Below are 57671 nucleotides of genomic sequence, written 5' to 3' on the forward strand. Positions count from 1 at the left end.
TTTAAAAGTAAATACAAAAACTCCATTTTGAAAAAAAGCGATCAAAATGGAGTTACTCTTTTTAGCTATATATGAGATTTTATAAAACCATCTACTTAAATCTATTTTCCAAGTATACCATTCAACAATCTGAAATATTCTAATCAACACAATCACTCATTTAACTAAAAAAATTGGTTAATTGCATAATGCTCTTCTGACTTTCCTTGCAAAAATTAGTGGATCATCAACGTCTTCGATATTAACGTAAATTAAATTTGGATCATCACATAACCACTCATTGTGTATAGACGAAACAATTATTCCTTGTTTAATAATTGTAGCAACAAATTCAGTGACTTCCTTTTGTAAGAGTGCTACCCGCCCTAGACATAATGCCCGTCCAGTTTTATTATCTCGTGATTCGAATGAGAAGGAAGTTGTTACTCTAAAACGTTTCCCCAAGATTGTTGCTTGTATTTCATCTCGATTTATTGTTGCCACGCATTTTCCACCGGCGAATCCTTCTTGGCCGCCGATAATTCTTGCAAACTGTTGACAAATTGATTCCTCATTAATCGCCATACCTTTAATCATCCCCCCTTTTACTGTTAGGTTATGAATTCATACATAGGTCTGAAACGGTAATGAATCTATTCTATTACAAAAAAGATGATGGCAATCTAACGAAATCTGTTAGCTCAATTATTCTTGATTATTTGAATTAACTCGGCTATATATGTTAAGACATTTTTAGAGAGCATAAAAAAGACACCCTAAGGTGCCATCCTCCGACTTGAGAATCATATCTATGTATGGAGAAATTTAGAAAAGAGAAACTTCTAACTATAACTTATAGAGCTCTTATACCATGAATTACTTACATACATATTTCCTTATTTAACCGAAGAAGAATCCCGTTATATTACTTTCTGATCAGTCTCGTTAAAGCCATCCCAATAAATCCAGCACCCATCCCTATTAGCCATCCAGCATGAGTATCACCTAATATAGATCCCACTCCTCCGCCAAGAAACATGCAGCCAACGAATACTAATCCTCCAATTCCCCAATTCGGCCGTTCCATAATTCAATCACATCCCTTCAATAAAACATATGCGATTAACTAGCCTAACTTTCTTGCATGAGATAGTTAATTATTTTGCTTAGGTTTAGCACTTTCAGGGAATTCAAAAGATGCGGAAATTGAGCCATTTGAATGGATTGCAGAAGGTGAATTTAATTTTTTTATATTATAATAACTTAACGAAATCTGTTAGCTAAATTATTCTTGATCATATGAATTGTTACCAGAGTTTAAATGGTGCAGAATTTTTTTGTTATAAGGTGTTTTTCCTTTTCAGCTTGATGGGTATGGGGTGCTACTCCATCGCTATTAAGTTAAGAAACACATTCTTTCCCAAATGTTCAGTTAAAAAATGTCTTAGACTGCATTTAGTTGGTATAACTAGATTCCTCTATTCTAGTTTTCTAAATGTAATACTGGAAAAGATTTAACCTTGTCATTGGAGGGCACATATATTCATGACAATTAATTAAAATAGATCCTGCACTATGAAATAAATTTTTAGATAAACCAAAATAACAAGCAAAAAGCCCCTTCAAATTTGAAGGGGCCTTTTAGTATATAGAAATTAGCTTAAATCAAAGATAACATTTCTTGAAAGGGGGCATTTTTATATTATTCAGGTTTATTGAGGAGCCTTCGTTTGAAGCAACTTTAACCCCATACCAATAAAAATCATTCCAGTTACTTTATTTAGAATCATCCCTACCTTTTGATTTCCTCTTAATTTTTTTGTGACATATGAAGAGAAATAAGCAACAAATAAACACCACAATAATCCAGTGACTGTAAAAGTAATTCCTAAAATGATAAAAGGCATAGGGCCTGAAGCCTTTGTATCTATAAATTGCGGAAGAAACGCAATAAAGAATAAAGAGACTTTTGGATTCGTGAGACTTGTTAAGAGTCCTTGTAAATATATCTTTCTAATGTTCAATTTATTGGATGAGGCTTGGAAAGCTACATTTGTTTTATCAAGTATCATTTTAATCCCTAAATATACAAGATAGATAACACCTATAACCTTAATGGTGTTAAATAACACAATGGATTTTGTAAGTATAATAGATAAACCAAAAGCAACCAATAATGTATGAACTAAAGAACCAGTAATAATACCAAAAACAGAATACACACCTGCTTTTCTACCTTGTGAAATACTTCTTCCCACAATATACATGGTGTCTGCGCCAGGAATTAGATTTAATAAAATCCCTGTTAGTAAAAACACTTCGTAATTAATAATACCGTACATTCTAGCACCCCTATCTATTTTTTTGGTGCCCTTATTGATATTAAATTAAATAAAAGAAAAAGAAAAGTGTTTTCTATTTATTCAATAAAATTAATGATTTTTTGATTTACAACCAATAAAACTGATGGAGTGTATCATTCGTATCGCGGACCCAAAACTCACTATTGAATAAGTAAAACCCCAGAAATCCAAAGGTCTCTGGGGCTTCATTATATATTTAGCTCTTTTTGCTTTTTGTTTTGTTTATGTCTATGCAGCAATTTTCGACTTATGAGAGAAATCAGTAATAAGATCAGTATTAGTACGAAAAGTTGCATAAATGATAAATCAAAATATTTAGCACCTGTAACTATTAAAAGTGTAGAAATCGTACCTTTTACAATGAAAAAAATAATAATCCATAATCCGCCTTTTTTCCAGTTCATTTTTATTTTACCCTTTCCTACGCTTAAATTCTTAAATGGGACACCTTAATAGAAATCTATTATACTAATAAAAAAGTAAACTTTTTCACAAAAATCATGTCCAATTACATGCGACGATTTCATAATAAATGAAAATGATATTCAGTGTCAATTTTATTGACTATTTGAATATCTATTTATCATCTCAATCTCTTTCTACTTCGTTTCTTATAGGCAATGAACTCTTGTTTTCAAACAAAAAACACCTCCATTGAAATTGCACACTTAGTATGCAATTTCACGAGGTGTTTTTTCATTTACCATCAGATAAGATTTCCTGCTTTATTTATTTCTTGATACGTAGCTATTTTCTAGTACACAATAACTGGATCATTAGTGTTCAAACTATCATATACAGTTTTTGCAACATTAGGAAGAAGGTTTACACACCCGCCTGATCCCCCTGTTAAATAGGCATTATTTGCCCAGTCTTTTCGCCAGCCTGCATCATGGAATCCTTGGCCGCTATTTGTGAATGGAACCCAGTAATCTACCTTAACTGCATAATCAGCTTTACCTACTGCGCTGCCTTTCAGCGTGTATGGTGTTCGTTTATATAGAACGTACCACACACCTGGTGATGTATCTTCACTCGTGCTATGTTTACCAGTTACTACATTTGTTGTGACGACTAATTTCCCATCTTTATAAATCCAAATTTGCTGATCTGCAATTGAAACTTCCGCATACGTGTCTCCGATGCCATTATTCGATGTTGTTTCATAACCGATACCTTCCTTCTCCCAACCATTTCCATGGATATTAGAAGCAGATAGCGATTTTTCACCCTTTTCAAAAGCTTGTTGAACTTGTTTTGTTTCTTTTTCAACATCTAGTGCCCAGCCGTAGCCTTGTCCTTTTACTGATATGACCGAACCGGAATGGGTTTTAAAGCTGAAATTTTTATTTAATGTTGATTTAGCATTATTAATTTCAGCAATCTTATTCTTAATGTCGCTCGCATCGATTGTAACTTTCATATCCTTTGACATAGAGGCATTTTGAATTAAATCTTTCGCTTTTAAAGGATACACTTCATTCTGCACTTTATACTCAACAGACTGCCCAAGAAGATTCTGTAGTGCTTTCTCCTCTTTTTTGACAATCGGATCGTCTTCTTTAATAGGCTGTATGTATGTAGACTTCAGATGAATTTCACTTTTATACTTCTGCTTGTCGTAATCTTTCAGTAGACTAGTAACGTCATACTGTTTTCCATCAACGCTCTTCGAAATAACAACTTTTCCTTGTTCAAGCTTCGCCATAGCATCTTGAGGCGCTTGTAATTTTTCATTCATAGAGATGAGCTTTTCTTCTACAAGTTTTTTCATCGTTTCACTACGATACTGATCCGCCTTTTCCGGTAGCACTGAATAATTTTTTTCCTTTGAGGAAGGGAAAAATGTCCACTGGCTTTTTAATAGTTTCTTAACTTGAGGCAAATCTTTTTCCGTAAGTTCTGTTTTTGTCTCTTTTTCATCTAAAATTTGTTGTTGATCGACATAGACTTTGTTTGCTAGTCCAGATGTTTTTAATTTCTGTATTGCCTGATCAGCGTTCAGACCACCGACTTTTGTGTCATTAATCGTAACATTTGAATTGAAGTGAGTTGCCTGATAATAACTCATTCCTCCAATGAGAAGTACAATTACACCAACACCCGCTGCAATAAGCTTCCAATTTATAAAACGTTTGCTTGATCTTACTCGTTTTCTCTCAACTTCTTCAACTGATTCATTTATTGGATTATTGTTCATCAATCTTTCCCCCGTATACATTAACGTCAATCGATTTTAAACTAAAACCATTGACTAGTGTACCTTATTTTTCCTAAAATTTCATTATTTTTAAAAAGATTTTATCTCATTTAATTAATTAAATTCGGATTTTTCAATAGTACGATACATTGAATAACCCTTTACAAGTAATAAAGTGAAACTTTAATCAACTGTTACACCAAGGGATTTAGCTAAATCTCTTGGGAAAGCTTTTTCTCTTTACGTAAAATACGAAGTATGTTCTCCATTTTTATGAACATCACCCCTAATTTTGCCAAAAACTTTTACATTATTAGTTTATATAATTCTGTTATTAATGTTAAATTTTTTACATTTCAAAAAAAATAAACGATAGTCCTTCTACATCTTAGATAGAAAGAATACCGTTTTTTCGTTTAGAGTATTTGTATATACTTCCAAATATTAAGACGCTAGCATGGATGATGCCCCCAGGTATGAGAATCTAAAGTATTTGAATAAGAAACTTTACTCCGTTCGTTATAGTTATTTACATCATAATATAATTATATATATACCTTAAGAACTTAAAATAGCTATTTAAAAATATAGTTGCTAATTTTATTTCAATCTTCCTTGCACCCAAGTAGCAATATCATTTATAACATACTCAGGGATATTAGCAGGACTATAATATTCATCCAATTTACTTGACTCTCCATCTCCTTCTGTAAAGAAGTGATTTAACTTTGGATATAGTCGATAATCAATGTTATCTCGCTCTTTTAATTGTTCTTTCCAAAAAGGAATTTCAATTTTTGATGGAACTCGATTGTCTCTTTCTCCTTGAAGAATAAGAAGCGGTGTTTTTTGTTCTTTTGACATTTCTGCTGCTTTAATTTTACGGATAGAATCCCAATATACTGGTGGTCCTAAAGAAAAATCCTTTGGAGGATTCTGACTAGAGAAATTAGGATCCTTTAATAATTCAAATTGCGATTTGTAAAATTTATATTCTTCTGGTTTCATTTCTCCAATAGAAAGACGATACTCAAGTTGATCTAAAACATTGTCTGTGAATGCCTGGGCCGCTCCTCCCATCACAATTGCCCCTGCAATATTTTGATCTTGATTTTTTTCAATTATCCTCGGAATCATCATTCCACCTTGACTATGACCAAGAATATAAATTTGATTCTTATCTATCATAGGTTCATTTTGAAGAAATTGATTCACAAGAAGAGCATCATCTGTTGTCTCTTTATCAACTGTATAAAAAGGACTAAGTTCTGTTTTCAATCCATGTTCATAGGTTCGTTTATTATAGCGAAGGACAGCAATTCCTTTCGAGGCAAGACCTTCAGCTAAATCGCGAAATGGTTTTAAAGCATACGTTGCTGAATCCTGATCGGCTGCTCCAGCTCCATGAACAAGAATAACCGCTGGAAAAGGACCCTTTCCCTTTGGAATAGATAATGTTCCTGGTAATGGAAATGCACCACTTCCAACTACTACTTCTTTATCAATAAATGATTCAGGCTTACTATATGATGGCCGATCTGCAACAGGACTAAACGACATACTGAGTTGAAAATCATCTATTTTTCCAGATGGATCTAGTTTTATTAGTAAAGGTACAGTCATTTGTTCAAAAACTAATTTAATCTCTACATTTGTATGAACAGAATTTGTCTCTTTTTGTGTAACCTCTCCAATTTCTATAAAAGAACCTTTTTGTAATTGCGTAGGAAGTTCCTCCCAATAGTTCTTCAGCCATTTTTCGGATATTATTTTCTGTAATGATCGAGAAGTTAAACCAAATGCAGATTTATAATCTTCAGCATGCATAGAACGGATAAATGAAAGAGTAGTAGATATAACAGGATTTTCATCTTCAATATTGTCTATTTTTTTTATATTTGTGTTTGTTTCCTTTAATGTCGATTTAAATGGGTGGCTGAAGGGGGTATTATATGTATTTGGATATAAACTTGTTTTCAACACGTCCTTATTCCGTCCCTCGAACAAGTTTGCATAATCCTCGAAATTTTTAGGTGAAATTACTTCCTCCGCATATGAAACCGAAGGAATAGTTATCGCACAAATTGCACTGACAAGTAATAACTTACTCCCTATTCTTGTTTTCGTGCTCATATTTATTAATTCTCCCTTCACAATTAAAATTTTTAATACAGCATGCCTAGTACTATAAGGAAATAGAAATTTTCAAGGTAATTAATAATTTACTTTACGATCCCCCTAACAGGTTAAAAAGCTATTATAAACAAACTTTAATATAAAATGCCTTCTCCCTCTTTTTCCACATGTATGTTAACTCTAGAAATTACTTCTTTTCTTTAAAACACTCTTTTTACTGGTTTGTTTTTCATATATAAGTCGTACCTGTTTCCCCCTTCGCGCCATTTTATATTTTTATCATTTACAATGAAAATCTCTTTTTCCTTACCTATTCCTTACAAATCCCTTACATCCAGAATCGCTTGTATAATAGTGCTGTAGGAACCTCTGTGCCCGAAAGCTCAAAAAAAGAAACACCGATGTTATTTGCTTTGGTGCTTCTTTTTCTCGCTTTAAATTTTGATTATTTTTCTTGCTATGTAACACAAATTACATTGTGCTGTCTGGAACACTCCTAACGTTGTTAAAATCACTTGTTTCAATAGTAAAATTTATACTAGAGGGTACTCATATCCAACAGTTTAAGAAAAAGAAACGCCTCAAAACAAAAAATGAGCTGACTTCTCAAAATAACTAAATGTAGAGACAGAAAATTTTCATTTAAGGGTGACTTCAAAACCATTAACTTAAGAAACGGATATTCTCCAGAACGAAAAATAAGAAGGTTTCTTTCAAAATACTAGCTTGATGTACATTAATTGGCACCATAATATGATTGAATTAAACTCATTACAAACAGCTAAGAAAGTGATTGCTGGAATAGAAGTTATGCTTATAATCAAAAAAGGACAAACTCCCCAAGGGGAAAAGTTTGTCCAATACCATAATCGCTCTGGTTTAATAATATTTAATTCAGTTCCGCTAGGAATTTTTCATTCTTTTTCATATCCCACTATTTTTGCATCAGAACTAACAATAGTAAATTAGAATAACGACTTAATACTTGCTAGGACAGTAAGTATACCTACAATAATGACAAACACATTGCTCATTTTCCCTCTGTATTTAGCCAGTACTGGTACTTTACGAATCGCATACATTGGTAATAGACATAAGATCGCAGCAACTAATGGACCGCTAAGAGCATCAATGATTCCAAGAATACTTGGATTTGCATAAGCAACATACCAGCATGTTAATACGACAAAAGTAAGAATCATTGTCTGAACTGTTTTTTCTCCTATATCTTTCCCGCGTTTTTTACCGGACTTCATAATCATGTCACGCATTACCTCATACGCTCCTACATAATGGCCAAGGAAAGACTTTGTAATAGCCACAAAAGCAATGATAGGAGCTGCAATAGTGATTACAGGCGAATTAAGCTCATTAGCAAGATATGATAGGATTGACAAGTTCTGTTCTTTTGCCATCTTAAGATCATCTGGAGTCAAACTTAAAGTACTGCTCCAAACAAAGAACATAACAACAGCGAATGTCATGATATAGCAAACTTTTTGTATTTGAGCACACTTGGCATCAGTAGCTTCTATTCCATACGTAGCTCTCTGTTTCATAACGAATGACGAAATCATAGGAGAATGATTGAACGAGAATACGATGATTGGTAGTATCATCAATATCACTCCAAAATACCCTGTTCCTGTTGAAGCAGTAGACGCACTTGAGAAACTAAGCATTGACGTATTCCACTGTGGAATTAAAGATATTGAGATAAACAGTAAAGAAGCTATGAAAGGATATACTAGCATGCTCATTATCTTTACAGTGATATCTTGACCGAAATTTAGTATAGCGATAAGACCGAGTACTAATACAAGTGATAAAATGGCCCTTGGAGGCTCCGGCATGTGCAATTGATGCACGATAAAACTACTTGCAGTATTTGTAAGTGCAACCGAATACATCAGTACGATCGTATAAATTGAGACGAAATATACTATGTTAAAAATTATACTTGCCTTATTGCCAAAATACTCTCTTATTGTGCCTGTAATCCCCTCATCAGCAGAATTGGAAGCGTATATCATTTTAGCAAGTGCCCTATGTGAGTAATACATAACAGGAAATGCAAGTATCGTAATTAACAGTAATGATAATAAACCACCTGAACCTGCATTAATAGGTAAGAAGAGTACTCCTGCTCCAATTGCTGTTCCAAATAGACTCAATGCCCAGGTAGTATCCTGTTTATGCCACTTTTTAGGGTCTAGATATTTCTCATTTTTTACTGCAGTATTATCAACTTGAAATTCTATGTTTTTTGCAGTATTCCCATTCATATAATAATTCCTCCTAGTTTCCTATTCTTACTTCTCTATTTAAGGCATCGGAATATAGACCGTTCTTGAAAAATGAATTGTTTATAAAGTGCGCCACATCGTATATCCTTCTTCTAAGTTAATTAAAATCAAAAAATTAGCGAAGCATCAACCTGACGGGGTTGTCACCACTTACAAAATATTCCAATTATATAGTAGTATATTTTATTAGTAATTCCCCCAATATACAGACATCCTTAGGCGAACAATAGAGAATAGATTGTTAACTTTTTCACAATATACCCGATAATTGTTCATTGATTTGATTATTTCTCTCCAAAGATTTTATTTTTAATGGCAATCCCTGTAGGTGTAGCTGCAATTCCACCTAAACCTGTCTCTCTTAATTCGCGAGGCATCTGTCTTCCAACTCTATACATCGCTTCAATAACTTCGTCAGCATTGATGATATTGTTTACGCCGGCTAATGCGATGTCCGCTGCTGCTAAAGCATTTGCCGTTCCAATGGCGTTTCTCTTTACACAAGGAATTTCTACTAAACCAGCGACCGGATCACAAACTAAACCGAGTAAATTTTGTAATGCAATCGAAAAAGCTTCAGAAGATTGCTGTGACGTTCCACCTGCAGCTTCAACCGCAGCTGCAGCCGCCATTGCTGAGGCACTGCCTACTTCAGCTTGACATCCTCCGTACGCTCCTGAAATACAAGCGTTGTTTGCGACTATCGTTCCAAATAACGCTGAAGTAAATAGAAAATGAATCATATCTTCATGACTTAACTCCAACGTATCTTTAATACTAAATAGGACTCCCGGAATCGTCCCACTCGCACCTGCTGTTGGAGTTGCACAAATAGCTCCTAATGCAGCATTTACTTCATTAACACCGATAGCACTTTGGATCCCTAACACCATCAAATCTCCAGAAAGGGTTTTCCTATTTTCTCGATAGTTTTTAATTTTAACAGCATCACCTCCGGTTAAACCAGTTGGAGAAAATACACCGTCGCCCTCGATACTTTTATTTATAGCATTTTGCATAGTCGCTAAATTTCGTTCCATTTTACTCCAAACTTCTTCATAAGTAGATTTAGTTTGTTCAATTTCCTGTTCAATTGCTAATTCATAAATTGTCTTTTGGCTTTTATTAGCTGCATCCACAATTTCTTTTATGGCCATATACATATTTTTTCACTCCCTAATGTAACTAAAGAATAATGAGCTTAGCTATATTGCTTAAATTTCCTAATTCCTCCTGAAGATTACCAGGCAATAGCGAATCCAATGCGAATGCATATAAATATTTCCTATTTCCTTCTAAACTATGAAAGTTATTAATTTCTACATCATATTGTTTAAAGATTCTGCGTAAAACAAATTCAAAGTCAGCTCTTTCGGAAATTGCAATAATGACTGGCAATGGCCCCTGCAGATCTAAACTAAATCCGTCAATTTCAACATGTTTGATTTCAATTAATCCACCGCCGACAGAAATACCCATCGTTCTAATACTTCGACTTTCATCCTCTAAATATACATCTGCCGTATTTGGATGACCAGCAGGACTATCACCTGCTTCTTCAATAAAGGTAATTTCAATTCCTTTAGATTCTGCTATTTCAATAGCATCTGGCACTTTGCTGTCATCGGCAGCAAATCCTAATATCCCAGCAATAATTGCAAAATCAGTTCCGTGACCTTTATGGGTTTCAGCAAATGATTCATAATACCTTACCACGACTTTTTTTGGAAGACCTTGAAATAATTTATTGCCCACCGTTCCAATAGCCAAAGCACCTGCAGTATGTGAACTTGAAGGACCTATCATTATGGGCCCAATCACATCAAAACAACTTTTGTATTTAACAACCTTTTTTTCTTTAATAGATGCTACATTCATGTTCATATAAGCACCCCCATAATTTATTATTTTTAATTGCAGTTGAATCTAATTTATTAAAATGACTGATTCAAAACAAGACCTTATTGAAGGCGCTTTCATTATCGTGTCAAATACACTTTTCCTTTTGATCACATACCTTTCTTAGAGTAATCATGTCAGTATGTCCAAATTTAAAAGGTTACTTACAATGTCATTAGGATTTTTGCAAAAAAACTAGGTTTGATACTTTCTCTAGAGGTAATAAATTCTTTCTCGACGCCCTCATTATAGCTTGTATATTTATGAGTACAATATTTTTTTATTTTTAGAAAGATTGAATAAACAGAATCTTGAATAGGTAATAGATTACACTTAGCATGTAGCAATTGTGTCCTTTGTTTGAAGCTGTATTAGTTATTAGAAAAGCAAAAATAACACAGAGTTCCTTTCATTAACACATTGATTATATTGGAAAATCATTATAATGATACTTATATTATCCTTTGTTGAAACATTTAATTTTGGACATGAAAGCTGTTGCAATAAATGATTAATATAGATAGCAAGTAATAAATTAATGAACTATAAAATCATTTTTGAATATTAATCATTAATTTTGCATTAATATTCATTTTTCAGAAAAAAGGAACTTCTTTTTTATAATCTTAACTTAAAGTAATATTTTGGTAATACCCAACAATTTACACCATCCCCTTTACAGTTATGGAAACCCTAATTAGATTTAAAAAGAGAGAAGGGCTCATCGATGCTCCTCTCTCTTTTTTATTTACTTAAGATTACTATTCAAATTGCTTATTGCATCTTTAAGCTGACTTTTAAATTATAAACTTTAATTTCCATACTTCTTTACAAGCCGATAAATGAAAAAAGTATATGTTCCTTCAAAATTAAGTTATAAAAGAGTTATGTTTTCCTGTAACATATTATTCATCCTTCTATTCACAGACAGTACGCTTCCACACTAAATAAAATCTCTCCGTAAACGTCCAATAGCTCTAAAATATACAAAAATTGAAGAATATGAAAAAAACACTCTTATGAGTGCCCTTCTTAGCAACTAAGTCCGCTGCAGCTATTACCATATCTCATATGAATTTCGCCTGTAAGAGGAAATTTTAAGTTCATATTTAATTATTAAAATAAACCGCACCAAAGTTTTCATTAAATCTTTTACACCAAACAGAAACCGAACCATATTCACTTACATCTATCCCTTCAGGAATTTCGTAGTTTTGGTCTCCTTTATTTCCCTTTAATTTTCCTAATTCAATATACTGATAGTTTTTCACGTCTTCATTATTTTTCAAACGATTTGTAGGAACTAATACAACTCGTACATCTGGCCCATTAGATGTTGCAAAATCAGAAAGTCGTAAAACACGTTTTCCATCCGCTAATTGGTAAATTTTTGCCGTTCCAGTTGTTTCATGGACACCGTTTTGAAACTGACCTTCCCTTATTACTCGATCACTTTGTTGCCTTACTTCAGTTGATTGTATCTCTGCTTGTGGCAATGATTCATTTACGTGCTTATCAATAAATAATTTCTCTGGTCGGAACAATGACCATAAAATCCCCAATACAATTATCAAACCACCTATAAGCCATACATATTTTCTTTTCATAAAGTAAAAAACCTCCTGTAACATACTGTGTAGTAGTATGTTAACAAGAAGGTCTTTCATTTTTCTAACGTAAATGTTACAAAAGTCTTTCAGCCGTCTTATTTTTTTACTGATGTGATGGGAAGAGTGAACCAAAATTCACTTCCCTGCTTACCATCTGCGCGATTCCTTACACCAATTTCCCCTTTGTGCATTTCAATCAATGATTTTGCAATAGCTAATCCAAGTCCGGAACCTCCAGATTGTGAACTTCTTGATCGATCTGTTCTAAAAAAACGTTCAAATACGCGTAATTGATCATTTGGAGAAATTCCCATTCCTTCATCCCGCAAAGTGAATTGGACCTGTTGAGTTGGTTTATTTTCCACTACAGTCAATTCAATTGTTCCAGAGATAGGAGAATATCGAATTGCATTATGTAATAAATTACCTATGACCCTTTCTATTTTACAAGGCATAATCAAAAGTCGAGGTAATGTATCAGGGACATCCAATTTCACATGGATTTGTTTGTCTCCTAATAAGACAGAATGTGACTCTAATACATCTAATAGAACTTTATCTAAATGTGTGAAACTTGGGTGAAAATCTACTTGCTCAAACTCTAACTTTGAAAGATCAAATAAGTCGTTAATTAATCCATTTAATCTTTCTATTTCTTTTAAAACCGTTGCTAAGTATTGCTTTTTCATTTCAGGATCTTCAATCAGGTTATCTTGTAATGCTTCTATCATCATTTGCATGCTAGTCATAGGTGTTCGTAAGTCGTGTGAGATATTGGTAATTAGCTCCTTACGAGAGTTTTCCTGTTCCTCTAACTTAGTAAACCCTTCTTCTAATTTTTTTGCCATCTGTTGAAAGGCTGTTGCCAATTCTTTAAACTCACGTGGTTCTTGCCCAATTATATACATCGTTTCAAAGTGTCTATCACTAAATTGTTTCGTCAATTTTATTAAATTTTGTATAGATCTCATGATAGGACGTGTCATTAACCAATAAATAAACGTTGAAATAATGAATGCCACAAATGCAATTACTGTTAATAACCGCGTTTGTTCCGGTTCAAGTAACATTTTCGTATCACTATACCATATAGCAATTACCATAATACTAGTACTTAATAGATTCATGAGTAACAATTGAATACGTAATCTCATGTTTCATTTCCTCCATTTGGCTCAAAGCGATATCCTATACCCCAAACCGTATGAATCCAACGATTCTTTATCGTATGCTTCTCGAGCTTTTCACGTAAACGACTCACTAACACGGTAACTGTGTTTGATGCTCCTTCATGTCCAAAATCCCAAATTAATTCAAGAAGCTGCGAGCGAGAAAATACTTGTTTTGGATGCTTTGCCATGAGATAAAGTACCTCAAACTCTTTCACCGTTAACTCCACTTCCTTATTACAAACAAGTACATATCTTGTCTTTGGATATATTTTTAAATCTGGAAACTCTATCACTTCCAATAAGGATTCTTTCGCTTGTATTTGTACATGGCTTCCTCTTCTTAGTATAATTTGAACCCTTAATACTAATTCACGAGGGGAAAATGGCTTTGTTAAATAATCATCTGCCCCCATTGTTAAGCCTAAAATTCGATCCCTTTCCTCTCCCTTAGCAGTTAACATAATAATAGGGACATTTGATTGTTGACGAATTTCCTCGCATAATTCCCATCCATCTTTTTTTGGCATCATCAAATCTAATATAATTAAATCTGGTTGATGTGTAAGAAATAAATCCCAACCTTCTTTACCATTTACAGCGGTATAAACTTCATATTCTTCTCTTTCTAAATACCGTTTGCATACTTCTCGAATATTTTCTTCATCTTCTACGATTAAAATTCTTTTCTTCATATACTATCCTCACTTCTTTTTCACCAATAACAAAAAATTTATTTTTTCTATTATCCAATAAAAATATCTTTATAGGTAAAGATATAAAAACTAATCACATAAATAAATCAGAATTCCACATTTCACCCTCGAAACAAATGAAAATTCGGAAAATAAATCATGTAATACAGATAGTAATCTTAACATTTGATTACTTACATGACTAGATAAGTATTTAAAATAGTAGTTTCTAAATTATATAAATTAAAAGGAATGAGTCCGATTCAACATCGAACTCATTCCTTATTAGTAACCTAAATTATTGTATCTAACTTTTCGGATTCAATTCATTTCCAGTTCTCTTTCCAAACTTAGCAACAGAACTGTTACCTATTACTGAACTCTTGATAGATTCCATGCTATAGTATCAGTCCCATTCTCTCCATTACCATATTTCATATAATCGATTAAATATCCTACCTTTAACTTATTACCATTAGATAGTATGTTCCATTGCTTATGGTGTCCAGTGAAATTCTTTGGATATGCATGATTAAATTTAAAAGTACTTGCGTTCTGTTTTTGATCTAAATGGATATAACTATCTTGAAGTTTTAAATATGCATAATCTGAATAAATAGGATTTTGAAATTTAATTAATACCTCTTCATCCTTTTTAATTGGTTTTCCAGGTTTAGGTTGACCTACTCTTTCAATAATTACATTCACTTTTTCATCGCTAGATTTTTCAGCCCAAAGATATTCCCATTTATTCCCTGCATGATGACTTCCCAAATAAGCTGTATTTCCATATGAAGCCACGGTATAAGGAACTCCTTCTGTAACAAATTCACCTGAATTATCTACTACATAATCTTCAAATTCTTTATTAGCTTTAATTTCAGTATCAATCTTTTGTGTAGGCGTTAGATTGTGTGCGTCATTGATTTCAAATGTAACTTTTCTGTGCGCAGCAATTTCAGATTTAATAGGGTGTATATTTTCTCTAGACTCATATGTAAATCCATTTTCACGTTTAACCAGTGTTACTGTTTGTGACGGAGCATTCCATTTCTTACTATAAGTAGTAGGAATATCTTTACTCACTCCAAATAAACCAGGTAAAATTGTTGCCCTAATCTTTTGCGTCACAGAATCATAACTACCTTCTACTAATGTTGGTTGCTGTAGCTTTGCAAAAGCTCCGTGTACAGAGTCTTTATGTAAATAACCGCGATCTCCCTGTCCCGCCTTTAAATCGTTCAATGCATCAGTTCCATTATTAGCTGAAACCACTGATACGTTATTAGTACTTTTAGCCTTGTTTACAATATGATTTACTTTTTTCGTATCTATATTTACCTGTTGAAAAACTTCGTTATAGGATAAAACTGGCTTATCAGCAAGAGATTTGTCTTTAGGAGTATATACCCTAAACTTTGGTATATTCCCTATATCTGTTTCTAATTGTTCAGTAGCTGCATTTACTCTAGACTCATATCTCCCTGAATCCCCCAAATGCATAATTTCTTCACCTTTTTCAATAGATAAATCCATTGTACTTGTAGGTAAAACTTCAATCGAAAGAAGTTCCCCTTGTTCAACAGCTTTCAATTCATCCAAAGATAAGACAATATTCGCATCTGCTTGTCCTTCTAAACTGTCAATTACTACTTCTGTTTTATTCCGTCCACCTTTTTCTGTACTTAAATAGTTTGCTTTATAACGATCTTGTGTTGCCTTTACAGTATTAATAATTTTGTTTCCTAAACGAATATTAAAATGAGGCGAAACATTTTCAGCGGATGCTGTTCCTACATTCTTATATTCCAAATGTACCCGTAATTTTGCTGCGTTCGCTGTATCCACAGTTGTTGCAGTAGACCAATCAAAATTATTTGTATAACTCTCCGTTTCCGTAGTTGTTTTTGAATATCCGTATCCCACATTTGCTGAAACACTTCCGGAAGGAACAGGACCGGCTGCTGAGCCTTCTACACCACCTGAACCACTTAAACCTACATTAAATGAATGTTGTGTAGATACACTTTTTTCCCATCCTCTACTAACTGATCCGCCATTATTATCCGTAATGGTTGCAATAGGAATTACTTCAATTCGTTTGACACCAATTTGCAAATTCGGCATGTTGGCAACTATCGGATTGAAATTAGTATCAGAATCGTTGTTATAATTCTCAACCTCATACATATCAGTAAAAGGATCACCATCCGTATTTGCATTCATAGGATTCGATATAAATTTTGGTTTCCCTTTATCCTTCTGGGGATCCCATGCTTTCGCTTCATTTTTTCCAGTTTGTGAATTGAATTCAATTTTATATCCATTAATCTCTAAGTCGTTGGAAATACCATCTTTATCCCAATCGTTGTTTGCCATTTCAATGTTTTGTGTAATGAGTGAACCTATTTCCCCATCAGATCCGAGCGTGAAATTCTTATCTTCTTTTTTTACATTTGCATTCTCTTTGAATATTTCAACTGTACCTCCTGGATTCGGTTGTTTTACATCTGCTAAAGCAGGAGATGCTAAAGTCAGTGCCATCGATACACTACCTAATACACTAATTGCTGGCTTCAATTGTTTCATTGTTATTTTTCCTCCTTGGTTTCTAGGTCCATTAGAACACCTACTAGTAAGATTAATTTCATCATATATAACAAATCTTTCTTTTCTCTCTCATAACTGTTAAAAAAGTCTCTCGTAAATATTACAAAACACTTACAGAGTTTTTAAAAGCCATAAAATCTATATATGAAACATCAAAAAGCCGTAATATGAAGAATCGATTACAATATATACAAAAAAGCAGCTAGCCAAAGCTAACTGCTCACTAACTTATAAAATTTCAGTAAAAGAATGTATTAATTTTGAAGTGTGCAAATTGGGAGAGTGACTTCAACTATAGTCCCCTTATTCACTTCACTCTCAATAAATACCTTCCCCTGGTGTGTTTCAATAATTTTATAACAGACCATTAATCCTAAGCCGATTCCCTCTTCCTTAATACTGTAAAAAGGTTCTCCTAAATATGGTATACGTTCTTTTGGAATCCCACATCCTTGATCGATAAAGCGAATCCTTATTTGATTATTATCAAGTTTATCAAATTGAATCAAAATTTCTCCTCCTGTTGGCATGGATTCAATTGCATTTTTTATAATATTAACAAATACTTGTTTTAATTGATTTCCTTCACATGGAATCAGTGGAATACCAGGTGTAAAATCAATTCTAATTTTTATATTATTCATCATTGCTTGAGGTTGCAGTAGCATTAAAACTTGATCCATTAGCACACTAATATCATTAAGTTGTATCTTTACCACCTGTGGTTTGGCTACCGCCATAAATTCATTAGTAATACTTTCTATACGCTCAATCTCTGATGATACTATATTTATATAACCCCGATTATTCTCAGTTTCCGTTGATTTTAGTAATTGCATAAACCCTTTCATTGCGGTTAATGGATTATTAATTTCATGAGCCATTGCAGTCGCTAATTGTCCTACGACAGCAAGTTTTTCAGATTTCCGTAGTAATTCTTCTGTTTTTAGCCGTTCAGTGATATCACGAGAAATACTTAGGAAAACTTTTTTACCATTTAAGTTAAAAACACGGACACTAAACTCAGTTGTTATTATTTTTCCTGTTGGAAAAACATATTCATCTTGCAAAGTGAAGGAAGTTTGTCCCTCTCTAATTTTTTCTAAAAACCTTACAATCATTTTAGAATCTTGTGGTACTACATTTGGAAATGGTAACGAGAGCAGCTCTTCTCTACTATATCCAAATCTTTTACAACCAACAGGATTTACCTCAATGAATCGACTTGGAACATGGTTTTCATTCAGCTCTACTACATATACTGCATCAGTTGCTTGTTCGATTAGTGCACGGTACTTCATTTCACTATCTTTTAATTGTTGGTGTAATCGATGTCGTTCTCTTTCTGCTTGTTTTCTTTCAGAGATGTCTCTACATATTGCAGATAAAGCTATCACATTTCCTCTTACGTCTAGTATAGGAGAAACTGTCAGACTGACATCAAGAAGACTTCCATCGTTACGTCGTCTAACAGTTTCTAATCTGGTAACTACGGATTCACCTGTTAGAATTTTCTGAATATTTTTAAGTGATTCTTCCATTAAGAAATCTGGTACACAGGGTAATCTCTTACCTATGATTTCTTGTAATGACCATCCAAATATCTTTTCATAAGCTTTATTTGCTTGTAAAATATGCCCTTCTCGATCAGAAATGGTAATAGCATCTACATTATGCTTTATAAATGATTCTAGTAATTCTTTGGTAGCTCTTAATTCTGATTCTACCTTTTTCCTTTCGGTTATATCGACTATAGAACCAACAACTTCCATAACTTGTCCATTTCGTTTAATCGGCCTAAGTGCAATAAGAATAATCGTTTTATCATCTGGCCAGGGTAATTCGAATATAATTTCTTTCCCTTCCCATGCCTGAAGATAATACTTCATCAATTGTGGAACTAAATGTGGTGGAACAATAGAAGCATCAATAGTCCGTAAGCTTTTCCCTACCACCTGTTCAGAATAAAATCCTTTTTGATAATAAAACTGTCCATCACATAAAGTGTGTATAAAGTGCTTACCCACTTTTTTAAATTTAAAAATCCCTCCTTGAAGCTCATGTACGGTATCTGTGAGTTCTTGCTTGGATTTTTTTAATTCCCGATTCATTTTAGATAAGTCCTGTGTTAAATAATATAATCTCTGGTAGGCTTCCATAAGAAATAGCCCAATTAAAAGCCCTAAAGCTATATATAATAAGCCTCCAGTGTAAAGTAACTTAGTATTAAAGAATACACCAACTAACCACTTTATTCCGACAAAAACAGAAAAATATAAAGATGCACTTTTAAAAGGATGAAGGTTTTTAAAATATGTTTTAAAAGTAACAAATAGGATACCCAAACCTAAATAAGCAATCACAGGAGGTTCCCAGTAACCTCCAATGTAAAAGATACGCATGATAATAATGCTAATTAATGTAATCCAACCAGCAATGCGACCAAAGTAAATAAAAGATAGAATAAGAGGAACAACTCGAAGATCGTAGGAAAATCCCATGTATGGAAAAGAAAAGAGCATCAAAGTAACTGCAATAATTCCTCCATAGAATTTTTCGAAATATCGCCTGGAATGAATCAAAAACACTTGAATAAATATCGCTGCGCTAACTAATAAAGAAAAAATAGAAAGATTGATGAAATAGTCTTTAATAATCATGTAATGTCCCTCCTTGCATTAAAGATATATTCGACAAAAAAACAGAAAATCCTACAAATAGTACAAACAGTTCAGGTGTAAAAAATATAATTCCCTACATGACAGTACATGTAAATAGTATCATATTGATTCAAATCGAAAACCAAGGAATCTTCCATTTGAACCTTCAAATACCCCAAAAATAAGGTGTTTATTTAAATGTTATGTACAAAAAAACGTAGGAATATTTAATTCCTACGTTTTTTATAAATTAATCAATTCCTTCACTATTACAATTCTTCAAATTCCTCAATTTCGGCTTTTCGCTTTAAAAATATTGCAATATCTTTATTACAAGTTGCTCTTTTAATGTATTTGCAATCTTTTGGTTAAGCCATACACATAAAGCAACCAGCACCTTGATTCAATATTCACTTTTTTACTGTACAAATTCTTTTGCTTTAGCTAGGTGTTCTAGGAAATAAGGAGCCTTATGCCGTTCAATTTTTCACTTAACTTGGTGTCTAGTTTAGTGTACCATCCCCATGCCCATCAACTTAAGAAAATAGATTCACCCCAAAACGAAAATTCTATCCATTGTTGTCTATTAATAACGAGAATTATGTAAATGAGCTGTTCATATGGGCAGCCTATTGTATTTTTTGCTTAGGGTGTTTTTATGTAGTGCTTGATGAAAAAGTAAGAAATAATCTTTAATTATGTACATCGCTTTATATTCACTTAGTTCTTTCTGTTTCTTACGTAACAGGAGTTCTCTCATTTTAAACATAGTAGAAGAACATAATAGGATACTAATGAGTTGTCCATAAAGGTGGCATTCTAATCGCTCTTGTTTTTGATGCATATTCATAAAAAGCACGTCACCCTTTCTCATTAACATAAGAGAATAGTAACGTGCTTTTAAGTTTAAGAATAGTCTAAATCCTTAAGTTGATGGGTACGGGGGGGTACTCCTATTAAAGAAAATTCCCATTCTAAAATTGAAGATACTTGTAAATTTAGTACGAATCTCAGTTGAACTCCTGTTACTTAATTGTCCCCATCCCACCAATTTTCACATTTACCTTGACGTTTACATCGCCCTTTGCTAATTCATTATTCCATTTATTTTGGACTTTTTTCCATTCTGGATATGTGTAAGTTCTTGCATATCTCCCAAGCCCAATAGGATCAATATTGGCAGTTTGTATTTTCTTTATTAATTGCTTGAAATCAGCTTCCAGCTTAGTTTCAATCGCCTTTTGTAATTTTACTCCATCCTTTCTTGTATTGAACGAAAAAAGCTGTTCTGTAATGCCGACCTTCATCTTTATATCTGTATTAAATATAAATTTATTATCATATCTTGCCTTTGTCTTTACTTTAATGTTATAGGCAGCAAAGCTTATCCAATCTTTATCCTGGCTATCCGACTTTAGTTTAATTGGGATTGTAAATGAAAAATCACCTGTAGTTCCTTGTTGCAAAATGCGTAATAGTTTGTTTTCATCAGGTTTTAGCGTTAATTTATGCCTTCCTTTTTCATCTAACAAAGCTGTACCTGCCACAAATATTTTATTCGTTTTTTTCATTTCAGTAATATTCGCTGTTACCCCTTTGTCTGCCATTTGTTCATGTAGTTCTTGAAGATTTGTTTTTACTGTGATATTTCTTAAAGAGGCTGTATCAACTAGTTTTGTTAAATATAGAGGAAGACGCGGCTTATCTTTTGGGTTATAAAAGATGACGTCCGAAACAGGTCCATCAACAGCAACAACCCTTGTAGTAACTGTATTTTTGGGGTCTCGTTGAAATGGATCGAGATATTTCATCCAATTTTTTTGTTTCAATAGCCGTTTTCCAACTAAAATCACCTGTGTTTTACTTCCCGAGGTAAGTGCCATAACAGTAGCATCAAATTTGTCTCTAGAATTTCGAATCGTAGCAGATTTCACACCCGTAACTTCTTCTTTTACCTTGGCTTCTTTATTAAAAACAGGACTTGACATGTACACCAATAGATTATTATTACGATCTAAATCGATACCAAGTACAAGAGTAAGGGAAACATCTTCAATATTTGTTTGATCAAAGCATCCAGTCATCATGAACACCGATAACAAAATACAACATAGTACTTTTCTTTTCAATGTATCTTCCCCCAATGAGACTTCTCATATAGCCAGCCATACATCCATAAAATGATAGGTAATATATAGGTTAACCCAATCCCAGCATTCGATAACACCTGTAGTCCCGTTTCGGCTTGATTCCAACTAGGACTAATCCAGAATACGAAGCCGATAATGAGTAATAAGAGAATAACTACATGAGAGCTGTGATCTTGTTTCCCAAGTAATCGGCTTGAACAAAATACAGAACAGAATATGGCAGGAATCCAGCATGTAGAAACAACGGGCAAGTAAGTAGCCAATAAAATCATGTCAAAACGTTCTAAAAACCGAAATTCAATTACTTTAAGTAAATTTAGTACCGGTTGGTTAAATTGCGTAATGCTATCAGGGCTAAAATAGGCAAAGCAAACAATAGTAGCGAATAAATAAAATAACATCGTTAAAGTGTTTGCAATAACCATTCCATGGACTGCATACTGTTTTTTTCGTAAAAAGGGATATAAAAAGAACGCAATGTCAAATCCTAAATAAGCATAGATAGTGGTCGGCACAGCCGTTAATATAGGCTTCCACCCCTCTTTTAAGAGCGGAAAGAATGGCATCCAACTTCCGTTCTCTTTAAGAGGTACCAAAAAAAATAACGGAATCCAAAGCAACATATAAAAAGTAAGTTCGGAGTACCGCCCTATAATACGAGGGCCGTTACGTGCGACAAGAAAGGTAGGAATCGAAAACAAAAAGATAACTAGATAATCAGGCGTTTTTGGAAGAAGCCATCCCTTAAGATAAAGCATAGCGTTCACAAGAACAGTACAAGAATAAAAAGCGAAGTACATCATGTAAATAACAACAAGTGTTTTCCCTATTATTTTCCCGAAAAATCGTATAAGAATTTCGTAAAGTGTGTCCTCGGGATATTTTGCAGCTGTTTTCACAATAAAAACACCTGATATTGTGGAGAATATCCAGCCAATCAATATAGCTATCCATCCATCTGTTCCAGCTTTTTCTGCAAGCACACGTGGAAGAGATAGAACGCCAGTGCCGACCTGCATTCCATTGATTAAAACAATATACTGCATAAGAGTGATGTCATTATAGGCATATTTTTTCATAATTTCACCTTTTGTTATGATTCTTACCTTGTCGAATAGATTGAATAGCTCCTGTACCCTTAGGACGCCTTCTGATTGCCCATAAAGGAAAGCGTATAAAAGTATCTTTCATATCTGCAAAGCGAAACGGTGCTAACGGTGTTCCATAAGGAGTTCCTAGCGATTCAAGACTGATAAGATGTCCAATTAATGTCATCCACCCGATAACCAGTCCTACAATTCCAAATAATGCAGCTAAGATCATCATGGGGAATCGTAAAAGTCTAACTGCAGATCCCATATCATAGTTAGGGATAATAAAAGAAGAGATGGCTGTAACAGCAACAACAATAATCATAATGTTACTTACAATTCCGGCCTGAACAGCTGCTTGTCCAATGATAATACCGCCTACCATTCCAACTGTCTGACCAATCGGGGTAGGCAGGCGTAAGGCCCCTTCTCTCATCATTTCCAGCGTTATTTCCATAAGTAATGCTTCCATTACTGGAGCAAAAGGTACGCTTGTTCTTGACTCTGCAATAGATAAATAAAGCTCTACAGGAATAACTTCGAAATTAAAGGAAATAAACGCAACATAACTCGCTGGCAAAAATAGAGCAACCAAAAAGGCGATAAAACGAAGTATACGAATAAACGAAGCAACTAGCCATCTTGTACCGTAATCATCCACCCCTTGAAAAAAAGAGATGAAATTTGTTGGAGCAATTAATACATTTGGCGAATGATCCACTACAGTCACAAATCTGCCCTGTAGAATGTGCGATACGGCTAAATCAGGTCTTTCTGTTAACATAAATTGTGGAAATGGTGAGTACGGGTTATCTTCAATGAATTCAATAAGTTCACCTGTACTAGTAACAGCATCAACTGTTATACTTTGAATCCGTGTTTCTAATTCCTTTAGCACATCCTCAGAAGTTACATCTTTTAAATATAAAATAGAAATCTTTGTTTTGCTTCGTAAACCAATTGTTATCTCTTTTATCATTAATTGGCGATGTGGAATATACCTTCGAATCATTGTGATATTTTGAGCTCCGGTTTCTACAAATCCTTGATGCCCACCTTTTAAAGATATTTCGTTATGAGCATCTTCAATACTTCTTTGCGGCCACCCTTTTGTGTCTAATTGATACGCTGTAGTTCGACCGTGAATTAATAAAACACTATCTCCTTCTAAAATAGCATTTTCACTCTGACTCCACGTATTAATAATTTTAATTTGTCCTAATGTAATGGGAAGTTCTGTATTGGTATCAAAATCACTATTCATCAAAGGACTTAGAACATGATTTTGAATCAATTCTTTATCTGTTAATCCAGACAAATATACTAAAGCGGCTTCTAGTCCAGCTTCTGTCATTTGAAACCGTCGAATCACTAGATCAGGTGATTGATGAAATACATTCTGAAGCTCAGCTATATTCTTCGATAAACTAGCTTCTAAGAGAGAGTCTTCTATATTTTTTTGGGGAACAGGAGTATCGTCTCGTATTGAACATGATTTAGGATTTTCTCTATATTTTAACCATTTCAGAAATTTAGTCATGGCTTCCTCACCTTCTATGCACCTTCTATAGTATGTTTAGTATGCATATATGAAGAAAAAATATCCTAATAATTAGAGAGATAACGCCAGACTTATTACTATAAAGTTTTTGGTGCATATTTCATAAAGGCAGGTTGCAATTCTCATTAACATAAGAAAATAGTAACCTGCTTTTAACTTCAAGAATAGTGTAAATCCTTAAGTTGATGGATGTGGGGTACCGCCACATGCCCATCAAGCTAAGATTTTGAGATACCCCCCATGCCCATCAACTTAAGAAAATAGATTCACCCCAAAACGAAAAAATGAGCTTTTCTGTTAAAAGTTAGCACAAAATTTCGTTCTGGGGGTATTTGTTTTTCTTAGCTTGATAGCGATGTGTACCATCCCCAATTAATGCATTTTTTGGGTTCAGTTCATTATATTTTCTACTTTGTCTTTATACACAACATATTCTTTCCCCTCCACTACTGCTACCACCGCAAATTCATCATTTGGATTGAATGAAAGCCAGTCAGCCCACATGCTTGTATTAGCACCTCCACTCCACATATGATGAACAGTGTTTTTAGTTAAATTCATAACTTTATAAGACGCATTTGGTGCATTTGTTCCAGTCTTTATTTCAAAAGTGTATGCGTTATGGATTTTTTTATAAAAGTAAAAAACGTTTGATGGACGAAGTAGATTCATAAAATCCTGTTCTTTCTTCTCTGCAATTTTTATGCCTTCTAGTAATGTGACAACATCTGTTCTTAATGTTTTCCAACTATCTTTAGCTGAATTCAAGTTAGGCTTTAAAAATTTATATCTATTTTGATCAGCTTTTTCATCAGCTTTATCAATATGCCCCAGTACGCCCGAATATTGAGAGTCTAAATCATCCCATTGTGTGGACATATAAGTAAGAGCAGTAATAGCACTATCAATCGTACTATGCATATCACTAATATTATGAAATGCAACTCCGACTACACGATTTAATGTAATTTTATAATCAACAGTTTTACGTAATTCTGCTAAAGCAGGCTCTAATCGACCTAAATTATCTCTAGCAGTACCTATCATTATGCCACCAGAAATAAGCGTGGGGATAAAAGGTATTTTCACCATTATTAATCCATCAGATTCTAATTTCTTATAATAGTTTACTTGTCCTAAAACTTCATCTAAACGCTTTTGATCAGTCTCCACATCAGCTCCTTGGTTTTTTAAAATCGATTGCAAGGTCTCTTTATGGCTTCCAAATACTCTAACATCTTCTCCAATAGCGTTTTTAAATTTAGTTAATTCTTCTATTAATGCTTTTGCAGACTTTTGGTTTCGTTGAATTCCCCCCCTTAAATCAGTAATCCCCTTTTTTAAAGTATCCCCATTTCCATTGTTGATCGCCTCTACTAATGTTTCATAATAATTTTCAAACTTTGTATCGTATTCAATAATGCCGGTCAATGTATCTAAAAGCTGTTTTTTTACTTTTGTATTCCATGTAACAGCATGTGCTCTTGCATTCTTTTGATCCTGTACAATTTTACTAGGTAAATCTGCATACCCATTAATAGAAATTCCTTCAAAACTCACATCCGGATTATTAATTAGCAAATAAGAATATTCATTCATAGCTTTTGCAAATAACCCAGCATCTTGTACAGTTTTTTTCATCTTTTCTTCATTTGCTGAAAGAGACATATCTCCAGTGTTCGTTTGTTCAGTTTCAATTGCAAAGGTTGCTACTGGTGTGACTGCATAGGTAGTTGTCATAATTAAAAATGCTGATACAGCCAGTATTTTATAAGGTTTTTTTTTCATCTTTTCTTATTCCTCCTGTATAGAGTATGATTTCAAGTCCTATTCTTATTAAAAGACGATGTAGTTGCATAGATTCGATATTATTAAGCGAATCTATATAAACTGTCCCCTATTAATCGATTCTGTTACAAATTTTTAAAAACAAGTAAACTACATGGCTATCTTTTTATTTGGATAAAACTTATATATAAGTGAAAGGCGAAGTCTTTAATGAGACTCCGCCTTTTTAATATATAAGGATTTATTAATTATCACTTTACTGTTTAACAGTGTAATCATAGACTCTCTATGTTATGGTTCACTTTGCAACAGAATTAATATTTCCCTATTTTTGTGGAGTAACAGTTTCCACTTTTAATTCCTTTATCCCTTCTTTTAATGTAACAGCATCTGTTCTTAATGTTTTCCAACTGTCTTTCGCTGCATTTAAATTAGGTTTTAAGAATTTAAATTTATTTTGATCCGCTTTTTGAGCTGCATTCTCAATATGCCCTAGAACGCCCGAATATTGAGAATCTAAATCATGCCACTGCGTGGACATATAAGTAAGAGCGTTAATAGCATCATCAAGTGCCTTGTGCATTTCATTAATATTACTATAAGCAACTCCAACTACGCGATTTAATGTTACTTTATAATCCACGGTCTGACGTAATTCTGCTAATAAAGGCTCTAACTTACCTAAATTATCTCTTGCTACTCCCACTATAATACCGCCAATTATCGGTAGACCCAAAATAGCACCCTTCATTACATTAAACCCATCAGATTCTAATTGTTTATAATAGTTTACTGATCCTAATACTTCTTCTAGACGCTTTTGATCGGCTTCAACATCTGCACCTTGGTTTTTTAAAATCGACTGCAAGAGATCTTTATTGCTTCCAAATGCTCTAACATCTTGTCCAATAGAGTCTCTTAATTTAGTTAATTCTTCTATTAGTTGTTGTGCAACCTTTTGATTTTGTTGAATTTCACCTCGTAAATCTGTAATCCCTTCTTTTAAAGTTTCTCCATCCCCTGTATTAATCGCCTCTACCATTGTTTCATAATAATTATCAAATGTTGTATCATATTCAACAATACCAGTCAATGTATCTAAAAGCTGTTTTTTTACTTTTGTATCCCAAGTAACAGCATGTGCTCTTGCATTCTTTTGATCTTGTACAATTCTACCAGGTAAATCCACATATCCATTAATAGTAATTCCTTCAAAGTTCACATCTGGATTTTTAATTAACATATAAGAATAGGCATTCATAGATTTTGCAAATAAACCGGCCTTTTGCAAGGTCTCTTTCATTCTCGCTTCATTTGCAGAAAGAGCCGTATCTCCATTGTTCGTTTGTTCAATTTCACTTGCAAAAGTTGTTACTGGTGAAACTACATTAGCGGTTGTAATAGTTAATAACGTCGATACAGCGAGTAATTTGTAAGGGATTTTTTTTATCATTTCATTTTCCTCCAATTTAGGTTTTAATTTTCAGTTCTATTCCTGTTTAAAAGCAATATCTTTTGAAATGAATTCTGCATCTTTATGAATATCATTCCAACTTTCTTTAGCAGCTTTTAAATCATCCGGTATTAAAGAGAATTTGTGGTCTTGCATAGAATCGATATTATCCAGTAAATCTGTATAATTTGCACCCATTGTATTCCATTGCTTTTGAATATTTGTTAGAGATAATATCGCTTGATCTACAGTCTGATATAGATATGCCAATGTTTCTTTCGCGTTAGTAAGCGAAAGAACTGCTTGATTAGCACGATCTGCTTTCATACTTAATTCTCCGATTTTGTTAGAAATTTCGTTATAGGAGTCCATATGCTTAGATGCCGTGACACCCGCCGCAGTTCCTAGACCGATACCAGCTGCTCCAAGAGCTGAAAGTCCACCAACAACAGCTGGTGTTGCTGTACCACCAGTTACAACAATTACAACTGCTCCTCCAATAGCTGCAATAACTAAAATAGCTGCTCCCAATCCACCACCAATTGACCATGCTAATACATCATCAAAATGTTTTTTCTGAGTAGAACGAAGTTGCTCAATTTCAGCTTGAAGTTGCGGAATCGTTGCCTGTTGACCTGCTAATATTGCAGTTAATCCACCTTTGCCATCTGGACCACCAACATTATTTTTAAAATCTGTAGAATTTTGATATAGTTTCCCTTTGAAGTCTTGTAGCATCTTAATTACATCTGTAACCTCTTTTGAATTTGTATTAATTGTAGTAATTAAATCACTTATGCCCTCTTTTAGACCTGCCTTATCTTTCTTTTGTACAGTATCTACTAAAGTGTCGTAATAATTTTGAAATTGTTCATCGTAATTTACAATATTACGAGCTGTTTTTTGAATCTGTGGCTTCGCTTTATCTAACCAATAATTCGCATTGATTCGTGACAGTTCTTGATTAAGGTGAATATTTTTGAGCAACTCCCCTCCTTCTGATCCTAAATCGATATTAGATAAATTTACATTCGGTTGCTTAATCATTGTTTTTGCGTACAAATCCATTACAAGAATATGAGACCCTGTTTCAGCCAATGCTTTCTTCAGTCCCTCGGGACCTAAAGCATAATTGCCTACTTTTTGTTCTTGAGCGGTCGTTTCTTGTGCAAATGCATGAATAGTGTTACCAGTAGTAGCAGTTATAACCGTTGCCAGAGTGGCTAAAGTTAGCACTTTGAATGGGAATTTTTTCATAACTATTCTCCTTCTTTCGCTAGATTCTTATAATCTTTATAGTTTTTTTGAAAAACGTAATATCAAAATTTATATACCTGTTCTTCAAGGTAACTTATTACATTTTTTAATTGTCTTAATGTATCTTTTTGAGACTGCTCGTTAGTTGCATCAACATTAGTAGATAATTTTGTAATGTTATTTTTTATTAGATCCAAATCTTCTTTATAGCGCTTTAGTAGGTCAAGTTCTACATCTACTTGGTTTGCAAACGTATGCAAATCATTTTGTGAAAGAAGAAGCATTGATTTTTGTAAATCTGCTATTGATAGTTTCGTTGTTAAATCATATATTTTTTGGTTTTGTTTCTCTAAGTCATCTAAATATGCTCGCTGCTCTGCTGTTAGTTTATTTACTTCTGCGAAGACACCAAATGTTTTCTTAATCTTTTCAGTATCAATGGCTTTCATCAGGTCATATTCTTGCGTTTTTGCGGCTGCAGCTGCAGCTATTTCACCTTGTTTGCTTTTCTCAATTGCTTCACGAGCTGCTTTTTTGGCCGATTCAATCTCTAGAGCAGTTTTACCTTGTTCTGTCGCTTCTTGCGCCGCTTTTTTCTCCGCTTCTAGAATAGAGTTGTTAATTTCTTTTCCTTTGTTATACGCTGCCATCCCTGCTTGAGCAGCCGGTTCAATAATTTCTTTTGAAAGACTATAAACTTCTTTGAATATAGCAAATCCCTGCTCATTTAAAGCTCCTGGTATTAATGCAATTTGTTGTAAATCATTTTGAATTGCTTTTTTGGTATTTAATATTTCATTTTTTAACTGATCTATTTTTCCTGTTCCATCTGTACCTAATATGCCTTGCGCAGTTGCCACATTAGTATCGAAATCTTTTAATTTTTTATCAAGCTGTAATTTAAGATCTGTTAATTCATTAATTTGTCGTTGCGCATTTTCTTGATTCGTCATAGCCATTTCTTGAAGTACTTCAAGTCTATCCGAAAACCCTTCTCTATCTTCTTTATTGTCTACATACGATTTTAATGTCGGGTAATAGCTATTAAATTTCGTTACAAATCCTTTACTTTTTGAATTTAATAGAATTAACTGTGGATAGAGTTCCGATGACCATTCCTTCATATCTTGTTTAATTAGGAATTGATTGGTATTTAAAGCTGGGACTTCCTCTAGCTGTACATTAGGACTCATTAAAGATTGATCAATATACGTTTGGATTAATTTAGATTGCGCACCTAATTTTCGTAATGATGAAGAAATATCCATGCTTTCCTGTTGAGTTTCTGCTTGAACGATTGGTGCTGCGAGAGTATTGATAGGAATAGTTGCTCCAGTTACAATGGATGTTATTAAAAATCCTGTCATTATTTTATTTTTCATTCCGTACACTCCTTTACCATTGTTTTTTATAACTTGATTCATATAACTTGTACGCCCTAGCGCTAGGCTCTCTCCTTGCACACGCATGGGGAATGGGAAGTCTTTCGGATAGGGTGTTATCGTTATTATTTACTTCTAAGAGGATCTAAGGATTTTACTTCCCTCTCATTTAGATACTCTATTTTTCAAATAGTAAACGATAAAAATTCATCAGCTATATTTGAATTAGCTGCCCAATGAGTAGTAAAATATTATTTCCCCCTTAGAGCTGCTGTTTAACTTACAGATCCGTGAAGATAGATAACCATTGCTTCTAGAGTTAATCCTGTCATGACCTTTTTTTAATATCAATTTCATAATATGGTTTTTAGTTTTGTCAGCAATAGCCTTACAAGACTACAAAAGATGAAATTATACTGTACATTGCTTATACTTTTATTGCGGAATAAATTCACTTTTGCTATGTAGAAACTTAAAACCCATTTTTACAAAAATACTACTTTTGAGATTCTAAATACCTTAAAAATAAACTGATTATTAAGAAAATTATCAACAACATAGTGTTACTTGCAAATTTAATAACCTCTATTAGCTTGCTCTTCCCCCTTCTGTGTGGTCATACCAGTTATGTTGTTCATTAAAACATTAAATTTCCAATGCGTAAATAGCAAAATTTTGTCGATTGAGCTCGATAATTTAACTATTAAGTAAAAATACGAGCCTGAAAAATTATACTGATATAATTAACTAGGGATTACAGTTCTGTAATTGTAATGATTACAAATTAAAGTGTATACGGTTAATAAATAACCATTTTAGCTCAACCAAGCAATTTTATTTTTTAAAAAATACTTATAGAATAATTTAATAGGTTTTTTTATACTTTTTCCCCTTTATTTGGTTATGTATAATTGCATATACTATAGATATATCAAGTGATATATGTTATATTATTAAACTTTATGTAATAGTCCCTAATATCACCATTATTAAATACTTAACATGAAGATATTAATCTATAAACTTATTCCTCGTTATAACCATGGGTTTTAAAATATAAAAAAAGCCGCAAAGCTTTCTCGAAAAGAACCTTGGCGGCCTTCTGTTTTTTTGTCTCCTTAGAAAAATAACGGATAGTGTACTCTTTAAAATTAACAACATGTTATAAATCTTACCCTTGTCCTTTGGCTTCACTAAATGTTTCATGGACTCTTCAAGATCTATTTGAATACATATTCCTTTTCTAGATCAATCACATACCCTTTCTAGAGTAAAAGAAACAGTATGCTCAAGTTTTAGAGTTACTTGCGCGTATATTAAAGTTTTTTCACAAGAAACTGATACTAAGCTTATATTACGGTATATTTTTCACGATACTGTCTAGGTGTCATGTTAGTTGATTTTTTGAAAACCCTTGTAAAATAACTTTGGTCGTTAAAATTAAGCCAGGCACAAATATCTGATAGTGGATATGTAGTGAGTGTTAATAATTTTTTTGCTTCTTCCACTCGTTCCCTTTGAATAAATTCACTTAAAGGAATCCCCACTTCTTTTTTAAATAATTTAGATAAATAAGTAGGGGTAATATCCAAATGATTAGCGAGTTCATTGAGAGATATTCCATCGTAAACATTTTTACTAATATGATTCATACATGTAGTAACCGCATTTGAAAATTTTTGCGCATTGAATTCTTTCACCCGATCTGCAAAAGTACGTAAAGCATCTCCTGACAGTCGCCTTACAGAGTCCACGTTATCTAGTTGTTCCATGGTTTGGATATACAAAATACTAAGAGCAAAAGCAATGTCTGGTGGGAGATTACCTTCTATCGCATATCGAGTAGCTAAAGTAATCGCAATAATCCCATGGTTTTTTTGGTTTCTGAGTGGATCCGCTGTTAAAATTAATTCAGTATCTTCCTGCGAAACTGCATACATATATTGCAACAACTTCTTTTTATTTCCCTCTTTGATTGCTGAAAAATAATTATGTACTAATGCCATGTTGTGAGTTTTTGGTTTATTTTGTTGACGTTTTAAAATATATAGATCAGGTTTCACAATTTTATAGGGAACTTCCTCTAACACTTTATTTTTTTCTACAACAATATCAACATCTAACTTTTCATTGAAAATCATGTAATGCAATAAAATTCCCATATCAATTAAAGAAGTTTTTTTAACCTCAGGTAGGGATTGAAAATAGGTTAGTCTTTCTTGAATATTATTATTTGAGTTAAATTCTTTTCGAAGTTTAAAGGTTACATCATCCGATCCCTTTGGATATATAGTGGGGCCAATTATTATAGTCCCTTTTATATAATCATGATTTTCTATATGAATTAGGATGAAATTTTCAAGATAACTGTTACACCTGAAAAGTGGCAAATTATAGGGATCATTTTCTTGATAAATGTCACTAAGATGTTCTTCTTTAGAAGAATAAAAAGGACTACAAATATCCTCAGAATTAGAATGATATAAGATTTTTTTGTCTGTGGATAAAATGTGAACAGGTACATTAAAGGCTTTATGTGCGAGATCACACAAGTGTTGTATATCGATAGAATTATTCATTACCTTCTCCTCTTAATTAGATTACTGATAAATTTTCACATCGTTCCTGTATAGGTTCATAAATTATTTTCCGTCAGGTATAACTCACGACAAAATATTACTATAAAATATCAAATTAGTACAATTCACGACAAAATATTACTATATTTTTTTATGAAAATCATATATTATTTATTTGTAAGTAGCATCTAAATATCAGAGTAGTTAGGAAAAGTGTGAAAGAAATAGATTCTTTTCTTATAATTTTCTAAACGACAATGAAATGAGTTGAGGTCGTTTCTTAATTCTCCAAGATCTAATCATAGAACTTGAGAAAACAGTGAAGAACCTACAAAATACAGAAACAAGGGATGATTGGAGTATACAACTCTAGTAAGTAATAGCTTCTTGCTAATCCTGCGAAAAATCTAGCCTTTGCGGATACATTGCCAGACGAACTAGAATATGCCCCAGGTACATTACAAATAGTAGGCTAAACAGTGACAGATACATTCGATACAGACAAAAGTAAATTTAATGTAGGAAAAGAAAACGAAGAATTTTGGGATGTGACACATACAGAGTGGCATACAATGGTACTCCATGCGAGGGACAAGCTGGAAAAAAGATTAAAAATACAGTGAAAGTCCAAGGAGATACTGTATCACCGTAAGAACTAACAGCCAAAAATTCAAGCACTTGGACAAACTGAGATTAAAAAAGTGGATGCTGCAAATTCGAATATAAAACTGATAAACTGCTGTATTCCAAATTTTTGACAAAGATAATAAAGAAGTCGAAAATTTAACAGCAGATGAAAATGATAAAGCTATTTCTGAACCACTATGCTTCGGAAAATTCACGTTGGAAGAAATTCAAGCACCAAATAGGTCTACGTTATTTAAAGATCTAATTGAGGGAAAGGTCTTATCATCAGTACAAAAATAAAAATAGAAAACACAAAAAGCGAATGGAATATTAAAAATACTGACGATATAGGTCGCAACATTAGTTTTAGTTTCCGCAAAAGCGGAAGAAATAAATAGATTCCAAAATTATTAGGAATAGCAGCGGTGACACAACATATAAATAATTTTTTTATATGTTGTTAATCTTTGTAGTATCAGTCTTTATGCTACCTAGCTTTATTACTCCATCACATAAACATATTATTTATTTTCTAAGTACAATGGCTATTAATTAACAAAAACAACACCTCTAATTAAGAGGTGCAGTAACATAAATCCAAAGTAATAGTAGACATTAGACACTTATTTCACTGTAAATTGACCTCAAAATAATAGTTACTGCAATATCAGGATTTGTTTATTCTATAACAAAAGAAATGTCACTTAAGCATTCTTTGTATGCTACTTTTAATTAATATATATGACACCCTTAATTTCCCACTCTATTTTTAGTTAAGAATCAAAATACTGAAGCCAATGAAATTGTATTACATTGGCTTCAGTATTTCAGATTTAAAATTACGAATAAAAACAAAATATCGTTTAAACACCCTGTTTTTAATCGTGTGAAATTTAATCCTTATCGATACGTATGACATTCACATGACCACTAAAAACCCTTAAAAATCAATCTGAGAGTCCGTTTTTCTGATTCACAATCATTTTTTTAAAATTTATGTGAAAAATCAATATTTAGTAAATCTTATTATCCGAGACACAATTATTGCCGTAATCAAGATAATAAGGGCGGTTATCAAGCCAGATTCTCCAATCCAAATCTCAGTTTGATATCCTGTACTTGCACGTGCGAAAGGTCCTTGAATAATGGCATTCCAAGTAGTATGGATGATAACCGAAGGCCAAATGCTACCTGTGATAAGTCGTAAATAAGCTGTAATATAACTGAATGGCACAATACAAAAATAGATGCCAAGTACTGAAAGAAAGACAGATGGTCCCTCTACATATAGACCAGCAATAACAATTGGAACATGCCACGTTGCCCAAATCAATCCACTAATAAGGATGGGCCGTGAAAACTCTGCATCGACTAGCCTTGTGAGCATATAACCTCGCCAGCCCATTTCTTCTCCCAAAACTGGGATTAAGTTAAGCAAACTTCCTAAAATGCCGCTCAATATTACTAGATAAATGAAACTGAATGGTGCCGATAGATACTGAAGTCCAAGTATATTGTAGATTGGTTCTAACATACCACCTTCGGGATGCTGAAACTTCGCAATTCCGCTCAACCAGGCGATAGAATAAGTAATTCCACAAATAATCATAGGTATTAGCAGAGCAAGACCAATTCCCTTCCATATCTTTAAGTTACCGAGACTAAAAGATACATCTTTAAACCCTTCTTTCAGTATTATGCGAGTCAAAATAGAAGAAAATGCTGGGGTAAACATATATACCACAATAAGCGGCATACTTTTAGTAATCATTACTACTAAATTTAGAATAATAGAAGTAATGAACAAGATAGTTAAAAAGAGTCGAAGTCCTCTTTTTGCACGTTGGACTTTATCTTTATTGCGGCATGATTCTGCATGTAATATCATTGTAATCCGCCCTTCCCCTTTTATTAATTTGTTTATCGAACCGACTTCCTGTCATTTCAACAAATTCAACTTAGAATGAAAATATTTTGGCATATAGATTAATCCATCTTTAAAACCCCTCTCAAATTCATAATCTCGTCTTACTTGCGATTCAATAATGTAATTATTATTCATAAGTTGTCATAACCGATAGTACGAAAGTGTAATGATTAGCCAATGACCTGTGTCAAAAAATCTTATGACAATATGTAACTAGAAAATATGATATGGAATAGATGAAAATTGAATTAAGGCGATTGATTCGTGCAAGTACATGGATCAATCTTGCTTTTGAAAATAATTCAATTGAGGTGGAAAAAATGAATAAGAAAAGAATGGTTGCAATGGTTAGTACAGCTTTATTAGTCACAGGATGTGGAGAAGTAGGAAAGGCTCAAACAGTAGCAGTCGAAAATTCAGGCCAATCAATCCAAAAAAATATAGTTAAATCAATACAATCACAGGCTAACCCATTAAGAACGATAGAACCGTCAAAACCATTTGAGGATTTAAAACCACTTAAGAACATGATTGGGAGCGCACAATATGTAGGATTAGGAGAGAATACTCATGGAAGCTCTGAAATTTTCACCATGAAATTTCGCCTTGTGAAATATTTGGTTACTGAGATGGGTTTTACGAATTTTGGAATGGAAGAAGATTGGGGAAACGGCTTAAAACTAAATGAATATATCCAAACAGGAAAAGGAAACCCTAGGGAATTTTTAAAATTGTTATATCCTACTGATGAAATTATTGCCATGATTGAATGGATGAAGGATTATAATGCTAATCCTTCCAATAAAAAAAAGATCCAATTTATTGGACTAGACTTAAAGACGCTGGACCAAAGTGTCTTTAATAAAGTAATTGATTATGTAAAGCTGCATCGACCAGATTTGCTGGCAGAAGTAGAAGAAAATTATAAAGAACTGTCATCTTTCACTGGAAGTGTACAGGAATACATGACGCTTGCTCCTGAAATGAAAAAAAAGTTCAAGGCAAACGCTGAGAAAGTAGCCCAATTACTTAAAGATGAGAATGGGCAGGCAAACACAGAAATAGTTTCATCCGAGTACATCTGGGTAAAAGCAACAGCGAATGCAATAGAGAAATTCACCACAATGCTGCTTCCTAATGACTATCCAAGTATGATAAAGCTACATGAGCAATACATGGCCGATCAAGCAATGTGGGCACAAGAGACATTGGGTGGTAAAACTATGGTATGGGGACACAATATTCATATAGCTAAAGGAATTATCGATGAGAAATTATATCCTTATGCTGCGGGGCAGTTTTTGAAGGAACGTTTAGAGAATAATTATGTCACAATTGGTAGTACAACTACGGAGGGGAAATTCACATTATACAGCGAATATAATCCTTCCACCGGAGGTAAGATTGCAACGGATACTATTCCACAAGATGTAAATAGTTTCAATTATACCCTTGGAAAAGTCCCGTATAAAATGTTTTTGTTAGATAACCGTCACCTTAAAGGGCAAGCAGATAAATGGGTTAGAGAAAAAAGGCCATTACTGAGTATTGGGGGACAACTCCTGCCGAACGGTTCGTTATACTTTGATACTTCATTGCGTGAGCAATTTGATATTATTTTTCACATTCGAAAAACAAGTCCATCTCATATTAAATAAAAGTACAAAACAATCCCGTTCTTGCATCTGCAAGAACGGGATTGTTTTATGGAGATTAATATAAGCATCTTTTTTAACCAGAAGTAGGTTACTCTCCCCTTTTTAGCATCATTTAAAAATGTCATATGACATTTTTACACTGGTGAATTTGACAAAAAAAGCAGTATGATGCGGTTATTACACAGAGAGGAGCGATGAACTTTATGAAATCAAGATTCATCCAGAATGGTTATTTTTTATTGCTAACTTTCGTTACAGGATTGTTTTATTTTTGTTTTTACCTAATAGCTTTGCTATTCAGTTTCACCCTTTCATTTACGGTAGTTGGGATTCCATTAGTTATACGAGTACTACAGACTACCACACCTTTTATCCAATTCGAGCGTATACAGACGAAAATTTATACCGATATTTCGACTGACTCTTACGATAGAAGTATAACAACGGATACATCAAACTGGGCTCAGGTGAAATTAGGACTTACGGATCGTCGCACCTGGTCTGCTGTCTTTTGGTTAATGCAGAAATTTGTGATTGGCATTTTCAGTCTCATTAGTGTAATCATTTTTTATATAATGCCACTTATGTTCCTGTTGGCACCACTACTGTATCGATACATCGATATGAATATTATTTTCATACAGATAGATACTTTTTCCAAGTCACTCTTTGTCATGTCTATGGGTATAGTGTCTATCGCCATAAGTATTAGAATAGTAGATGGTTTGACAAAGAAATTTGGTGGTTATACACGTAGTATGATTCGGCAACTAAATCGATAGAAGTTTGCAGTCTGTGAGAGGATCGCAGTGTAAAATTAAAAAGTATAACAATGCATAAAGGATTAATTTATAATATAAGAAGTAAAAAGGTAGGCTACTTAGGGGGTAAATAACTTGTTAGATATGGTTAAGTATTGGTTTTGGTATGATTGGATTATGTTAGGGGTCCGTCTAATTGCTAGTGTGTCTATCATCCTAGCTACATTAAATTTTCAGGATGGTTTAACATTGCCACTTTGGATTATTATTCTTTGGGAGGTTGTTGCCTTCTCTATTCCATGGGTAGCCTTACTGTTCAATTATAAATATTACTTGTTCACAGAAATACTGCTATATGGTGGACTGTCTATATATTTAACCTCTTTATTTCCGGAAGCTTACAACACATTTCTTATATCGGTATTTCTTATCGCTGCGAATAGTAAGCATTCGTCCTATTATTGGACAGCTCCAACAACAGTTTTTATAACAACTGGAATTTTTTATGCAGTTGCGCCAAGTAATAACTATTGGATTATGGTCACCTACTACGGACTCTCTTATGTAATGGGGTTTGCTTTTCATTTATTAATCGTCAATCATAAACAAAATGAAGCGATTCGTAAACAAAACGCGGTACTTGAGCAATATATGTCTCAAATCGAACGCATTACACTGGCAGAGGAACGAAACAGGCTGTCGAGCGAGCTTCATGATACAGTTGGTCACGCTTATACTTCTATTATTATGGGGATGGAAACGTTGCGCACCGAGCTTGCTACCGAAATGGGTATTCAGAGGCTAGATTCTCTGCTTGAAATGGGACGTAAAAGCATCGAGGACGTGAGAGGTTACCTACATCAAATGGAGTCTCCGTGTCAATCGCCTTCCTTGATTCAATCTCTACAAAATCTTGGAGCCGAATTTCAGGAGCACGCTCGGGTGAATGTAAGCTTTCGAGCATTCGGAGAAGAATACCAACTGTCTCGGCAAGCGAAGATAGCGTTTATTCGTTGCTTACAAGAGTCCCTTACGAATGCAGTACGTCATGGTCAGGGGACTGAAATTATAGTTTCATTGCAGTTTGAACAACAATATACGAGGCTGGAAGTGCAAGATAATGGAAAGGGAAATGTAGAATGGCAGGAAGGCTTCGGTATGAATGCTATGAAAGAGCGGGCAATGAATTTACAAGGTCAATTGTCTGTATATACAAAGCCAGAGGAAGGAATGCTTGTTACATGTACCATACCGCGACAAACTGAAATAAGAGATGGACTTATTCGTTTGTTAATTGTAGACGACCAGCCATTTGTTCGGGAAAGTTTGAGGACACTACTCGATAGATATGAAGATTTAAATGTAGTCGGTTTGGCTGAGGATGGCAATCAAGCCATCGATTTGTGTGGGCGCCTTCAACCCCACGTTGTACTTATGGATTTAGATATGCAGCACATGGATGGAGTCGAAGCAACCAAAAAGATAAAGCAACAATGGCCACATATCCGCGTATTGATTTTTACAACGTTTCAGGATACGGAACAGGCGCTGGACTCGCTTCGTAACGGTGCGGATGGTTTTTTACTTAAATCTATTGAAACATTGGAGCTAGCTAATACGATCCGACTTATTCACAGAGGTGGGACACTAATTGATCAGGGAATGTCTCACAAAATATTTGAGAAGTTTGATGAGCAAATCGAGACACCACAATCAAAAGCTACTGCTTATGAGCTAACAACCAGAGAGATAGAAATATTGCAGCTAGTAGCAAAAGGACTCCGATACACTACAATAGCTTCAAGGTTATATTTGTCGAGTGGTACAGTCAGGAACTACGCTTCCTCGGCTTACACAAAGTTAGGGGTGCGTAACAAGGAAGAAGCTGTCCAGAAGGCTCTAGAAATTGGAGTTATTGAATAAGAAAAATGTTTGTTGTTTCTTTAGAGCTAAGTAAGCTGTAGTTACAAGATGCCGTAAAGGATAAAACTACGGATTTTATTGAATATCATTTTTGATAGATAATTTTAGAAAGATAAATCCTGTTTTAATAAACTTTAAATAGCGTTACTACATTCAATATGTAATAACGCTATTGTTGTCTATATTGGAATTACACGTCTTTATTAGAACTATACAGAAGACAGTTTCAAGTCTTTTCATCTGATAATTATTCCTTTCTAATTCAAAATAAATATCTCGTAATTTCTCCACCTACAGAACTATTTATATGTGAGAATCCCTCTAACCCAAATGTCTCCTAATTCACTAGCTGTCTCTATACTTATCTACCCAATAACAGGTGAAATTATAATTTTATTTCTTTACCAATAATTATCCATTTATATTTCCGCATGAATAAAACCTTACTTAATTATATAAAAAATACATAATTAAATAAGGTTTGGAGTGTTTCAAATTCACATCAACATATCCGCATATCCGCTATCCGCATGAAGTACCCACATTATTCTCCCGTTTCATATGCTTCTCTAAATAGATTTTTGTTGTTTGGATATTTTCGTGGCCCAGCGTTTGCATTAAATGATATAGATCCGAATTTCCTTGTTCAACTGCCACGATTGCAAATGCATGACGGAATGTATGTGCTGTTACAGGATTTTCACGATACTGTAGAAAATCTAGATTTGTCTTTTTTATCATGTCTGTTACTTGATTTGATAACGTTTTTGGATTATAAAAATTCCCTCTTTGATTTACAAATAAAGGACATTCTTCTCTATTTACCTATATCTACATTTTTTATAATTTATTATGAAATGTATATTGATTTAAAATATTTTGTTCAAAATATTAAATTGGGATTTTCAGGGAATTAAAACAGTTGTTTGTTCTCTTTTTAAAATTCACATAATTCCCGAATATCTAAAGGGCAAATGTTAAGGTTTGGTATATAATAAAAGCAACCCGTAGTTAGAGTGTTTGCTCCGATTCAAGTTATGAGATAGTTTGTTTCACTTTTTATTTTCAAATTCAATATTACGGGTAGTACCAGCGAAGCTGCCACTACCCGTAATAAGGTGAAAAGATTATTATCATGGCTAGTGTTGAACACCTTATTAATGTTCACATAAAAAAACGTAGAGAAATCCCCTACGTTTTTCATTCACTCCTATTTTCAATATTTTTCAATACAAATTTCACTGGAAGTTTCTTTGATTTGATAACTACCAGATAAAAGTTTCCTTGTCTAACTAATCAGCAAAAAAACTTGTAGGAATCATTATCTAGAGTTTTATTTTTCTCTACCGATTTAACCTCTCGACAGCTTCCGCACTTGTATCTACACGTTTAACGAAAAAAACTAATAGCAGTGCAACAATATTCATGCCAAGCGCTACATAGAATGAATATTGAATTCCCGATAATAAAGCCTTCTGAGTTAATACTGCCTTCGTAGCTTCTGTGAAGGTTGTTGGATCTACATCAGACATTAGACTTTCAGCTTTTGTTTTTGTTACAGAATTCATAATCGTAACAAGAATAGCAGTACCAATCGAACCGGACACTTGTTGAGCTGTATTATTAACAGCCGTACCGTGCGGATTTAAACGAGTTGGCAATTGATTAAGGCCATTTGTCATAAGTGGCATCATCACCATTGCCATCCCAAACATCCGCAGTGTGTAAATAAGAATAATATGTGTGTGACTAGAGTCAATTTGCAGGTTTGCCAACATATAAGTTGAAACAGCTGTAATGGAAAGTCCTACTATGCCAAGAATCCGAGGGCCATATTTATCAAATAGTTTACCTGTAATTGGTGACATAACCCCCATTATTACCGCACCTGGAAGCATCATCAGCCCAGAGTTCAGCGGCGAAATACCACGGACGTTTTGTACATAAGCTGGTGTTAAAATCATACCCGAAAACATGGCCACCGCGTTGACAATTGCAATTACAGACGCAAGTGCAAACATTGGGTACTTGTAAACACGTAAATCCAATAACGGCTCATTCATTTTTAATTGACGGATAATGAAAGTAATTAGGGCAATAGCGCCTATGATTAAGGTTGTTAAGACAACTTTATTCGTCCAACCATCGGAGCTTGCAGAACTGAATCCATATAACAAACCGCCAAAACCGACAGAAGATAATAGTAATGAGAGATAATCAAGTTTTGCATTTTTGTTTTGTTTCATGACATTCTCAGATTTCCAAATCCCTAACAGTAAACTAATGATTGCTAACGGTAAAATCATTTCAAAAAGCAAACGCCAGTCATAATACTCTACAATATAACCTGATAGTGTCGGTCCAATTGCTGGAGCTGTAATCATAACCAATCCAAAAATCCCCATTGCTGTTCCCCTTTTTTCTCTTGGAAAGCTTACTAGCATAATATTCATTAACAAAGGCCCCATGACTGAAGAACCTGCTGCTTGAACCATCCGGCCAGTAAGTAATAAATCAAAGTTCGGTGCTAAAGCCGCTAAGGCCGTACCAAGAATAAAAATCACCATAGATGTAATAAATAAGCTCCTATTGGAGAAGCGGGTTATTAAAAATGCTGATGCCGGAATTAATATACCACTTACAAGCATATACCCTGTAGAAAGCCACTGGATCGTTGAATAATCTTTAATGTCTAAATCCTTCATTATTGATGGCAAGGCTACATTTAAAAGCGAGTTGTTTAGAAATGAAACAAATGCCCCAATAAAAAGGATTACAAGCATTAAATATGGTGGTTTTCTTTTATGTAATGTTTCACTCATATATTTATTTGCCCCTTCATTATAAATTTCATTGATTAGTTTAAATCGTTTGCATATCTGCACAAGAATACATTATCCTTGCAGTATTTTGCCAAACTCTTCGAATGGATATTCTCTTTTTAGCAATTCTACTTGCTCAACATAACATTTTAAAATCTTTTTTATTGATTAAACCTTTATAAACATTTAAATAAGATTTTGAATGAATATATAAACACGTTTGTTAACGGAAATTAAATTAGGCCTGAAATAAACAAAAGGAGTAACTGAAAATCCTCTTCTAAAATAAAGTGAAACTTTAATCAGTGGGGCTCTTACAGGCAGCCCCCCCATCTAACTTCTTTGCTTTCGCTGAATTTTGAGGCGGGGGTCTTACTGCCGACAAATAGCGGGATAAATCAACAAGACCACGCACCCATTCCTTTAAATACGGGCTTGTAGATCTAGTTATGTAACTATCCATAAAAAGGAATATTACATAGGCTAAATCTAACATTACATTTTTAAAGTGAGGGGAATAAGCGTATGCACCAATATTGGTATTTGAATTCAAAGGGAAACAGGGAACAATATAATAACCAAATTTCAATGGCATCATTATATTCACAGCTCCAAATAACTAAAGCTGAGGGAATAAATGGTTTGAAGATTCCTGGGAATTGGAGTTATCGAGTCTATCCAGTTGGTTGGGATTCATCAGCCGATTATACGGGTTTCAATCCCCAGCCCTCCCCCTTCTCTTGGGGCCAGCCAAATAATTATGCGGGGATGATGCCCCAAGGACATCCTGCTAATTGGGCTCCATTATCAGGCCATGCAGGTTTCAATTTTCAAAAACCCCCCTTCCCTTGGGCTCAACCATTCAATCATACAGGGATGTTCGCACAAGGGCATCTTGCCGCTTTACTATCGCCGCCAGCCAAGGCTTTTAACTTTAGTACCAATAACTCGGGTGTTTTTGGAAACCCTCCAGGATGGGGTGGTTCATGGGCCCCAATGGGATGGGGGAATAACGGAGGTAACGGTCAGCCAGGAATGCTTGGAAACTTACTTACAGTAGGAAAAGGCACCATGAATGGAATAGGAATGATTAGTAGTCTAATCGGTATGGGGAAGTTCTTCTTTTAGTTAATTAGAACGGGAGGATAGGTCCGTAGCCCAGACTTAAAAAAACATTTCCTTTTCCATTGATTTAGTCTTCTTAAACATGCCCCCTCAATGTATTTATTGCATGCTTCCAATACTCCATCTAAGTTTTTTCCTCGTCTTTCAAATTATAAAAACATCTGTTACCTTGTATCTGATAAGGGATAGTTGAAGGTGATTGCATCTGTTAGCTTAATAGAGATGTGGTAGCACCAACAAAACGCGAATTTCGTACGTTAAGATTCTTTCAACATAAAGATTGCTGATAACTTGTACGTGTCAGTAATACCATCTAGCTATAGAGTGCCGAAAAAAGTGAAGCAAACAAAATATTAATCTCTTTCTCCCTATTTTAGAAAGAGTTGGAGTAGATTACGTAGTTCCTTTCGTATATTTCATAGTAACTTTTGCTGTTATAGCAATTATATTAGCGGTTATCTCATTTTGTAGTCGTACCGAAAAGAAAATTTTATCTATCATCGGTTTAACCTTTACGTTATTTAATGCAGCAATTATTTTATTTTTCCTTTGGTTCGGTTACCATTTCACATAAAATAAAAATTAGGCGAAGTAAGGGAAGTCCTTTGACTTCCCTTACTTCGCCTTTAAAAAATAATTAGTGAATGTCTCACTATTTTTTACACAATTGTAATTATAGTGTTTTTTGACATTTGATCATTATAAATTTAAATGGAGGTTTACTTGCCATATTTTTATGCGGCTCCACAATTTCCGTAGTTTCCATCAGTCCATATTTTCCAAAGTCTTGTTTTACCGAGTCAACATCATAAAAATACATTTTTACCCCTTCCATTATCTCGAAGTAGTCTTTACCCAGTTGTTTCCCCTTCCCAAACATTGGGGCATCTTTTGAAATAGTAGTAAAAATCATATATCCGTTTGGTTTTAACTGACTATAGCAATCTTTAATAAACTTCTCTCTCATCCTTATTCAACAAATGAATAAGTGCATAAGAAAATATGCCATCATACAGTTTGTTATCAAAAGGCATATCCGTAACTGAACCGTGGAAGAAATTAGCATTGAGTTCATTTTCCCTCGCCAATTCAATCGCCGTTTTTGAAATTTCAATACCTGTTACATGTATTCCGTTATCAATAAAAACCTTTGCATTTCTTCCATATCCAATACCAGGAATCAATATATCCTTCACTTTCTTTTCAAGGAAAAAATCCTTCGTCAAAATTGCGGAATCTGCAGCTTCAAATCCCCACATCATTTGATTTTCTATAAAACTTGCTTCCCAAAATTCTGTCATACATCAATCTCCTTTATATATCGTTGTTTACCGTTGAATGTTGAAAAATCATCGCATATTCACGAAATTGTATCAAATTTCAACATTAATTCAAAACAAAAAGCATTGGATACCCAATGCTTTTTACACTTACGCAAATAGAGACGTATTCGCATATAAAGCTGGTGAACCACCTGAATGTACGAATAAAATGTTGTCTTCTTTATTAAATTTGCCTTTTCTAATTAAATCAATTAATCCTGCTACTGCTTTACCTGTATAAACTGGGTCAAGTAAAATACCTTCTGTTTTCGCAAGTAACTGTACTGCTTCAACCATTTCTGGTGTTGGTAAAGCGTATCCTGGTCCTACATATTCATCAAAGCATGTAACTGCTTCGCGTGAAATAGAGTTTGGAATGCCTACGTGAGCTGAAGTTTCATCTACAAGTTTTGCTACTTTCTCTTCTTGCTCCGCTTTTCCTCTACTTACGTTAATTCCGATTACAGGAATTTTACTTTGTGTTCCGGAAAAACCAGTAATTAAACCAGCATGCATACCAGCGCTACCACTTACACAAACAACTGAACTGAAATCAATTCCTTGCTCGAATGATTGCGCCATAATTTCTTGCGCACAAGCAATGTATCCCATTGCACCAGTAGGATTTGATCCACCAACTGGTATTACATATGGTGTATTACCTTTTTCACTAACTTCTTTCGCTACTTTATGCATCTCTTCCATAAGATCTGCTCCGTTTGGCACAACAATTACGTTTTCAGCACCTAATAAATGATATAAGAAATAGTTTCCGTTAAAGTCTGGCTTTTCTTCTGGCTCAAGCCCTTCTTCTAGCACAAGAATACATTTCATTTTTTCTTTTACCGCAGCTGCAAGTGTTAGACGGCAATGGTTTGACTGAATACCACCAGCTGTAATTAACGTATCTGCACCCTTTGCCTGTGCATCCGCAACTAGAAACTCTAACTTTCTCGTCTTATTACCGCCAGCTGTTAAACCAAGTAAATCATCTCGTTTAAAATAAATAGTCGGCCCACCAAGTACTTCAGAAAAATTGTTTAATTTTTCAATTGGTGTATATGATTCTGTATATTTTTTTCTCGGAAATTTAGCTAAATTCATCAATAACGCTCCTTTTATACTCTTTCACAGTAAATGTAACCATACTATTATTACATGGAAAAATGATGAAGTCACCTTTCTGGATTAAAAATGTAGGGAATTTCGTTTCAGTGCATGAAATTGCATTAACGATTTTAACCTCAATACGGTACATGAAATTTATATCAGCGATTTTCAAATTATATCGACCGATACTTAAAATATATCGACTTGCCGATAAAAAACGACAAAATAAAAAGAGCCCACTCATTAAGAAGTAGGCCCTTACCAATCACTTATTTACCGAAAAACGAAGAAGCTGTGTTAATCCTGGCTCTAAATTCATTTCGCCTTTATGGCGTACGTATACAATTTTGTTCCCATCAAATTTTGGAGGATTCGCTTTATTGTACGTGTACCACTCATTCGTTCCTTCTACATTGTACTCCATATACTCTGTTGCACCAACGATTACGTTTTTACTATCATCAGCCGTTACATCTGGTGCCATTTGTGCAATTTTTGCATCACTAATTAATAAGTTCTTTATACCTTTATCACGTTTATAATCGTAAGCCGTTACGACAACATCGTTACCATATGCTTTCACTTGCAACCCTTGTTTAAAAGAAGATCCATCCGGAGCATGGATCTCGCCGCCATTTGGACCAGCTGACCTCCATCCTGTTTCAATGCCGCCCGTATTTACAACTGTAAATCCTTTTTCATCTCCGCCTGCAATTTTCTTTTTACCAGCCCAGTCTGGTAAATTTAAATCCCAATGCGTATGACTCGTAAAGAAAACAACTTGCGGATAGTCTTTTAATATATCGTACAATTTATCAACGTTTAAATAATCTTGTAAATACGGATTTTGTCTTGATCCAGATACTGTATCAGGTAAAACGTGATGAGAGAAAATGAAAATCGGCTTATTTTTATCTTTTTGACTATACTCTTCTAAATTTTGTTTTAACCATCCTAATTGCTCATCACTCATATATACTTCATCCCACATTTTTGAATCGTGGTATTTCATATATTTTTCAGTTCCTAAAAATAAAAGCGGATAACCATCTAATTCTTTTTTATGATATACCTTATCTTGTCCGCTAAATTTTAAATATCGATTAAACAATGTCTCTTCCGTTACACCATTTGGCCATGTATTTTGAGAGAGTTTCCCATCAGCTGTCCATTTACCAGCGTAAAATTCATGATTCCCAACAGTTGACCATACATTTTCCGGATGCTTATTTTTGTTTAGCACGCGCTTTACATCATCATATTGTGACTGCTGTCCAGTTGGTGTTATATCCCCATTCATAATAAGCGCTCTAGAAAGTGGTGTCACTTTGTTCATATCTTTTAATACGTGATCAAAATCCGATAAATCCCCTTGAATGTCACTAATTACATTAAACAGCGTCGCTGTTTTTCGTGCTTGTGCTTGTTCTTTCCCCTCAGCATTCATCGAAAACGTTGGTAATAACACTGCCATAACGGCTAACGAAGCAACTACCTTTTTCATACAAATTCTCCCCCTAATAATAGAATGTATAAACTGACATGTTCTGCTTTCTCTTAGGTGCTTGTCCAATTCACATTATAGGGAGGGATTGTAAAGATAGATGGAGTTAAAAGTTAAGTGTTTTTTAAGAGATTTTGTCGTTTTTTTCGCATTCCACAATTACCGATTCGCGCCAATCTAACTTTATAGCTTTTAACATTAAATAAATGTAAATTTATTTAATACATCTTTTAGTTTAATACGTTGTCTTTTAATCTCAGTTACATTACTACAACAAAATACTCTACCTTTTTAAGTTCTCTTCATTTAATCTGAATAACTCTGGTAAAGTAAAACGTCCATCTTTTCTGTATATTTTTCACAAAAAAATAACGTTCCCCCCCCTTTATAGATACAATCTCATTTATTTTTCTTGGCGCTCCGCATCCCATTCACTTAAATAAGATGCATATTCTAATTCATCCGGATTATCATGTAACATAGAAATAAACTCTAATTTATTCCCATCACAATCCAAAAAGTATATACTTGCAGCTGGCATCCATCTTTGGACAATTGGCTCTTGATTTCCTTTTCCTTGGCTGCCTACCACTTCTATTCCACGATTCTCTAACCATAATTTAGAAGTCTTTAGAAATTCTAAATCTACACCAAAAGCAAAGTGTTTCATCTCAAAATCCTCAATATTATGTACTTCCCATAGCCCAAGCATTTGCTTTTTACTTTCTCCTACCCAAAAGAAAGCCACTTTTCTTTTCGATAGTTTTCTTGCTAATGCTAACCCTAACTTATTGTGATAGAAATCTATCGCCTTTTCTAAATCTCTTACATGTAAATGAGTTTCATATATGTTCTGTATCATTCTACTTGCTCCTTTCTGTATTTGTATTGGTAACAACGGGTTAAGTAGTTACTGTAATTTTAAATCTAAAGTATGTATCTCCATATCTGTTATACCTATTTACTATTCTATCGAAATTAAAATATGGTATATCCAACTGAAGTAGTAAATTCAAATAAAATTTCTACTGCTTTTGCAGGAAAGATCTCCAGTACATTCATATGAAATCATATTTAAATAATAAAAAAATGCTATTCTTTTAGTAAGAATAGCGCTTTTGACTCTTTGGGAGGAGTTAATATGGATGTGTGGCGGTATAGTTATTAATAATCTTTGTATTAGTAGTTATGCGTAACTTCTGCTCCGTTAGTTGTATAAGAAAAAGCAATTCTTCATTAATACAAATCGCTTCCATTAGATTAGTACATAACTTTCTCCTCATTAATCCTCAATTTCAATTCCAGCTTCCTTAAATGGTACTAATACTTTTGGATAACACAGCGAAATATATTCCACTGTTTTTAAATTTTTTAGATTCTGAAATCCTTCAACAGATATTACATCAAATAAACTATCTTCGCCATCCCAATCTGGCTTTAAGATATGATAAATTTCATTCCCCCCATCAAAGCAAAGGGAATCAATCTTTTCCAAATCACTTATTTCCAAAGTTAACTCTTCTAAAAAACCTCTGATTTCAACAATTGGTCCAGCTCCTGAATACCATTCAAATTTATTCGTATACTTTTCTATTAAGTCTTTTAATTCTTTTAAAAATAATGGCTCTTTATCTAATAAAGCATCAATTACTACTAATTTAAAATTAAAATCCTGAAATATCTCACTCTTCCCCATTTTAAATTCCTCCAATGTTATAATATCCTTACCCAAATTATTATAAGTAAAACATATCCAATTGCAGCTACTTTATTTCTTTCAATATCATATTAAAAAGGGATATGCTTAATTGCATGACCACAATCGAGAAAATATACATTAAAAATATTTTCTTACTAATTATATTCTTTATATACTTACCTTCGCTTCTCTAGCATCCTGTTTCTTAATTAAGTCTAAGTAAAAATGCGAGACAGTTGTGTTGTAATAAGGGGAAATGAATATGAATGACAGATTAAATGTAAACATACCTATAAATGCTGTTAATAAAAACCAACCAATAAAAGATAACCAAAGAACAAATAACTTGAACTTATGCCCTTTCATTATTCTTTTACTCTCCCTTAGTGCTTCACTTGCTGTATAATCCTGATTCTCTATTAAAATATAATATGCCATTGAATAAGAAAAATATTTAATAATACCTGGAACAATTAATAACAGGCTCCATAAAAATAGAAAAATAGCCTGCAACACTCCTAATTTCATTGATTTAAACAAATTGTTCTTCCTAAACCCCACAAATACATCGTCCACCTTAGCATCTTCATTTTTACCTAAGCGTAAGGTGAAAACAGAATACCCATAATTAAAGATACCTTGTATGACACTGTAAATTAAGAAACAAATCAGTCCTATAAAAAAATAAGTTAGAATAAGTAAAACTAGTGCTGTTGGATCTACTTGTGGTTGCCCACCAATTGAATAAATAAAGAAAACATCCAAACCAATTACCCCAATAAACAGGCCAAGTATTAAATATATAAAACTAGCAATCGCTGATGCACTTAAAGTTGGTACAAAATAGTATAACGCCGATACCCCTATACTTACTCCCCATTTCCCATCTAACGAATTAAGTGCTGCTTTCTTTAAATTTCTTATCAAACTTGCACCCTCCTTTTTTCTATATTTTAGTAAATAAAAATTTTACAAATAAAAGAACTTGTAACAAGTCCCACTACAAGTTCTTTTAGCTTATCAAAACAAAATATACTTTCTACATAATCGGGGGTAATTTCTAAAATATGGTTTATTAAAATCATTATATAACATAATCGCGAATTTTCGTTGAACATTCTGTTTTTTTGACAAATACACCCCACATTCTTCCTTATGTTCATCTAGATGTAGTAACTCATGTAACAATATATCTATCATTATCTTTCTCAATAAATCCCATCCTCTTGTTTTCCACAAAAAAAGACACAGAGATCCCTCCCCATGCCTACTAATCCTCTACTTCTTCACCGCATGTACATAATGCACCGTCTCAAAAGCTTCTAAATAATCGTTTCGTCCTTCAAAATATAATGTATGAATATCCTCTGGTGATAAGTGCTCATAAATGAGTAAGCCCGCCTTCTCTAACAGTGCTTCCATTTCGGTATAAGAAAAACACGATTTCATCGGTTCTCCGCCTACTGCAGCCATTTTTACCATATTTTCAACTCGATTGGACAATCCTTTTTCCGTAAATAAATTTTCATCCGGATTATCGAAAACGATAGAACTTCCCTCTGGAACCATCGCAAATAAACGTATTATTAAACTAGAAAGCTCCTCTTTCGTTAAATAGTACGTAACACCTAATAGGCTAAAGAAAGTCTTTGTATTTTCAAATCCTTCATTTACTAATTTTTGCGTAGAGAAACCCTTAGTAAAATCCATCGAAACAAAATGAAGATTGCTTGGAATTTCAAGCTCTGCTTCTTTCACTCTTTGTATTTTAAACGCTTGCGTAGAAGGATAATCAACTTCAAATATTTCTATTTTATTCTCTAATTCTCGGTGTCTAAAACTGAACGTGTCTAAGCCTGCACCGAGTATGACGTATTGTTTTGCACCTAATGCAATTTCATGTAGCAATACTCTTTCACAATATGCCGCGCGTGCCAAAGGTGTTGGTGATAATTGAACTTGTGTAATCCACTTTAATATTTCTTGTGGATTGTCTTGAAACTGCTGTGCAATGTCTTTATTGAAAAAATGTATTCCTTGAACCATGTTCGTTTCAATATCATTACGTTCTTTTTGTGAAATAAGATCTTTAGCTACATAATCATCAAAGATTTTAGGACTATCAAATTCACTATGATACGCCCTTCCGAAAGCTGATACTAACGATGTTACACTTGATTCACCTTGTTTCACGCACATACACTCCTTCATTTTCACAACAAAAATAGGGTCCCCCTGGCCAGGAGAACCCTATTATACACTTTATTTTTATATTGGTAAATTATAGCATAAATAAGTTTTTTTGTCAAGTTTTCAGCCTGCTAACACTCCGACACTTTGTATATTCTCCGGCAGGAACATCGGAATTATATACATAATTTTCTGAATTATTTATTCATTCTTTTTTGAGCAGTATTAGTATCTTGAGCTACCGGTATGTGTTCGGTAGCTCTAGATAAACCTGTTTTTGGCATATTAACATAGATTGCTTCAGAAGCACCTTTTTCTATTTGATAGGTTTCGTGAAAAACACCGACACTCCCATTATCTTTAATCTTATTATTGTATGATTTCCAAGCATATGAATGATTTTTTCCGTGAGCATAGTTTACTAATTCGTCGAATCCCTTCCAGTATTGAATTAGGATTACTTTTCTCCAACTAAATAAGAATTCTGTATGTAAGAAACCCCATTGTGGATTTTGATACAATTCTTTAATCATAGGTCCCATAGCATTAAAAACTGGTATCCACTTCCAAAATTTTAATAGGTTATTAATACGCATACCAATAATAAAAACAACAAATTCTTGATCCTTGCTATTGGCTATATGCCTGCCGTTAAAAATTTTAGCCCCCACTTTAATCCCCCTTTTTTACTGAACATAAATAATGTGCAGCTCCCAAATAAACCATAACACTTTTCCATGAATTTCCCAATTGATTCAACATAGATTATGAAAGGCTGTACTTAACAATAAAGGGTATATGTTTCCTACCTTTTTATTATTAACAGCTATTTTTAATATTTGTTCTAAACCTCCTTTTCACCAGGAACATTTTCATAATATATTTCAATAACGATAGCATTGCCGCTCCCTTTCTAAACAGAATATTTTTTAGTTCATTTGAGTTAGGACAACATCACACTCCTTCGTATTTTTTGCAAGACTAGCTTTCAACCTTGAGGGAACACCCAAAAGCTAATCAACTCCCCTACTCTATGAAATAAATAAGCGAATTTAAAAATTACATAATCATAGATTCTTATGCAAATACTTCCTCTAGGCGCCGAACATGGTATATAATAATAAAATAATCTACTTCTATATGCTCAATTTTACACAAAACAGCTCATGCATATGAAAGAAAAGAGGTACAAAAATATGAAAACAAAACAAACAATCGCTGCGTCTACACTAGCTTTAGCAATGATTGCTGGCGCAAACTCTACTCATGCGGAAGTAACTGATGCTACTCCCCAGCAAAGTACGGGAGATCGCTTAGCTGAAATTAAGCAACATAGACAAGAGTTAGATGCGAAATTGCAGCAGCACAAAGAAAATGTGGATCAAACATTAAATGAACTTAACCAAGTTAAGGAAAATGTTGATACAAAGGTGAATGAACTACATGAACGTAAACAAGTTGCAGATGAAAAAATTGGCGAGATTAAACAACATAAACAAGAGTTAGATGCAAAACTTCAGCAAGACAAACAAATCGCCGAAGATAAAATCGCTGAAATTAAAGAGCATAAAAAGCAAGTAGATGAAAAAGTTGCTGAAATTAAAGAGCATAAGCAAACTGTTGATGAAAAGGTTAATGAGTTTAAAGAACATAAACAAACTGTTGATGAAAAAGTGAATGAAATTAAGCAGCATAAAGAAAATATCGATGCAAAGGTTAATGAGCTTAAGGAAGTAAAAAAACAGGTAGATGACAAATTAGCTGAGTTAAAGAAAGCGAAACAAACTGCTGAGGACAAACTTGCTGAAATTAAAGAAAATAAACCGAATACAGGTAACACATTAGAAGAACTTAAGAAAATTAAAGGCAATTTAGATAGTCTTTCATCTAACTTAGAACTAGCTAAACAAGATGTGAAAAACAAATTAGCTGAGTTACAAGAAGCTAGACAAGATTTACTAAATAAAATAAACGAAATGAAACAAGCGAAACAAACTGTTTCAGACGATTTAACAAAGAAAAAACAAGACTTAGATATTAAAATAAATGATTTTAAACATACTGAGAAAAAAATTGATGACAAATTAGCTGAGTTACATACAACGAAGCAAAATGTAGATAACAAAATTAATGAAGTATCACAATCGAAACAAACAGAGACAGACAATAACAATACTACTGTTCCAGCGAAAAACAGTGCTAGAGAACTTCCTAACGCTGGTAGTGAGCAATCAAGTAACGTGCCTTTAGGAATGTTATCTGTCTTAGGTGGACTTTTATTAGTAACACGAAATAAAATTAAAACGTTCTTCTCAAAATAAAGCTATTATAACTATTTTAAAATAATCATACAAAGGCCAACCGCACATATATGTACGGTTGGCCTTTTTTCTTTATATTAACTTCCCATCTCTAAGCGTCAATATACGATCACATACATCAAGCATTCTTTCATCATGTGTAATCATAATTGCTGCTTTTTGACTTTCTTTCACTTCACGTTTCATCATTTCCACGACTTCACGTGCGCGTTTTGAGTCTAAGCTTGCAGTTGGCTCATCCGCTAATATTAAATCTGGGTTGTTCATGAAAGCACGAGTGATTGCTACCCTTTGTTTTTCCCCACCCGATAGTTGATTTGGATAATGAGTTTTTCTTTCAGATAATCCAAATGCTGCTAGCAAGTGATCCGCACGCTTTTCAGATTCTTGTTTGTTTTCTTTTTTAAGCTTTGCAATGTAAAGCAATTGTTCTTTTACATTTAAATATGGAACAAGATTTGCGAACTGGAAAATGAAGCCGATTTTTTTCAAGCGAATGTCTGTCATTTCCTTTTCTGATAACTTCGTAATATTTTGCTCACGAATGTAAATATCCCCTTTTGACGGTGATAGTAAAGCACCTGCGATTGATAATAACGTACTTTTCCCTGATCCAGAAGGACCGACGATTCCGATAAATTCTCCAGCTTTCACATCAAGCGACATCGGATGAAGGGCTGTTACTTCTGTATTCCCTTCTCCGTACACTTTACTTACTTTGTCTAATTTTAATAATGAAGTCATTACATCCCGCCTCCAATTGCTTCTAATGCATCAACTTTTAATACTTGATATAACGAAATAAGTGTTCCTAAAATACTAATGACGATAAAGATTGCTGCATATTGTGCAATCATTGGTGTTGTTAATAAGAACGGCATACCCGCTGGTAAAATTTGTTCTAATCCTTGTACAAGAACTATACTGATTACCATCGCAACGACTGATAAGAATAACGCCTGCACGACTAAGCTATTTGCTAAATAAGAATTTTTCGTACCGATTGCTTTTAGTACACCTAATTGCTGTGTTTTTTGCAACGTAATTACGTAGAAGAATACACCGATTAGTAACGCAGCGATAACAAGTAAGAACGCAATGATCATCGTTAATGTTCCTTGCTCTTCTTTAAATCCTGGAATACTTTGTAATACTTCTTTTTTGTCGATAACATGTGCATTTTTAATTTCTTTATCTGTATTAAGCGCAATTGCACTATAATCTTTTTGGTTTGGTTGTGAAATAGCACCCCATACGTCTTCATTTACATAAACGACTGGTGTATGGCTAAACATTTGATCTTTCGTAAATCCAACGATTGTAAATTCTTTCTTTGAAACAGGATCAATAATTGTATCCCCAATATCAATTCCTTTTTCTTTAATTGATTCATCAGCAACCATTTCGTTGTTTGCTGTACCTAATTTCTCACCTTTTACAATTTTCGGTTCTAAAAATGAATCACGTTCACTTGAGAAAATAGCAACATCCACTTTTTTCGAACTATCTTTCTTTTCATACGTTGAAACTTTCACACGAAACGGAACGGCCTCTTTCTCGCCTACTTGATTTACTACGTTATCTACATCATCTTTCTTAATTTGTGAACGAAGTAATTTATTTTCTGCATCATCTGCTAATACAAATTTATTTGCCTCCATATTTTGAATCGATGAAGCATTATCATATGATAATCCATTTGCTAATCCTGAAATTACAAGGACTAAAAATGATAATAACACCATAATAAGTCCGATTAATCCGTATCTTAATTTTGATTGTTTTAATTCACGCAGAGCTAAAAACATTTCGCTCGCTCCTTCCTATTACTTTCTATGCACTTATCATAAAAAAGAAATATGAACGGAATATGAACAGAAGATTACAGAAATCAAAAAAAGACAATTCCCATTACGAAATTGTCTTCTTTTCCATCTATTTAGGAAGCTCAACCCGAACAGTAGTCCCTTCCCCTTTCGTGCTATAAACTGAAACGGTTCCTTGATGCAGTTCAACAATTTTCTGCACGATAGATAATCCTAAGCCGCTTCCTTCTACGTTTCTTGCCCTTGCTGTGTCTACTTTGTAAAAACGATCAAATATACGATCCATTTCTTCTTGTTCCATACCAATTCCGTTGTCTGATATAGAAATAACAATACTGGATTCTAATTCTTCTACAACAAATTCAACGGTCCCGCCATCGTTTGAAAACTTAATGCTATTCGTAAAAATATTACTCCATACTTGATGAAGTAAGTTTTCATCACCTTGTATAGTGATGTCCGGCACATCAAATTCGACGGCTATATCTTTTTCACGCCATTTCCATTCGAGCATAAAAATGACGTCTTTAATTTGCTTCTGCAGATTGAATTCTTTTATCTGTAAAACCTTCTCTTCTTTATCTAAAGAAGCAAGCGTAAGTAACTGTTTACATAAACTAGACATCCGCTTACTTTCACCCTCAATAATTTTCAAGTAACGTTTTCTTTCCTCTTCACTCATATTCTCCGATTGTAATGTTTTCGAAAAACCTTGTATCGAAGAAAGTGGAGATTGGAATTCATGAGAAACGTTAGAAACGAACTCTTGTCTCATTTGGTCTAATTCTTTAATGCTCTTTGTCATCTTTTGAAAATTAGTCGCTAGTGTACCAATTTCATCTTTTCGATTTTCATCTAATTCGATATCATATTCACCACTTGCAATCTTTTGAGTCGCTTTCGTAAATGTTCGAATAGGACGAACAATATACCCTGCTGCAATCGCTATAAAAATGATACTTAATACAACGATGAAACCAAGTAATACCGCTAGAAAAATTCTCATCTCGCCGAATTGTTGCTGAATGTCAGGGCGAATGAATAAAGCGTACTGTTTATCATCGTGTTTTAGCGGTACACCGACACTATTAATTAATTCATTATCGAAAAATCCTGTAATAAACAAGCGGGTTGGATATGTGGAAACGCCATTAAACGTTTCACCTTGCAATACTTTATGAACGGTATCATCACTAATTGTTATCTTACGAAACGCATTCCCAATACGCTTTCCATGATTTTCGTCATCTACAATATAAATTTCATACCCTAACTTCGCAATAGACTGTAAGTATGCCTCTTTATTCTCTTCACTTTGCTTTTCATATAATGATTTTACTTCTTTAGCATACATTAAAATCTTTTCACTATTGTACGGTTTTAACTTCACTTGATAATATACGTTCGTTAATAAAAAACCGATAATACTACTAAGAAGCATAATACCGACTGTCATAAAAACAAATCTAGAATATAGTGATTTCATTTTATTTCAACTCCAACTTATAACCGAGTCCGCGTACTGTCGTAATTTGAAAATCATCTGTTCGTTTTGAAAAACGATCTCTCAGTCGCTTCACATGAACGTCAACTGTTCGTTCATCTCCTTCAAAATCCATTCCCCATACTAATTCAATTAATTCTTCTCTTGAAAAGGTTCTTCCAGGATAACTAGCAAGTTGTGATAATAATTCAAATTCCTTTAATGGAAGCAAAATCGTCTGACCGTTACACTTCACTTCAAACCCTTTTCGGTCAATTATCGTTCCGTGTAATGTAATAATATCAGCACTAAGCATTTGATAACGGCGCAATAGAGCTTTCATACGGAAAATTACTTCAGCTGGTTCAAATGGTTTTACAATATAATCGTCCGTACCAGAAATGAATCCTTTTTCTTTATCGACTAGCTGATCTTTTGCAGTTAATAAAATAACAGGTATATCATGATACTTCCGGATTTCTTCG

General features: G+C 33.8%; 43 protein-coding genes and 5 pseudogenes (1 of these 48 running past the window's edge). 9 read left to right on the plus strand and 39 right to left on the minus strand.

Annotated features, from left to right (window positions below; all coding sequences use genetic code 11):
- Nucleotides 1-177: 177 nt before the first annotated feature.
- The 6 genes from NSS97_RS16255 to NSS97_RS16280 form a co-directional block, all read right to left on the minus strand.
- On the minus strand, nucleotides 178-576 hold the full coding sequence (locus tag NSS97_RS16255; protein WP_044444155.1) for a DUF1259 domain-containing protein: 399 nt from the start codon (nucleotides 574-576) through the stop codon (nucleotides 178-180).
- Nucleotides 577-904: 328 nt separating this feature from the next.
- Entirely contained in the window at nucleotides 905-1066 is a 162-nt protein-coding gene (locus tag NSS97_RS16260) for a hypothetical protein (protein ID WP_000441003.1), read from the minus strand.
- 625 nt (nucleotides 1067-1691) lie between these two features.
- Complete coding sequence (locus NSS97_RS16265; protein WP_000274249.1) at nucleotides 1692-2321, minus strand: LysE family translocator; 630 nt, start codon at nucleotides 2319-2321, stop codon at nucleotides 1692-1694.
- Between the two features lie 209 nt (nucleotides 2322-2530).
- A complete protein-coding gene (locus NSS97_RS16270; RefSeq protein ID WP_002017170.1) occupies nucleotides 2531-2746 on the minus strand; it encodes a hypothetical protein in 216 nt (71 codons plus the stop codon).
- 350 nt (nucleotides 2747-3096) lie between these two features.
- A complete protein-coding gene (locus NSS97_RS16275) occupies nucleotides 3097-4542 on the minus strand; it encodes a L,D-transpeptidase family protein (protein WP_113770561.1) in 1446 nt (481 codons plus the stop codon).
- Nucleotides 4543-5142: 600 nt separating this feature from the next.
- The gene (locus NSS97_RS16280; protein ID WP_341113402.1) at nucleotides 5143-6675 is read right to left on the minus strand and encodes an alpha/beta hydrolase; all 1533 of its coding nucleotides are present in this window, start codon (nucleotides 6673-6675) and stop codon (nucleotides 5143-5145) included.
- A gap of 753 nt (nucleotides 6676-7428) precedes the next feature.
- Between NSS97_RS16280 and NSS97_RS16285 the strand changes: the two are divergent.
- A pseudogene (locus NSS97_RS16285) lies at nucleotides 7429-7539 on the plus strand (IS6 family transposase); the annotation flags it as partial.
- A gap of 104 nt (nucleotides 7540-7643) precedes the next feature.
- Here NSS97_RS16285 and NSS97_RS16290 read toward each other — a convergent pair.
- The 17 genes and pseudogenes from NSS97_RS16290 to NSS97_RS16370 all read right to left on the minus strand — a co-directional run bounded on the left by NSS97_RS16290 (nucleotide 7644) and on the right by NSS97_RS16370 (nucleotide 32888).
- Nucleotides 7644-8963 carry an aromatic amino acid transport family protein gene (locus tag NSS97_RS16290; protein WP_341113404.1) on the minus strand — a complete coding sequence of 440 codons (1320 nt, stop codon included), beginning with the start codon at nucleotides 8961-8963 and terminating at the stop codon, nucleotides 7644-7646.
- Between the two features lie 305 nt (nucleotides 8964-9268).
- The gene (gene sdaAA, locus NSS97_RS16295; protein WP_341113405.1) at nucleotides 9269-10147 is read right to left on the minus strand and encodes an L-serine ammonia-lyase, iron-sulfur-dependent, subunit alpha; all 879 of its coding nucleotides are present in this window, start codon (nucleotides 10145-10147) and stop codon (nucleotides 9269-9271) included.
- A gap of 22 nt (nucleotides 10148-10169) precedes the next feature.
- Nucleotides 10170-10868 carry an L-serine ammonia-lyase, iron-sulfur-dependent subunit beta gene (gene sdaAB / locus NSS97_RS16300; protein ID WP_341113407.1) on the minus strand — a complete coding sequence of 233 codons (699 nt, stop codon included), beginning with the start codon at nucleotides 10866-10868 and terminating at the stop codon, nucleotides 10170-10172.
- 1124 nt (nucleotides 10869-11992) lie between these two features.
- On the minus strand, nucleotides 11993-12490 hold the full coding sequence (locus NSS97_RS16305; RefSeq protein ID WP_002017161.1) for a DM13 domain-containing protein: 498 nt from the start codon (nucleotides 12488-12490) through the stop codon (nucleotides 11993-11995).
- Between the two features lie 98 nt (nucleotides 12491-12588).
- Nucleotides 12589-13647 (minus strand): sensor histidine kinase, encoded by a 1059-nt coding sequence (locus tag NSS97_RS16310; protein ID WP_044444150.1) that lies wholly within the window; start codon nucleotides 13645-13647, stop codon nucleotides 12589-12591.
- The gene (locus NSS97_RS16315; protein ID WP_002017159.1) at nucleotides 13644-14357 is read right to left on the minus strand and encodes a response regulator transcription factor; all 714 of its coding nucleotides are present in this window, start codon (nucleotides 14355-14357) and stop codon (nucleotides 13644-13646) included. The genes NSS97_RS16310 and NSS97_RS16315 overlap by 4 nt, the downstream gene beginning before the upstream one ends.
- 372 nt (nucleotides 14358-14729) lie before the next feature.
- Entirely contained in the window at nucleotides 14730-16946 is a 2217-nt protein-coding gene (locus NSS97_RS16320) for a binary toxin-like calcium binding domain-containing protein (protein ID WP_044444149.1), read from the minus strand.
- 275 nt (nucleotides 16947-17221) lie between these two features.
- Entirely contained in the window at nucleotides 17222-19627 is a 2406-nt protein-coding gene (locus NSS97_RS16325; RefSeq protein ID WP_341113410.1) for a PAS domain S-box protein, read from the minus strand.
- Nucleotides 19628-20252: 625 nt separating this feature from the next.
- Nucleotides 20253-20462 (minus strand): annotated as a pseudogene (locus NSS97_RS16330) (IS4 family transposase); the annotation flags it as partial.
- A 190-nt stretch (nucleotides 20463-20652) separates the two neighbouring features.
- Complete coding sequence (locus NSS97_RS16335) at nucleotides 20653-21756, minus strand: Ger(x)C family spore germination protein (RefSeq protein ID WP_044444146.1); 1104 nt, start codon at nucleotides 21754-21756, stop codon at nucleotides 20653-20655.
- A complete protein-coding gene (locus NSS97_RS16340) occupies nucleotides 21753-22856 on the minus strand; it encodes a GerAB/ArcD/ProY family transporter (protein WP_044444145.1) in 1104 nt (367 codons plus the stop codon). The genes NSS97_RS16335 and NSS97_RS16340 overlap by 4 nt, the downstream gene beginning before the upstream one ends.
- 4 nt (nucleotides 22857-22860) lie before the next feature.
- The gene (locus NSS97_RS16345; RefSeq protein WP_044444144.1) at nucleotides 22861-24408 is read right to left on the minus strand and encodes a spore germination protein; all 1548 of its coding nucleotides are present in this window, start codon (nucleotides 24406-24408) and stop codon (nucleotides 22861-22863) included.
- A 411-nt stretch (nucleotides 24409-24819) separates the two neighbouring features.
- Nucleotides 24820-26217: a hemolysin BL regulatory component HblB gene (gene hblB, locus NSS97_RS16350; protein WP_341113413.1), complete on the minus strand. Its 1398-nt coding sequence runs from the start codon at nucleotides 26215-26217 to the stop codon at nucleotides 24820-24822.
- 325 nt (nucleotides 26218-26542) lie between these two features.
- A complete protein-coding gene (gene hblA, locus NSS97_RS16355; RefSeq protein WP_000591974.1) occupies nucleotides 26543-27670 on the minus strand; it encodes a hemolysin BL binding component B in 1128 nt (375 codons plus the stop codon).
- Between the two features lie 36 nt (nucleotides 27671-27706).
- A complete protein-coding gene (hblD, locus tag NSS97_RS16360) occupies nucleotides 27707-28927 on the minus strand; it encodes a hemolytic enterotoxin HBL lytic component L1 (RefSeq protein ID WP_002128070.1) in 1221 nt (406 codons plus the stop codon).
- Nucleotides 28928-28989: 62 nt separating this feature from the next.
- The gene (gene hblC / locus NSS97_RS16365) at nucleotides 28990-30309 is read right to left on the minus strand and encodes a hemolytic enterotoxin HBL lytic component L2 (RefSeq protein ID WP_088064481.1); all 1320 of its coding nucleotides are present in this window, start codon (nucleotides 30307-30309) and stop codon (nucleotides 28990-28992) included.
- Between the two features lie 1349 nt (nucleotides 30310-31658).
- A complete protein-coding gene (locus tag NSS97_RS16370) occupies nucleotides 31659-32888 on the minus strand; it encodes a helix-turn-helix domain-containing protein (RefSeq protein ID WP_044444141.1) in 1230 nt (409 codons plus the stop codon).
- Between the two features lie 479 nt (nucleotides 32889-33367).
- Here NSS97_RS16370 and NSS97_RS16375 point away from each other — a divergent pair, with 479 nt between their 5' ends.
- Complete coding sequence (locus NSS97_RS16375) at nucleotides 33368-33511, plus strand: hypothetical protein (RefSeq protein WP_000132592.1); 144 nt, start codon at nucleotides 33368-33370, stop codon at nucleotides 33509-33511.
- A 127-nt stretch (nucleotides 33512-33638) separates the two neighbouring features.
- Entirely contained in the window at nucleotides 33639-33815 is a 177-nt protein-coding gene (locus NSS97_RS30525) for a SpaA isopeptide-forming pilin-related protein (RefSeq protein ID WP_157835323.1), read from the plus strand.
- Between the two features lie 706 nt (nucleotides 33816-34521).
- Here the strand turns inward: NSS97_RS30525 and NSS97_RS16380 are convergent.
- Complete coding sequence (locus NSS97_RS16380) at nucleotides 34522-35403, minus strand: CPBP family intramembrane glutamic endopeptidase (RefSeq protein WP_002128073.1); 882 nt, start codon at nucleotides 35401-35403, stop codon at nucleotides 34522-34524.
- Between the two features lie 359 nt (nucleotides 35404-35762).
- Between NSS97_RS16380 and NSS97_RS16385 the strand changes: the two genes are divergently transcribed.
- The 3 genes from NSS97_RS16385 to NSS97_RS16395 all read left to right on the plus strand — a co-directional run bounded on the left by NSS97_RS16385 (nucleotide 35763) and on the right by NSS97_RS16395 (nucleotide 39784).
- Nucleotides 35763-37100: an erythromycin esterase family protein gene (locus tag NSS97_RS16385; protein ID WP_044443494.1), complete on the plus strand. Its 1338-nt coding sequence runs from the start codon at nucleotides 35763-35765 to the stop codon at nucleotides 37098-37100.
- Between the two features lie 203 nt (nucleotides 37101-37303).
- Nucleotides 37304-37882 carry a sensor domain-containing protein gene (locus NSS97_RS16390; RefSeq protein WP_002168043.1) on the plus strand — a complete coding sequence of 193 codons (579 nt, stop codon included), beginning with the start codon at nucleotides 37304-37306 and terminating at the stop codon, nucleotides 37880-37882.
- 114 nt (nucleotides 37883-37996) lie between these two features.
- A complete protein-coding gene (locus NSS97_RS16395) occupies nucleotides 37997-39784 on the plus strand; it encodes a helix-turn-helix transcriptional regulator (RefSeq protein ID WP_002128076.1) in 1788 nt (595 codons plus the stop codon).
- Nucleotides 39785-40306: 522 nt separating this feature from the next.
- Here the strand turns inward: NSS97_RS16395 and NSS97_RS16400 are convergent.
- Together NSS97_RS16400 and NSS97_RS16405 are read right to left on the minus strand one after the other, a co-directional pair.
- Nucleotides 40307-40600 (minus strand): annotated as a pseudogene (locus tag NSS97_RS16400) (tyrosine-type recombinase/integrase); the annotation flags it as partial.
- Nucleotides 40601-41127: 527 nt separating this feature from the next.
- The gene (locus NSS97_RS16405; RefSeq protein WP_107886611.1) at nucleotides 41128-42606 is read right to left on the minus strand and encodes a DHA2 family efflux MFS transporter permease subunit; all 1479 of its coding nucleotides are present in this window, start codon (nucleotides 42604-42606) and stop codon (nucleotides 41128-41130) included.
- A gap of 525 nt (nucleotides 42607-43131) precedes the next feature.
- Between NSS97_RS16405 and NSS97_RS16410 the strand changes: the two genes are divergently transcribed.
- Entirely contained in the window at nucleotides 43132-43734 is a 603-nt protein-coding gene (locus tag NSS97_RS16410; RefSeq protein ID WP_341113417.1) for a hypothetical protein, read from the plus strand.
- Nucleotides 43735-44080: 346 nt separating this feature from the next.
- Nucleotides 44081-44305, plus strand: a pseudogene (locus NSS97_RS16415) (hypothetical protein); the annotation flags it as partial.
- A gap of 99 nt (nucleotides 44306-44404) precedes the next feature.
- Here the strand turns inward: NSS97_RS16415 and NSS97_RS16420 are convergent.
- From NSS97_RS16420 to NSS97_RS16460, 9 genes and pseudogenes are all read right to left on the minus strand, one after another.
- Nucleotides 44405-45032: pseudogene (locus NSS97_RS16420) on the minus strand (class I SAM-dependent methyltransferase).
- 129 nt (nucleotides 45033-45161) lie between these two features.
- A complete protein-coding gene (locus NSS97_RS16425) occupies nucleotides 45162-46157 on the minus strand; it encodes a D-cysteine desulfhydrase (RefSeq protein WP_044443488.1) in 996 nt (331 codons plus the stop codon).
- Complete coding sequence (locus NSS97_RS16430) at nucleotides 46144-46407, minus strand: hypothetical protein (protein ID WP_341113419.1); 264 nt, start codon at nucleotides 46405-46407, stop codon at nucleotides 46144-46146. The genes NSS97_RS16425 and NSS97_RS16430 overlap by 14 nt, the downstream gene beginning before the upstream one ends.
- A 21-nt stretch (nucleotides 46408-46428) precedes the next feature.
- Nucleotides 46429-47667, minus strand: coding sequence for a DUF4073 domain-containing protein (locus tag NSS97_RS16435; protein ID WP_044443486.1), 1239 nt, complete (start codon nucleotides 47665-47667; stop codon nucleotides 46429-46431).
- 403 nt (nucleotides 47668-48070) lie between these two features.
- Nucleotides 48071-48529, minus strand: coding sequence for a VOC family protein (locus tag NSS97_RS16440; RefSeq protein ID WP_341113423.1), 459 nt, complete (start codon nucleotides 48527-48529; stop codon nucleotides 48071-48073).
- A 420-nt stretch (nucleotides 48530-48949) separates the two neighbouring features.
- Nucleotides 48950-49363 (minus strand): DUF6892 domain-containing protein, encoded by a 414-nt coding sequence (locus tag NSS97_RS16445; RefSeq protein WP_107886608.1) that lies wholly within the window; start codon nucleotides 49361-49363, stop codon nucleotides 48950-48952.
- A 171-nt stretch (nucleotides 49364-49534) separates the two neighbouring features.
- Nucleotides 49535-50293 carry a DUF975 family protein gene (locus NSS97_RS16450; protein WP_044443480.1) on the minus strand — a complete coding sequence of 253 codons (759 nt, stop codon included), beginning with the start codon at nucleotides 50291-50293 and terminating at the stop codon, nucleotides 49535-49537.
- Between the two features lie 351 nt (nucleotides 50294-50644).
- Nucleotides 50645-51565, minus strand: coding sequence for a class I SAM-dependent methyltransferase (locus tag NSS97_RS16455; protein ID WP_341114650.1), 921 nt, complete (start codon nucleotides 51563-51565; stop codon nucleotides 50645-50647).
- Nucleotides 51566-51753: 188 nt separating this feature from the next.
- Nucleotides 51754-52227 carry a DUF4188 domain-containing protein gene (locus tag NSS97_RS16460; protein ID WP_341113427.1) on the minus strand — a complete coding sequence of 158 codons (474 nt, stop codon included), beginning with the start codon at nucleotides 52225-52227 and terminating at the stop codon, nucleotides 51754-51756.
- A gap of 525 nt (nucleotides 52228-52752) precedes the next feature.
- On the opposite strand from NSS97_RS16460, the gene NSS97_RS16465 reads away from it, so the two are divergent.
- Nucleotides 52753-53877: an LPXTG cell wall anchor domain-containing protein gene (locus NSS97_RS16465; RefSeq protein ID WP_341113429.1), complete on the plus strand. Its 1125-nt coding sequence runs from the start codon at nucleotides 52753-52755 to the stop codon at nucleotides 53875-53877.
- A gap of 72 nt (nucleotides 53878-53949) precedes the next feature.
- Here NSS97_RS16465 and NSS97_RS16470 read toward each other — a convergent pair whose 3' ends face one another.
- The 4 genes from NSS97_RS16470 to NSS97_RS16485 all read right to left on the minus strand — a co-directional run.
- Nucleotides 53950-54621, minus strand: coding sequence for an ABC transporter ATP-binding protein (locus NSS97_RS16470; RefSeq protein WP_088030825.1), 672 nt, complete (start codon nucleotides 54619-54621; stop codon nucleotides 53950-53952).
- Complete coding sequence (locus NSS97_RS16475) at nucleotides 54621-55685, minus strand: ABC transporter permease (RefSeq protein WP_000477761.1); 1065 nt, start codon at nucleotides 55683-55685, stop codon at nucleotides 54621-54623. The genes NSS97_RS16470 and NSS97_RS16475 overlap by 1 nt, the downstream gene beginning before the upstream one ends.
- A 127-nt stretch (nucleotides 55686-55812) precedes the next feature.
- Nucleotides 55813-57189: a sensor histidine kinase gene (locus tag NSS97_RS16480; protein ID WP_341113431.1), complete on the minus strand. Its 1377-nt coding sequence runs from the start codon at nucleotides 57187-57189 to the stop codon at nucleotides 55813-55815.
- 1 nt (nucleotide 57190) lies between these two features.
- On the minus strand, nucleotides 57191-57671 hold the 3' portion of the coding sequence (locus tag NSS97_RS16485) for a response regulator transcription factor (RefSeq protein WP_341113433.1). The gene runs 197 nt beyond the window's last position; only the last 481 of its 678 coding nucleotides appear in the window; its start codon lies beyond the right edge, outside the window; it ends in the stop codon at nucleotides 57191-57193.

The organism is Bacillus sp. FSL R12-0074, assembly GCF_038005725.1.
GTDB lineage: Bacteria > Bacillota > Bacilli > Bacillales > Bacillaceae_G > Bacillus_A > Bacillus_A mycoides.

Bases quoted from the DNA above. Each gene is read 5' to 3' on its own strand.
- NSS97_RS16270 (WP_002017170.1), bottom strand. From the start codon at position 2,746: ATGAACTGGAAAAAAGGCGGATTATGGATTATTATTTTTTTCATTGTA.
- NSS97_RS16310 (WP_044444150.1), bottom strand. From the start codon at position 13,647: ATGAGATTACGTATTCAATTGTTACTCATGAATCTATTAAGTACTAGT.
- NSS97_RS16470 (WP_088030825.1), bottom strand. From the start codon at position 54,621: ATGACTTCATTATTAAAATTAGACAAAGTAAGTAAAGTGTACGGAGAA.
- NSS97_RS16255 (WP_044444155.1), bottom strand. From the start codon at position 576: ATGATTAAAGGTATGGCGATTAATGAGGAATCAATTTGTCAACAGTTT.
- sdaAA (WP_341113405.1), bottom strand. From the start codon at position 10,147: ATGTATATGGCCATAAAAGAAATTGTGGATGCAGCTAATAAAAGCCAA.
- NSS97_RS16275 (WP_113770561.1), bottom strand. From the start codon at position 4,542: ATGAACAATAATCCAATAAATGAATCAGTTGAAGAAGTTGAGAGAAAA.
- sdaAB (WP_341113407.1), bottom strand. From the start codon at position 10,868: ATGAACATGAATGTAGCATCTATTAAAGAAAAAAAGGTTGTTAAATAC.
- NSS97_RS16445 (WP_107886608.1), bottom strand. From the start codon at position 49,363: ATGGGGAAGAGTGAGATATTTCAGGATTTTAATTTTAAATTAGTAGTA.
- NSS97_RS16480 (WP_341113431.1), bottom strand. From the start codon at position 57,189: ATGAAATCACTATATTCTAGATTTGTTTTTATGACAGTCGGTATTATG.
- NSS97_RS16260 (WP_000441003.1), bottom strand. From the start codon at position 1,066: ATGGAACGGCCGAATTGGGGAATTGGAGGATTAGTATTCGTTGGCTGC.
- NSS97_RS16410 (WP_341113417.1), top strand. From the start codon at position 43,132: ATGCACCAATATTGGTATTTGAATTCAAAGGGAAACAGGGAACAATAT.
- NSS97_RS16385 (WP_044443494.1), top strand. From the start codon at position 35,763: ATGAATAAGAAAAGAATGGTTGCAATGGTTAGTACAGCTTTATTAGTC.
- NSS97_RS16430 (WP_341113419.1), bottom strand. From the start codon at position 46,407: ATGAGTGGGCTCTTTTTATTTTGTCGTTTTTTATCGGCAAGTCGATAT.
- NSS97_RS16340 (WP_044444145.1), bottom strand. From the start codon at position 22,856: ATGAAAAAATATGCCTATAATGACATCACTCTTATGCAGTATATTGTT.
- hblC (WP_088064481.1), bottom strand. From the start codon at position 30,309: ATGAAAAATAAAATAATGACAGGATTTTTAATAACATCCATTGTAACT.
- NSS97_RS16455 (WP_341114650.1), bottom strand. From the start codon at position 51,565: ATGTGCGTGAAACAAGGTGAATCAAGTGTAACATCGTTAGTATCAGCT.
- NSS97_RS16370 (WP_044444141.1), bottom strand. From the start codon at position 32,888: ATGAATAATTCTATCGATATACAACACTTGTGTGATCTCGCACATAAA.
- NSS97_RS16265 (WP_000274249.1), bottom strand. From the start codon at position 2,321: ATGTACGGTATTATTAATTACGAAGTGTTTTTACTAACAGGGATTTTA.
- hblB (WP_341113413.1), bottom strand. From the start codon at position 26,217: ATGAAAAAAAAACCTTATAAAATACTGGCTGTATCAGCATTTTTAATT.
- NSS97_RS16305 (WP_002017161.1), bottom strand. From the start codon at position 12,490: ATGAAAAGAAAATATGTATGGCTTATAGGTGGTTTGATAATTGTATTG.
- NSS97_RS16440 (WP_341113423.1), bottom strand. From the start codon at position 48,529: ATGATACAGAACATATATGAAACTCATTTACATGTAAGAGATTTAGAA.
- NSS97_RS16315 (WP_002017159.1), bottom strand. From the start codon at position 14,357: ATGAAGAAAAGAATTTTAATCGTAGAAGATGAAGAAAATATTCGAGAA.
- NSS97_RS16435 (WP_044443486.1), bottom strand. From the start codon at position 47,667: ATGAAAAAGGTAGTTGCTTCGTTAGCCGTTATGGCAGTGTTATTACCA.
- NSS97_RS16290 (WP_341113404.1), bottom strand. From the start codon at position 8,963: ATGAATGGGAATACTGCAAAAAACATAGAATTTCAAGTTGATAATACT.
- NSS97_RS16380 (WP_002128073.1), bottom strand. From the start codon at position 35,403: ATGATATTACATGCAGAATCATGCCGCAATAAAGATAAAGTCCAACGT.
- hblA (WP_000591974.1), bottom strand. From the start codon at position 27,670: ATGATAAAAAAAATCCCTTACAAATTACTCGCTGTATCGACGTTATTA.
- NSS97_RS16280 (WP_341113402.1), bottom strand. From the start codon at position 6,675: ATGAGCACGAAAACAAGAATAGGGAGTAAGTTATTACTTGTCAGTGCA.
- NSS97_RS16465 (WP_341113429.1), top strand. From the start codon at position 52,753: ATGAAAACAAAACAAACAATCGCTGCGTCTACACTAGCTTTAGCAATG.
- NSS97_RS16320 (WP_044444149.1), bottom strand. From the start codon at position 16,946: ATGAAACAATTGAAGCCAGCAATTAGTGTATTAGGTAGTGTATCGATG.
- NSS97_RS16325 (WP_341113410.1), bottom strand. From the start codon at position 19,627: ATGATTATTAAAGACTATTTCATCAATCTTTCTATTTTTTCTTTATTA.
- NSS97_RS16405 (WP_107886611.1), bottom strand. From the start codon at position 42,606: ATGAGTGAAACATTACATAAAAGAAAACCACCATATTTAATGCTTGTA.
- NSS97_RS16475 (WP_000477761.1), bottom strand. From the start codon at position 55,685: ATGTTTTTAGCTCTGCGTGAATTAAAACAATCAAAATTAAGATACGGA.
- NSS97_RS16390 (WP_002168043.1), top strand. From the start codon at position 37,304: ATGAAATCAAGATTCATCCAGAATGGTTATTTTTTATTGCTAACTTTC.
- NSS97_RS16345 (WP_044444144.1), bottom strand. From the start codon at position 24,408: ATGACTAAATTTCTGAAATGGTTAAAATATAGAGAAAATCCTAAATCA.
- hblD (WP_002128070.1), bottom strand. From the start codon at position 28,927: ATGAAAAAATTCCCATTCAAAGTGCTAACTTTAGCCACTCTGGCAACG.
- NSS97_RS16425 (WP_044443488.1), bottom strand. From the start codon at position 46,157: ATGAATTTAGCTAAATTTCCGAGAAAAAAATATACAGAATCATATACA.